52 protein-coding genes (2 of these 52 running past the window's edge) are annotated in these 57,671 nt (G+C 52.5%); 39 read left to right on the top strand and 13 right to left on the bottom strand.

From position 1 onward, the window contains the following. On the top strand, positions 1 to 316 hold the 3' end of the coding sequence (gene rlmM, locus FDX11_RS07980; RefSeq protein WP_038633266.1) for a 23S rRNA (cytidine(2498)-2'-O)-methyltransferase RlmM. 785 nt of this gene lie to the left of the window's left edge; only the last 316 of its 1,101 coding nucleotides appear in the window; its start codon lies beyond the left edge, outside the window; its stop codon occupies positions 314 to 316. A 43-nt stretch (positions 317 to 359) separates the two neighbouring features. Here the strand turns inward: rlmM and fucR are convergent, their stop codons facing one another. The 4 genes from fucR to fucI form a co-directional block, all read right to left on the bottom strand. Next, positions 360 to 1,079 (bottom strand): L-fucose operon activator, encoded by a 720-nt coding sequence (gene fucR / locus FDX11_RS07975; protein ID WP_079226050.1) that lies wholly within the window; start codon positions 1,077 to 1,079, stop codon positions 360 to 362. A 57-nt stretch (positions 1,080 to 1,136) separates the two neighbouring features. Continuing rightward, on the bottom strand, positions 1,137 to 1,559 hold the full coding sequence (gene fucU / locus FDX11_RS07970; protein WP_137397727.1) for an L-fucose mutarotase: 423 nt from the start codon (positions 1,557 to 1,559) through the stop codon (positions 1,137 to 1,139). A gap of 1 nt (position 1,560) precedes the next feature. Beyond that, positions 1,561 to 2,979, bottom strand: coding sequence for an L-fuculokinase (fucK, locus tag FDX11_RS07965; protein WP_137397726.1), 1,419 nt, complete (start codon positions 2,977 to 2,979; stop codon positions 1,561 to 1,563). 104 nt (positions 2,980 to 3,083) lie between these two features. Next, on the bottom strand, positions 3,084 to 4,859 hold the full coding sequence (gene fucI / locus FDX11_RS07960) for an L-fucose isomerase (protein ID WP_061382374.1): 1,776 nt from the start codon (positions 4,857 to 4,859) through the stop codon (positions 3,084 to 3,086). 465 nt (positions 4,860 to 5,324) lie between these two features. On the opposite strand from fucI, the gene FDX11_RS07955 reads away from it, so the two are divergent. From FDX11_RS07955 to fucO, 7 genes are all read left to right on the top strand, one after another. Further along, the gene (locus tag FDX11_RS07955; protein ID WP_137397725.1) at positions 5,325 to 6,824 is read left to right on the top strand and encodes a sugar ABC transporter ATP-binding protein; all 1,500 of its coding nucleotides are present in this window, start codon (positions 5,325 to 5,327) and stop codon (positions 6,822 to 6,824) included. Between the two features lie 3 nt (positions 6,825 to 6,827). Beyond that, positions 6,828 to 7,811, top strand: a complete 984-nt coding sequence (locus FDX11_RS07950) for an ABC transporter permease (RefSeq protein ID WP_042310741.1) — start codon at positions 6,828 to 6,830, stop codon at positions 7,809 to 7,811. Positions 7,812 to 7,884: 73 nt separating this feature from the next. Then, positions 7,885 to 8,835: an ABC transporter substrate-binding protein gene (locus FDX11_RS07945; protein WP_003034057.1), complete on the top strand. Its 951-nt coding sequence runs from the start codon at positions 7,885 to 7,887 to the stop codon at positions 8,833 to 8,835. A gap of 53 nt (positions 8,836 to 8,888) precedes the next feature. Next, a complete protein-coding gene (locus FDX11_RS07940; RefSeq protein WP_137397724.1) occupies positions 8,889 to 10,469 on the top strand; it encodes an FGGY-family carbohydrate kinase in 1,581 nt (526 codons plus the stop codon). Positions 10,470 to 10,535: 66 nt separating this feature from the next. Then, complete coding sequence (locus tag FDX11_RS07935) at positions 10,536 to 11,534, top strand: LacI family DNA-binding transcriptional regulator (RefSeq protein WP_042310738.1); 999 nt, start codon at positions 10,536 to 10,538, stop codon at positions 11,532 to 11,534. A gap of 142 nt (positions 11,535 to 11,676) precedes the next feature. Continuing rightward, positions 11,677 to 12,324 (top strand): L-fuculose-phosphate aldolase, encoded by a 648-nt coding sequence (fucA, locus tag FDX11_RS07930; RefSeq protein ID WP_003034062.1) that lies wholly within the window; start codon positions 11,677 to 11,679, stop codon positions 12,322 to 12,324. A gap of 27 nt (positions 12,325 to 12,351) precedes the next feature. Further along, the gene (fucO, locus tag FDX11_RS07925; protein WP_042310736.1) at positions 12,352 to 13,500 is read left to right on the top strand and encodes a lactaldehyde reductase; all 1,149 of its coding nucleotides are present in this window, start codon (positions 12,352 to 12,354) and stop codon (positions 13,498 to 13,500) included. 81 nt (positions 13,501 to 13,581) lie between these two features. Here fucO and xni read toward each other — a convergent pair whose 3' ends face one another. The 5 genes from xni to queF form a co-directional block, all read right to left on the bottom strand. Then, on the bottom strand, positions 13,582 to 14,337 hold the full coding sequence (xni, locus tag FDX11_RS07920; RefSeq protein ID WP_137397723.1) for a flap endonuclease Xni: 756 nt from the start codon (positions 14,335 to 14,337) through the stop codon (positions 13,582 to 13,584). Between the two features lie 118 nt (positions 14,338 to 14,455). Then, entirely contained in the window at positions 14,456 to 15,823 is a 1,368-nt protein-coding gene (locus FDX11_RS07915) for an L-serine ammonia-lyase (protein WP_042310732.1), read from the bottom strand. A 53-nt stretch (positions 15,824 to 15,876) separates the two neighbouring features. Then, positions 15,877 to 17,166, bottom strand: a complete 1,290-nt coding sequence (locus tag FDX11_RS07910) for an HAAAP family serine/threonine permease (protein ID WP_042310730.1) — start codon at positions 17,164 to 17,166, stop codon at positions 15,877 to 15,879. 562 nt (positions 17,167 to 17,728) lie between these two features. Next, positions 17,729 to 19,093: a nucleotide 5'-monophosphate nucleosidase PpnN gene (gene ppnN / locus FDX11_RS07905; RefSeq protein WP_042310728.1), complete on the bottom strand. Its 1,365-nt coding sequence runs from the start codon at positions 19,091 to 19,093 to the stop codon at positions 17,729 to 17,731. Positions 19,094 to 19,206: 113 nt separating this feature from the next. Beyond that, positions 19,207 to 20,055, bottom strand: a complete 849-nt coding sequence (queF, locus tag FDX11_RS07900) for an NADPH-dependent 7-cyano-7-deazaguanine reductase QueF (RefSeq protein ID WP_137397722.1) — start codon at positions 20,053 to 20,055, stop codon at positions 19,207 to 19,209. A 68-nt stretch (positions 20,056 to 20,123) separates the two neighbouring features. Between queF and syd the strand changes: the two genes are divergently transcribed. The 8 genes from syd (at position 20,124) to FDX11_RS07855 (ending at position 28,512) form a co-directional block, all read left to right on the top strand. Further along, complete coding sequence (syd, locus tag FDX11_RS07895) at positions 20,124 to 20,669, top strand: SecY-interacting protein (RefSeq protein ID WP_042310725.1); 546 nt, start codon at positions 20,124 to 20,126, stop codon at positions 20,667 to 20,669. A gap of 632 nt (positions 20,670 to 21,301) precedes the next feature. Continuing rightward, positions 21,302 to 21,631: a YqcC family protein gene (locus FDX11_RS07890; protein ID WP_042310722.1), complete on the top strand. Its 330-nt coding sequence runs from the start codon at positions 21,302 to 21,304 to the stop codon at positions 21,629 to 21,631. Then, the gene (truC, locus tag FDX11_RS07885) at positions 21,631 to 22,413 is read left to right on the top strand and encodes a tRNA pseudouridine(65) synthase TruC (RefSeq protein WP_042310721.1); all 783 of its coding nucleotides are present in this window, start codon (positions 21,631 to 21,633) and stop codon (positions 22,411 to 22,413) included. Before FDX11_RS07890 ends, truC begins: the two co-directional genes overlap by 1 nt. Before the next feature lie 19 nt (positions 22,414 to 22,432). Next, positions 22,433 to 22,882, top strand: coding sequence for a flavodoxin (locus FDX11_RS07880; RefSeq protein ID WP_042310719.1), 450 nt, complete (start codon positions 22,433 to 22,435; stop codon positions 22,880 to 22,882). Between the two features lie 347 nt (positions 22,883 to 23,229). Further along, positions 23,230 to 24,588 carry a galactarate/glucarate/glycerate transporter GudP gene (gudP, locus tag FDX11_RS07870; protein ID WP_042310717.1) on the top strand — a complete coding sequence of 453 codons (1,359 nt, stop codon included), beginning with the start codon at positions 23,230 to 23,232 and terminating at the stop codon, positions 24,586 to 24,588. Further along, positions 24,585 to 25,925, top strand: a complete 1,341-nt coding sequence (locus FDX11_RS07865; RefSeq protein WP_137365327.1) for an enolase C-terminal domain-like protein — start codon at positions 24,585 to 24,587, stop codon at positions 25,923 to 25,925. Before gudP ends, FDX11_RS07865 begins: the two co-directional genes overlap by 4 nt. 20 nt (positions 25,926 to 25,945) lie before the next feature. Next, positions 25,946 to 27,286, top strand: a complete 1,341-nt coding sequence (gene gudD, locus FDX11_RS07860; protein WP_042310713.1) for a glucarate dehydratase — start codon at positions 25,946 to 25,948, stop codon at positions 27,284 to 27,286. A gap of 83 nt (positions 27,287 to 27,369) precedes the next feature. Continuing rightward, positions 27,370 to 28,512 (top strand): glycerate kinase, encoded by a 1,143-nt coding sequence (locus FDX11_RS07855; protein ID WP_137397721.1) that lies wholly within the window; start codon positions 27,370 to 27,372, stop codon positions 28,510 to 28,512. 43 nt (positions 28,513 to 28,555) lie between these two features. Here FDX11_RS07855 and barA read toward each other — a convergent pair whose 3' ends face one another. Continuing rightward, positions 28,556 to 31,312, bottom strand: a complete 2,757-nt coding sequence (gene barA / locus FDX11_RS07850; protein WP_137349465.1) for a two-component sensor histidine kinase BarA — start codon at positions 31,310 to 31,312, stop codon at positions 28,556 to 28,558. Between the two features lie 57 nt (positions 31,313 to 31,369). Between barA and rlmD the strand changes: the two genes are divergently transcribed. The 8 genes from rlmD (at position 31,370) to FDX11_RS07810 (ending at position 40,674) form a co-directional block, all read left to right on the top strand. Continuing rightward, positions 31,370 to 32,668, top strand: coding sequence for a 23S rRNA (uracil(1939)-C(5))-methyltransferase RlmD (gene rlmD, locus FDX11_RS07845; protein ID WP_137397720.1), 1,299 nt, complete (start codon positions 31,370 to 31,372; stop codon positions 32,666 to 32,668). A gap of 100 nt (positions 32,669 to 32,768) precedes the next feature. Next, entirely contained in the window at positions 32,769 to 35,003 is a 2,235-nt protein-coding gene (relA, locus tag FDX11_RS07840) for a GTP diphosphokinase (protein WP_042310708.1), read from the top strand. 70 nt (positions 35,004 to 35,073) lie between these two features. Then, entirely contained in the window at positions 35,074 to 35,865 is a 792-nt protein-coding gene (gene mazG / locus FDX11_RS07835; RefSeq protein ID WP_137397719.1) for a nucleoside triphosphate pyrophosphohydrolase, read from the top strand. 224 nt (positions 35,866 to 36,089) lie between these two features. After that, positions 36,090 to 37,727: a glutamine hydrolyzing CTP synthase gene (gene pyrG, locus FDX11_RS07830; protein ID WP_005130912.1), complete on the top strand. Its 1,638-nt coding sequence runs from the start codon at positions 36,090 to 36,092 to the stop codon at positions 37,725 to 37,727. A gap of 86 nt (positions 37,728 to 37,813) precedes the next feature. Then, a complete protein-coding gene (gene eno / locus FDX11_RS07825) occupies positions 37,814 to 39,112 on the top strand; it encodes a phosphopyruvate hydratase (protein WP_042310706.1) in 1,299 nt (432 codons plus the stop codon). Between the two features lie 196 nt (positions 39,113 to 39,308). Further along, positions 39,309 to 39,623, top strand: a complete 315-nt coding sequence (locus tag FDX11_RS07820; protein ID WP_061382362.1) for a hypothetical protein — start codon at positions 39,309 to 39,311, stop codon at positions 39,621 to 39,623. A 12-nt stretch (positions 39,624 to 39,635) separates the two neighbouring features. Next, positions 39,636 to 40,421, top strand: a complete 786-nt coding sequence (locus tag FDX11_RS07815) for a DUF4225 domain-containing protein (RefSeq protein WP_137397718.1) — start codon at positions 39,636 to 39,638, stop codon at positions 40,419 to 40,421. A 4-nt stretch (positions 40,422 to 40,425) separates the two neighbouring features. Next, positions 40,426 to 40,674 (top strand): hypothetical protein, encoded by a 249-nt coding sequence (locus FDX11_RS07810; protein ID WP_249360717.1) that lies wholly within the window; start codon positions 40,426 to 40,428, stop codon positions 40,672 to 40,674. Between the two features lie 328 nt (positions 40,675 to 41,002). Here the strand turns inward: FDX11_RS07810 and FDX11_RS07805 are convergent, their stop codons facing one another. Next, positions 41,003 to 41,827 (bottom strand): MurR/RpiR family transcriptional regulator, encoded by an 825-nt coding sequence (locus FDX11_RS07805; RefSeq protein WP_137397717.1) that lies wholly within the window; start codon positions 41,825 to 41,827, stop codon positions 41,003 to 41,005. 165 nt (positions 41,828 to 41,992) lie between these two features. Between FDX11_RS07805 and FDX11_RS07800 the strand changes: the two genes are divergently transcribed. From FDX11_RS07800 to queE, 3 genes are all read left to right on the top strand, one after another. Continuing rightward, the gene (locus tag FDX11_RS07800) at positions 41,993 to 43,549 is read left to right on the top strand and encodes a maltose/glucose-specific PTS transporter subunit IIC (protein ID WP_042311155.1); all 1,557 of its coding nucleotides are present in this window, start codon (positions 41,993 to 41,995) and stop codon (positions 43,547 to 43,549) included. Continuing rightward, the gene (locus FDX11_RS07795) at positions 43,549 to 44,238 is read left to right on the top strand and encodes an N-acetylmannosamine-6-phosphate 2-epimerase (protein WP_061382359.1); all 690 of its coding nucleotides are present in this window, start codon (positions 43,549 to 43,551) and stop codon (positions 44,236 to 44,238) included. Before FDX11_RS07800 ends, FDX11_RS07795 begins: the two co-directional genes overlap by 1 nt. Positions 44,239 to 44,309: 71 nt before the next feature. Continuing rightward, positions 44,310 to 44,981, top strand: coding sequence for a 7-carboxy-7-deazaguanine synthase QueE (gene queE, locus FDX11_RS07790; RefSeq protein ID WP_038633185.1), 672 nt, complete (start codon positions 44,310 to 44,312; stop codon positions 44,979 to 44,981). A gap of 47 nt (positions 44,982 to 45,028) precedes the next feature. Here queE and queD read toward each other — a convergent pair whose 3' ends face one another. Then, positions 45,029 to 45,391 carry a 6-carboxytetrahydropterin synthase QueD gene (gene queD / locus FDX11_RS07785; protein WP_006687049.1) on the bottom strand — a complete coding sequence of 121 codons (363 nt, stop codon included), beginning with the start codon at positions 45,389 to 45,391 and terminating at the stop codon, positions 45,029 to 45,031. Between the two features lie 438 nt (positions 45,392 to 45,829). Here queD and cysJ point away from each other — a divergent pair, with 438 nt between their 5' ends. The 3 genes from cysJ (at position 45,830) to cysH (ending at position 50,152) form a co-directional block, all read left to right on the top strand. Beyond that, the gene (cysJ, locus tag FDX11_RS07780; RefSeq protein ID WP_137397716.1) at positions 45,830 to 47,629 is read left to right on the top strand and encodes an NADPH-dependent assimilatory sulfite reductase flavoprotein subunit; all 1,800 of its coding nucleotides are present in this window, start codon (positions 45,830 to 45,832) and stop codon (positions 47,627 to 47,629) included. After that, positions 47,629 to 49,341 carry an assimilatory sulfite reductase (NADPH) hemoprotein subunit gene (cysI, locus tag FDX11_RS07775; protein WP_042310692.1) on the top strand — a complete coding sequence of 571 codons (1,713 nt, stop codon included), beginning with the start codon at positions 47,629 to 47,631 and terminating at the stop codon, positions 49,339 to 49,341. The genes cysJ and cysI overlap by 1 nt, the downstream gene beginning before the upstream one ends. Before the next feature lie 76 nt (positions 49,342 to 49,417). Next, a complete protein-coding gene (gene cysH, locus FDX11_RS07770) occupies positions 49,418 to 50,152 on the top strand; it encodes a phosphoadenosine phosphosulfate reductase (protein WP_042310691.1) in 735 nt (244 codons plus the stop codon). 50 nt (positions 50,153 to 50,202) lie between these two features. Here the strand turns inward: cysH and FDX11_RS07765 are convergent, their stop codons facing one another. Further along, the gene (locus FDX11_RS07765; RefSeq protein ID WP_137349472.1) at positions 50,203 to 51,240 is read right to left on the bottom strand and encodes an aminopeptidase; all 1,038 of its coding nucleotides are present in this window, start codon (positions 51,238 to 51,240) and stop codon (positions 50,203 to 50,205) included. Positions 51,241 to 51,494: 254 nt separating this feature from the next. Here FDX11_RS07765 and cysD point away from each other — a divergent pair, with 254 nt between their 5' ends. From cysD to surE, 9 genes are all read left to right on the top strand, one after another. Continuing rightward, positions 51,495 to 52,403 (top strand): sulfate adenylyltransferase subunit CysD, encoded by a 909-nt coding sequence (cysD, locus tag FDX11_RS07760; protein WP_003034152.1) that lies wholly within the window; start codon positions 51,495 to 51,497, stop codon positions 52,401 to 52,403. Between the two features lie 9 nt (positions 52,404 to 52,412). Further along, positions 52,413 to 53,840 (top strand): sulfate adenylyltransferase subunit CysN, encoded by a 1,428-nt coding sequence (gene cysN / locus FDX11_RS07755; protein ID WP_061382356.1) that lies wholly within the window; start codon positions 52,413 to 52,415, stop codon positions 53,838 to 53,840. Continuing rightward, positions 53,840 to 54,445: an adenylyl-sulfate kinase gene (gene cysC, locus FDX11_RS07750; protein WP_042310685.1), complete on the top strand. Its 606-nt coding sequence runs from the start codon at positions 53,840 to 53,842 to the stop codon at positions 54,443 to 54,445. Before cysN ends, cysC begins: the two co-directional genes overlap by 1 nt. Positions 54,446 to 54,492: 47 nt before the next feature. Beyond that, positions 54,493 to 54,816, top strand: coding sequence for a DUF3561 family protein (locus tag FDX11_RS07745; protein WP_042310684.1), 324 nt, complete (start codon positions 54,493 to 54,495; stop codon positions 54,814 to 54,816). Positions 54,817 to 55,030: 214 nt separating this feature from the next. Further along, positions 55,031 to 55,342 (top strand): cell division protein FtsB, encoded by a 312-nt coding sequence (gene ftsB / locus FDX11_RS07740; RefSeq protein ID WP_003034163.1) that lies wholly within the window; start codon positions 55,031 to 55,033, stop codon positions 55,340 to 55,342. 18 nt (positions 55,343 to 55,360) lie between these two features. After that, positions 55,361 to 56,071: a 2-C-methyl-D-erythritol 4-phosphate cytidylyltransferase gene (ispD, locus tag FDX11_RS07735; RefSeq protein WP_061382355.1), complete on the top strand. Its 711-nt coding sequence runs from the start codon at positions 55,361 to 55,363 to the stop codon at positions 56,069 to 56,071. Then, positions 56,071 to 56,550, top strand: a complete 480-nt coding sequence (ispF, locus tag FDX11_RS07730; RefSeq protein WP_042310680.1) for a 2-C-methyl-D-erythritol 2,4-cyclodiphosphate synthase — start codon at positions 56,071 to 56,073, stop codon at positions 56,548 to 56,550. Before ispD ends, ispF begins: the two co-directional genes overlap by 1 nt. Further along, the gene (truD, locus tag FDX11_RS07725; RefSeq protein ID WP_042310679.1) at positions 56,547 to 57,596 is read left to right on the top strand and encodes a tRNA pseudouridine(13) synthase TruD; all 1,050 of its coding nucleotides are present in this window, start codon (positions 56,547 to 56,549) and stop codon (positions 57,594 to 57,596) included. Before ispF ends, truD begins: the two co-directional genes overlap by 4 nt. Beyond that, positions 57,577 to 57,671, top strand: the start of a protein-coding gene (surE, locus tag FDX11_RS07720) for a 5'/3'-nucleotidase SurE (protein ID WP_061382353.1). 667 nt of this gene lie beyond the right edge of the window; the window shows 95 of its 762 coding nt (coding positions 1-95); the start codon lies at positions 57,577 to 57,579; the stop codon falls past the right edge of the window. Before truD ends, surE begins: the two co-directional genes overlap by 20 nt.

Here is a 57,671-nt window from a genome sequence, read left to right as displayed (position 1 = left end):
TAAGTATCGCCCGAATCGTAACAACATCTCATGGATGGTGTGCGACATGGTGGAGAAGCCGGCGAAGGTTGCCGCGCTGATGGCACAGTGGCTGGTCAACGGCTGGTGTCGCGAGACGATCTTCAACCTCAAGCTGCCGATGAAAAAACGTTATGAAGAGGTATCGCAGAATCTGGCCTATATCCAGGCACAGCTTGATGAGCATGGCGTCAATGCCCAGATGCAGGCACGTCAGCTGTATCATGATCGGGAAGAAGTGACCGTACACGTGCGTCGTCTGTGGGCGGCCGTCGGCGGTCGTCGGGACGAGCGATAACGCTAAACATAGATCGGATGGCGGCGTAAACGTCTTATCCGGTCTATGTTGTTTCAGTCAGCTGTGTATCTGACACGATATGCGTCACATCATCCAGATGCCCAATCCGAGCCTCCCCGGAACGATTAAACTTACTTTTATCGATCAGCAATAAAGATTGCGATGCGCGCTTAAGCAGAATGGATTTGAATTCTGCGTTGGTGGCATTGGAGTCCCAGAGCGCGCCATCGCTGTCGATCCCTTCGCAGGAAAAAATAAACAGATCGATATCGAGGGATTTTAGCTGCGAGATGAGCGCGGAATTAACATAACAGCCATATTTACGTTCAAGGCGGCCGCCAGAGCTGATGAGCTGAATGTGTTCGCGTTTAGCTAATTCCTGGCAAATGGGTTGGCTGTTGGTGAAAACGAGAATGTCGATGTCCGGTAGCTGACGCGCCAGATACCAGCAGGTTGAGCTGGCGTCTAAGGCGATCACCATTCCTTCTTCAATCCATGCCAGCGCTTCCCGCGCAATATCCGCTTTGTGCGCATAGTGACTTTTGAGTCGAATATGAAACGGGTCGCCACTGTCCTGATTTTTCCGGTGAATGGCCTTGGCCCGCCCGTGATTGCGTAGCACTTTGCCCTGGGTTTGTAATTCACTGAGATCGCGGCGGATGGTCTCTTTGCTGACGTTTAGCTGCAAAGACAGGGCTTCGGTTGTCAGGCTTTTGTGGTGGGTAAGCAGATCTACAATTGCCTGCTGGCGCGCCGCTTTCATGTTCTGATCCTCATCTTATGCAGAATGCCCGTATCAGACGGGCATTCTGACCAGAGATTATGGCGTTACCCCTTTTTTTAAAAGAATATTCCCGTACTTTGCCCGCTCTCCTGTGATAACGATCGCAAAAGCCTTTTGCGCGCGTTCGTAAAAGGCATAGCGGTCAATACGCGTGATGTCGGGGCAGGGGGCCTGCAAGGAAAGCGTCTGACGATAGCGAGCCTCGACGTCAGGATCGAGAGCGTCGCCTTCTACTGCGGCCATCATCACCAGCGGCGGGGCGTAGTTGTCCAGTTCAAAAAGCGGAATAATCGCCTGCAGCAGATCGCTGACCAGCAGACCGTCGGCGCGAATCACCTGCGGTCCCATGCTGTGAGCCGGAAAATGGGCATCGGAAAAGATAATCTCATCGCCGTGACCCATCTCAGCCAGCACCTTCAGCAGGTCGGGAGAAATTAAGGGTGATATCGTTTTGAGCATGTTACTCGACTCCTGTCAGTTCGGATTCGGTTTGCGGATAGAAGTAACGGTACTGGTAGCGCACCTGGGCACGAGCCTGTTCCGGGGAGGTAAATTCACCCATACCTGACCAGGCAAACATCGCGGCGCCTGCCACAGTGGTTTCGGCGTCATCCAGCACTTTTACAGGGATCCCGAGAACGTTCGCTTTAATCTGGTTCCACAATGCGTTGCGGCTGCCCCCGCCAACCAATAACAATTCAGAGGCCTGGAAATGACCGATTTTTTCCAGCGTGTGCAAATTCCGCTGCAACTGTTCTGTCAGTCCTTCCAGCGCGGCGCGATAAAAATGCCCGCGGGTGGTATTGAGCGTAACCCCTTGCCAGCCCGCATTCTGAGAGGCCAGCAGGTTGCAGTGCATCTTGACGCCTTCTGCGCCAGCAGGAATGGACCGGGCTTCGTCAATCAGCGTCTGCCAGGGCGTTTCGGCAGTCCAAAACAGCTTACGTACCCATTCGAGTACGCCGGAGGCCAGCCACTGCATGCCGGGATTGTACAGTCCGGCCTGGCTATCTAATTCACAAGTGGAACCCGCATAACGGCTGAGCAGAGAGGTGTCCACCTGCGCACTGCGCACCATCAGAATTTCCCATGTACCGGAAGAAAGCACCGGTTCGTCTGGCTGAGCTCCCGCACCAAACAGCGCAAACTGCGTGTCGTGCCCGGCAGATATCACCGGAATACCCACTGGCAGCCCGAGCAGGCTGGCGGCCTCGTGTTGCAGTGCCCCAATCTGTTCGCCCGCTTCCACCAGACGTGGAAACAGTCGGCGCGGTATGCCGGTTGCCTGCAAAATGTCATCACTGAAATCGCGCTGCTGGATGTTCAGCATCTGGCTGGTGCCCGCCATAGTGATATCTGTGGTGAACTTGCCGGTTAAACGGTGGTTAATAAGCGACGAAATAAACAGCCAGGCGTGTGCCTGTTCGAGCAGTTGTGGATGGTTTTCTTTCAGCCACACCAGTTTATACAGCGTGTTGAAGCTGAACGCGCCGACGCCGGAGATTTCCTGCAGTTGCTGGGGCGACATGTAGCGATGGATGTTTTCCATCACTGCTGCGGTGCGCGGGCACTTCCAACTGATTACCGGATATAACTGCCTGCCGTGTTGATCGACCAGCGCACCGTCTACGCCGAAGGTGGTGACGGCGATCCCGCAGATACGGCAATTGGCCAGTTGCGTGGAGAGCCGCTGACAGCAGTCGGCGAAGCGTTGCAAAATGGCTTCCAGCGACCACTGATGCCAGGCGCCATTCTCCGCGGCAATATCACTGGCGTTGGGCGTTGAGGCGCGGGCGATAATTTTTCCCTGTTGGTCAACGGCAATGGCCCGCACGTTGGTTGCGCCACAATCGAGGACCAGAATAACGTCTTGTTTCATAATCGCTCCCGAGACGTTGCCGGATGGCGGCGTAAACGCCTTATCCGGCCTACACGTTGTGCTCCTGTAGGCCCGGTAAGCTTGCGCCACCGGGCGGAGTCGCATTAACGCTTATACAGCGGGCCGTAGTTTTGGCAGGCACGATAATCTTGGCCTTCGCTATCCATACCGTGGGCCGCCCAGGCTGAAGGACGATAGATTTTTTCGTCTTCCACGTTGTGCATGCAAACCGGAATACGCAGCATGGCGGCAAGCGTAATAAAGTCTGCGCCGACGTGACCAATCGTCAGCACACCGTGGTTTGCACCCCAGTTAGCCATGACGGAATAGACATCGCTGAATGGACCTTTACCGGTTAAGCGCGGGGCAAACCAGGTGGTCGGCCAGGTCGAGTTGGTACGCGCATCAAGCTGAGCATGCACCTCTTTTGGTAACTCCACGCTCCAGCCTTCGGCGATTTGCAGTACCGGTCCTAACCCTTTGATAATATTGATGCGAGTCATGGTGAATGGCACACCGCCCTCGGTCAGGAAGCGAGAGGAATAACCGCCGCCGCGGAAGTATTCGTGAATAGCCGGACACCATTCGGTCGCCGCCAGACAATCATCAGCCTCTTTCTGTGAGATTTCCCAGTGCGGCTTCATGGTTGGTTTCCCTTCGCCATCGCGCTGCTTGCAGGAACCATCCAGTGCAGCCGAGCCGGAGTTAATCAGGTGAATAATGCCGTGCTCAGCCAGCCCGGTCAGCGGTTTACCCGTGACACGCTCCACCGCCTCTGGCGACCAGAAGGTGCGCACATCAGCAAAAACCTGTGCTGTACCGGTGAGCTGGTGACCAAACAGCATCGCTACGCCGTTGAGACTGTCGTTTTCAGTCGCGACAACGAACGGCTCACGCACGCCATTCCAGTCGAAGGAGCTATTCAGCAGTGCTTCGGCAGTGTCGCCGTTTGGATATTGATCCGTCCAGTGACGCTGGCCCTGGAATCCCGCGGCAATCGCGTTGTAACCCAGCGATTCTTCAACACGACCTTTGTCTGCCAGTTTCTGATTGCCTTGCATCATGTCGCGGATGCACATCGCCATCAGCAGGCTTTCTTTCAGTACTGCGCGGCTCTGTTCTTCGTTACGCTTATACTGTTGCGCGTTCTGATCTTCGCCGTAGCGGAAATGTTTGTCTGCCCACGCCAGTGCGATATCCAGTTCAGCTTCGTCATAAATTTTCTGGTCAATTCGACGGCGAAGTTCAGTCATATCAACAGGTTGAACCTTCATTCCCAGCCAGGATTCAAAGAAGTTATGATCGACAATAGAACCGGCGATGCCCATAGAAACGCCGCCTACGGATAAATAGCTTTTACCTTTCATACTGGCAACGGCTAAGCCCGCCCGGGTGAAACGCAGCAGTTTTTCTTCGACGTCGGCGGGGATGGTGGTGTCGCCGGCATCCTGTACGTCGTGACCGTAAATGGAGAACGCGGGCAGACCTTTTTGATTATGCGCAGCCAGCGCGGCAGCAAGATAAACGGCGCCAGGGCGTTCTGTGCCGTTAAAGCCCCAGATAGCTTTCGGACGCATCGGATCCATGTCGATGGTTTCGCTGCCGTAGCACCAGCAAGGGGTAACGGTAATCGTTACGCCAACATTTTGGCTGCTGAACTTTTCTTCACAGGCTGCGGATTCCGCCAGACCGGCAATACAGGTGTCGGCAATTACACATTCAATTTGTGCGCCACAGGCATGGCGAAGTTTTTCCGTAATAAGCGCGGCGGTGGCTTTCGCCATATTCATGGTTTGCTCTTCAAGCGACTCACGTACCCCCATACGACGACCATCAATAACCGGGCGGATACCAATCTTCGGTAAGCTATTTTTTCTCATTCGAGGTTCCTCATCTCACTTTGTGCCGTGCTGCAAAAGCGGATGTTGGACACCACTGTCGCAGTTGGCTGAATTACCAATTTTTGCTAACTCGAGTTAGCTTAGGTATTGGAGAGTTTTTTACACAACTTTTTTGTTATGGAACTGTGAGAGGCTTCACGAGAAGTGGTTAAAATTCGATCTGCGTCAAATAAACAAATACGCATATTTTAATAAAAATCTTTTTAAATCATAAACATATAATAAATTGTCTGTTCAGCATCACAGTTTTAAACCAAATGATTTGGCTAATTTGAGTAGCTAAAATAGCTTTAAAAGGCACTTCGCTAACTCGAGTTAGCATGATTGATAAAACGCATATGAACTTGTAAGTAGTATTCGCATTAACGGTGACGATGGCTCTCTGGCAATCTTGTTTTCGCCTGATTCACTGATTGCAGTTTCTGTATATTGAGGAAAGCAGCAATGTCTGAAACATTTTTACAGATGAGTCATATTACGAAACGTTTTCCCGGCGTATTAGCGTTGAGTAATGTGGATTTTGCTTTACGCAAAGGTGAAGTTCATGCGCTGCTGGGTGAGAATGGCGCAGGAAAGTCTACGTTGATGAAGATCTTATCCGGTGTTTATCAGCCTGATGAAGGGGATATTATTTTTGAGGGGCAGTCGGTTACTTTCGCTAACCCGTTAAGTGCACAAAGTGCAGGTATCACGATTATTCATCAGGAATTTAACCTCTTCCCTGAACTCACCGTTGAAGAAAATATATTTATTGGCAGGGAGTTTTGCAAAAATAATCGCTGGCGTCTGGATGAAAAACAACAGCGACAGGCTGCTATCGATATTTTGCAAAAGTTAAACCTGAATATCGCGCCAGATACGCTGGTTGCCGATTTGACCGTTGCTCAACAACAAATGGTTGAGATAGCTAAAGCGATATCGGTCAATGCCAAGATTCTTATTATGGACGAACCTACGGCAGCACTTACGGAAACGGAAATCGACAGCTTATTTCAGGTAACCCGTTTATTGAAAGAACAGGGGACTGGCATTGTTTACATCTCGCACCGACTGGAGGAGCTGGCGCTGATAGCCGATCGCGCTACGGTAATGCGCGATGGGCAGTTTATTGCCACCGTGGATTATGATGCGGTCAAAATTAGCGACCTGATTGCCATGATGGTCGGGCGCGACCTCGGTAATATTTATCCTCGCCGTAAACCTTTGGCTCAACGTAAGCCCGTGTTGGAAGTGAGTGGGCTAACGCGCAATGGTGTATTGAACAATATCGATTTCACGCTTTACCAAGGAGAAATCCTGGGCTTCGCCGGCCTGATGGGCGCAGGGCGTACTGAGCTGGCACGGGCGATTTTTGGCGCGGATCCCATTGATGGTGGAACCCTCAAGCTGAACGGTAAAGTTACGGTGATTAAAGATATTCCTGATGCTATCCAACAGGGTATCAGCTATTTAACCGAGGACAGGAAAAAAGAGGGGCTGGCATTAGGACTGTCCGTTGAGCGCAATATTATGTTGGGCAATTACCCTGAGTATTCCGATCGTTTTGGCAATGTGGACAGCACACGTTGCCAGAAAACCAGCGAGGAACAGGTTAAAGCCCTACGCATTAAAACACCACATTTAGAGCAAGCTGCCTTGAATTTAAGTGGTGGTAATCAGCAGAAAATTATTATTGCCCGATGGGTGTGTAAAGACACCGATATTCTCATCTTTGATGAACCCACTCGCGGGATTGATGTGGGGGCCAAACTTGAAATTTATGAATTAATGAATCGGCTGGTGGCAAAAGGGAAATCAATTATCATGATCTCCTCTGAATTACCGGAAGTGCTGGGTATGTGCGATCGCATTTTAGTAATGCGTAATGGGCGTATTACCGGAGAGCTAGCTTCTGATGACGCCACACAAGAAAAAATCATGCAATATGCGACGTTAGAGGACTAACTTATGACTATCTCTGTAACCTCTTCAGACAGCAATAATAAGAAAATAAAAATTAACAAAGAACTTTTAATGCGCCTTGCGCCACTTTTAAGTCTGATTATTTTGGTGATATTTTTTAGTTTTGGTTCGCCATTTTTCTTTAACACTGAAAACATTATGACAATTGCCCTGCAAACCTCGGTGATTGGCATTATGGCGATTGGCGTTACCTTCGTCATTATCACTTCAGGGATCGACCTTTCTCTCGGTTCAGTCGTGGCATTTTCTGGTGTCGCGGTAGGTATCTGCGCCACGCTAGGTCTGCCTCTGCCCGTCTGTATTTTTGCGGGTGTACTGGCTGGAGGATTATGCGGCTATATCAATGGTCTACTGGTCACCAAAATGACTATCCCGCCTTTTATCGCCACGCTGGGTCTAATGATGTCCGTCAGAGGTATCAATATGGTGATGACCGATGGCCGCGCGATTTACTTCGCTGATTACCCCACCTTCAAAATGCTGGCCCAGGGACGGTTGTTTGATGTGCTGCCATATCCTGTCTTTTACCTGGTGGTGGTGGCGCTCATCGCCGCGTACATCCTGAAGAAAACGGTGATAGGCCGCTATGTTTACGCAGTGGGCAGTAATGAGGTGGCGGCACATCTTTCCGGGATTAAAGTGCAACGCGTGAAAATTTTCGTCTACGCCTTTTGTGGTCTGCTGACCGGGATTGCCGGGGTCATTCTGGCTTCTCGTTTGAACTCTGGTCAGCCGACGGTCGGCGTGGGTTATGAGCTGGAAGCCATCGCGGCGGTCGTTATTGGCGGTACCAGCCTGATGGGCGGGATTGGCACCATCGGCGGCACTATCATTGGCGCATTCATTATGAGCGTGTTGAAAAATGGTCTGAACCTGATGGGAGTTTCCCAGTTCTGGCAAATGGTGGCCATGGGTGTAGTGGTCATTGCAGCGGTTTATCTCGACACATTACGCAAAAAAATTCGTTGATTTACGCTCCCGGAAGTCACGGGACATCATAACCCTGACGTTTAGGGTGACTCACTCAGAACGGAGTAAAACAATGAGAACCAGGAATTTTGTCTATGCGTTATCCCTGCTGGCCTGTATGACATCCAGCGTTTTGGCTAAAGATATGAATCTTCCCGTGGTCAGTAAAGGTTTCCAGCATGAATTCTGGCAAACCGTAAAAATGGGGACGGAAGCGGCAGCAAAAGAGTTGGGTGACAAAACCAGCTATGTGGGCCCGGCGGATGAAACTCAGATTGCCGAGCAGATTCAGTTAGTTGAAAACGCGATGGCGCAAAAACCCAATGGACTATTGCTGGCCGCGTTAGATGCCAATGCGCTGGCACCATTAGTTGAGACCGCAAATTCACGCGGCATTAAAGTTGTGACCTTTGACTCCGGTGTGAATTCTGATATTCCGGTCAGTTTTGTCGCCACGAATAACCGTAAAGCCGGGGCTGAAGCGGCAGACGCGTTGGCAGCAGAAGTGGGCAGCAAAGGAAAAGTGGGCATTATTGCGCACGTAGCAGGGACCTCCTCAGCGATTGAGCGTTCAGAAGGGTTTATTGCCCGCATGAAGGAAAAATATCCGGATATCCAGGTGCTACCAGTCCAGTACAGCGATGGCGATCCGCAAAAAGCGATGGATAAAACCATCGATATGATCCAGGCCAACCCGGATATTGCAGGGATTTATGGCACTAATGAAGGCTCAACGCTCGGCGTAGCAAACGCAATTGATAGTCAAAACCTGAAAGGTAAAGTGAAGGTGATTGGTTTTGATAGCACCGAGGCCATTATTGCCTTCCTGAAGTCCGGAGTGATTCAGGGCTTTGTTGTGCAGGACGCCTACCAGATTGGCTATCAGGGTATCAAGACGCTGAATGCGGCGGTATCCGGTCAGTCTGTACCAAAAGAGATTGATATTCCGGTTAAATTCGTTAGTGCGAAGAACATTGATACCCCAGAAATTGACAAGCTGTTACACCCATTCGGTAAAAAATAAGAGCGTTGGGGCGAGGTACTCGCCCCACTATTAGCTAACGTCAGGGAGTTACTATGAGCAGTGGATATTTCCTCGGTGTGGATGTCGGCTCTGCCAGTGTCAGGGCGGGGGTTTTCGATGCCAGCGGCAAACGCCTGGCCTTTGCGACACGCCCTATCTCGCAGTTTCGACCCGGCCCCGCTCGGGTTGAGCAGTCATCTGCAGAAATCTGGCAGCAGGTTTGCGATGCGGTTAAGGGGGCGGTATCGTCATCCGGGATCTGCATTGAGGATATCCGTTCACTGGGATTCGATGCCACTTGTTCATTGGTGGCTCTCGACGAGCAAGGGCAGGGCCTGGCGGTTTCACCAGGCGAACCATCAGACCATAACATCATCATGTGGATGGACCATCGCGCGGTGCAGGAAGCTCAGCATATTAACGCTACGCAGGATCCGGCTCTGCGTTACGTTGGCGGTGAAGTCAGCGTCGAAATGGAGCTTCCCAAGGTGCTGTGGCTAAAAAAACACTTTCCTGCAACCTGGCACAGTGCGCATCGTTTTTACGATTTGGCTGACTACCTTGTCTGTAAAGCCACCGGGAGTGACGTGGCCGGTCTGTGTACGCTGACCTGTAAATGGAACTATCTGGCCCATGAACAACGCTTTAGCCACTCTCTGCTCGACGCCGTAGAGTTAACGGATTTAACGGGCAAAATTCCGTCGCATATTCTTCCGCCTGGTGCCGCCGTGGGAACGCTTAGCGCCGACGCGGCCCAGGCGTTGGGGCTGACGACTGCAGTTGTCGTCGCCAGTGGGATGATTGATGCCCATGCAGGCGGTTTGGCGCTTGCTGGCGTTGAGCCTGCGGGAACGTTAGCGTTGATTAGCGGAACGTCAAACTGCCATATGCTGTGCAGCGAACAGGAAATTTATACGCCGGGCGTATGGGGACCGTATTGGTCTGCCATGCTGCCGGGCTACTGGTTGACGGAGGGAGGGCAAAGCGCCGCTGGGGCATTGGTCGACTGGACGCTCCAGGAATCAGGGGCGAGTGCGGAGCTGTTTCATAAGGCCGAGGCGCGGGGTTGCCATCCGATCGTTTTAGTCAACGAATGGGTTGCGGAACTTGAGAGGAAGGAGTCTGAACCTGGTCGTTATTTGCATGTGCTGGCCGATCACCATGGCAATCGCTCCCCCCGCGCGCGACCCGATGCCCGGGGCAGCGTCTGCGGCTTGACTCTTGAGCGAGGCGAGATGCAGGTGGCTCGCCTGTACCTGGCGACATTACAGGCGATTGCCTGCGGTACGCGGCACATTATGGAAGTGATGCGTGAAAACGGCCATACCATTTCCCGATTGGCGCTGTGCGGCGGCGCAACGCATAACCCGCTGTGGATGCGGGAGTATGCCGATGCTACCGGATGCGATATTCATCTTATGCAGGAGGAAGATGCAGTGACGCTAGGGGCAGCTATCACCGGCGCGGTAGCAAGCGGCGCGTGGGCAAATATTCCATCTGCATGCCAGGCGATGGTTCGCTCCGGCGAGGTTATTAAGGCTAATCCGGCACGGCGGGACTTCTATGAGCGCAAATACCAGGTCTATCTGATGATGTGGGATCAGCAGCAGGCGATTAACCAGCTTATGCAGTAAGACAAAAGTTTAAAATACTTTTATGATTGGAGATTGACGTTTTTGGATGTGGACTGGGGCATATAAATGGCTAAAACAGTAGAACAGATAGCCAGCGATCTGAATTTATCGGTTACGACCGTACGACTGGTGCTGAACGGGAAAGCAGAGCAATATCGAATCAGTGTCAAAACCCAAACGCGTATTAATGAATATGTTGAGCGCTATGGTTACGTCATAAACCATTCGGCCCGCAGCCTGAAATTGAATAAAACGGATACATTGGGACTGATTGTTCCCAATATTTCCAACGTCTTCTTTGCCACTCTCGCCGAGAAACTTGAGCAACGCTGTCGTCGCTCCGGTTATCAGTTAATGATTAGCTGTACCTATGATGATGTTGATTACGAAAATAAATTGACCAAAGCGTTAATCGCTCGCAATGTTGATGGCCTTTTTATTGTTCCCTCAACATTGGAGAATCAGCAACACCATTTACGCCAGGTCAGAAAACCGATGGTGTTACTGGACCGTGATTTTAAGTATACCGATAACGCACTGGTTGAAAGTCATAATATTTTAGGCGGCGAAAAGTTGACGCAAAGTTTGTTTGATGCCGGAAAGGCTCCGATCTGGTTTTTAGTCGGAGATACCGGATTACCCAGTATTGGCGATCGTTTGCAAGGTTACCTTAATTCTTTGAAGAATAATGGTATTCATCACCGTGATTGGGTGCGTGAAGGTCCTGACAACACCCCTGAAGGTGGTTTTCAACTGATGGATAGATTGATTGGTGAACAGGGGCAGCCGCAGGCGTTTATTGCCTCATCATTACCCGTGCTGGAAGGTGCTATTAACGCTATTCGCCATCGTTTCGGCACAATTTCACCTGATATTAATATTGGCACATTCGATGAACATCCGATGCTGGGATTTCTCGCCAATAATGTCTGGTCAATGCAGCAGGATGAAAATGTTTGGGCGGAAAAAGCATTCGATATGATGATGAGTGCCATTGACGACCAACCTATTAAAGAAACTGTAAAAGTACCGATGAAACTTATTAAGCGCGTAAGACAACAATAATACGTTGCTATAAATAAATCGGCCAACTGGATCTGAATAAACACATTCAGTGGCTGCCCATATCTGAAACCTGACCCGTCTTATTCTGCGGCTACATTTTTCGCAATTAAAGACGAGGAGAAACTGTACCCGGAGAATCATTATGGAAAGAATGCGTTTGTCACGAGAAATCATTGAAACCTGTCTTGAAATGACCAGCCTTGGATTAAATCAGGGGACGGCGGGAAATGTGAGTGCGCGATATGAGAATGGGATGTTGATCACGCCCAGCGGTATTCCTTATGAAAGACTTACTGAAAACATGATCGTGTATGTAGATAACGACGGAAAATATGATAAAGGTCAGTTACCCTCCAGCGAATGGCGTTTTCACCTGGCGGCTTACCAGACGCGTCCGGACGCCAATGCGGTTGTCCATAACCATGCTGTGCACTGTACGGCCGTTTCTATTCTCAACCGTCCAATTCCGGCAATCCATTACATGATTGCGGCGGCGGGGGGAAACTCTATTCCGTGTGCGCCTTATGCGACGTTTGGTACACGAGAGCTGTCAGAGCATGTGAGCGTCGCCCTGAAAAACCGTAAGGCAACGCTTTTACAGCACCATGGGCTGATTGCTTGTGAAGCGAATCTGGAAAAAGCACTGTGGTTGGCGCATGAAGTAGAAGTTCTGGCGCGCCTTTATCTGAGCACCCTGGCCATTGTTGATCCGGTTCCGGTGTTAGACGATGAGGAGATCGCGATTGTGCTGGAGAAATTCAAATCTTACGGATTACGAATTGAAGAGTAATTTCGCATAGCGAAAAGGAGAAATACGATGGCGAACAGAATGATTCTGAACGAAACGGCATGGTTTGGCCGGGGAGCTGTTGGTGCATTAACCGATGAAGTCATCCGTCGTGGTTATCGCAAGGCGCTGATTGTGACCGATGAGAATCTGGTGCGGTGCGGTGTTGTCGAGAAGGTGACGTCCCGGATGGACGCTGCAGGTCTGGCGTGGGAAATCTATTCAGGTGTTATTCCTAACCCAACCATTGCGGTGGTACAGGAAGGATTGGAGGTCTTTCAGCAAAGTGGCGCAGACTATTTGATAGCTATTGGCGGAGGCTCCCCGCAGGATACCTGTAAAGCGATTGGTATTATCAACAATAACCCTGAGTTTGCGGATGTACGCAGCCTCGAAGGGTTATCCCCGACGCGCTGCCCGAGCGTGCCGGTTATGGCTATCCCAACCACAGCAGGGACGGCGGCGGAAGTGACCATTAACTACGTGATCACGGATGAAGAAAACCGGCGTAAGTTTGTTTGTGTCGATCCACACGATATTCCGCAGGTGGCGTTTATCGATGCTGACATGATGGACGGTATGCCTGCGGCCTTAAAAGCGGCTACGGGTGTTGACGCCCTGACCCATGCCATTGAAGGATACATCACGCGAGCAGCGTGGGCGCTTACCGATGCGCTGCACATTAAAGCGATTGAAATTATTGCCGGGGCTTTACGCGGATCGGTCGCGGGCGACAGCCAGGCGGGCGAAGCGATGGCGCTGGGCCAGTACGTTGCCGGAATGGGTTTTTCCAACGTTGGCCTGGGATTAGTGCATGGCATGGCGCACCCGCTGGGCGCGTTTTATAACACCCCGCACGGCGTCGCGAATGCCATTTTGCTGCCGCATGTGATGCACTATAACGCCGAATATACCGGGGAGAAATTCCGCGATATCGCCCGGGTGATGGGCGTGAAGGTTGAAGGACTGACGCTGGCAGAAGCACGGAAAGCGGCAGTGGATGCGGTATTTGCCCTTAACCGTGATGTTGGGATCCCGCTGCACCTGCGCGATGTAGGCGTACGCAAAGAGGATATTCCTGCACTGGCGCAGGCTGCATTTGATGATGTCTGTACCGGGGGAAATCCGCGTGAAGCGAGCCTGGGCGATATCGTTGAGCTGTATCATACCGCCTGGTAATCACCCGGGGTTTATCCGGCCTACAGGGTTGTACGGTAAGTAGGCCGGATAAGGGGTTTTACCCACCATCCAGCAATAAGACTACCGCGCCAGCCGTAGCTGCTGTAAATTCCCGTCGATATGTAAGTCCGTTTGCAGTCGCGCGATATCCCGACACAGAAACGCCATTTCTTTATGCATCTCAAGTTTCTTGCGCCACTTTTCCGGGACCTTATCCAAATGTTCATACAGCGCTTCCAGCGTGGGGAACTGCGTCAGCAATTGCGTGGCGCTTTTCGGACCAATACCTGCGACCCCCGGTACTTTAGAACTGCTGATCCCAGCCAGCCCCCAGTAATCGGGCAGTTGTTGCGGCAGCACGCCGAACTCTTTCTCAATGAACGGCGCGTCCAGCCAGCGCTTCTGAAAATAGTCGCGAATACGCAGCGTCGGGGAGAGCAACTGACAGTAGCCTTTATCGGTGGAGACGATGGTGGCTTGATGTCCTGCCTGGCAGACCTTAATCGCCAGAGTAGCGGCTAAATCGTCGGCTTCATTACCGCTGGAGACCCAGCAGCAGACGCCGAGCTGTTCAAAAGCGGCGCGTAAGGCGGGCATTTCCTGATGCAAGTCCTCTGGCATTGGCGGCCGACCGGCTTTGTAGTCAGGCAGTCTTTGGTGACGCCAGCCGCTGTTGCGCGCTTCATCATCAAATACCGCCACGGCGTGTGTGGGCTGACTGTGCACAATTAATTGATCGAGCGCGTGCTGGCACGTTTCCACGCAGGGGGAACCCTGTACGGCGTGAATACGGCGGATAAGATTCAGTGCATCGACAATGAGCAGGTGGACGGCCACGGTGTTCTCCCTAACAGATCAGTCTGTAGGGTAACATTCACGGCGGGGGGAGGCGAATATCTGAAATCAACATTTTGCCGGATGAGGCGTCAGCCGCCATCCGGCAATAGGCAGGGCTTTAATCGCAGGTGACAATCTTCATCGCCAGACCGCCGCGAGAGGTTTCGCGGTATTTGGCATTCATGTCTTTCCCGGTTTCGTACATGGTCTCGATGACTTTATCGAGGCACACGCGCGGTTCACTGGTACGGCGCAGCGCCATACGCGCGGCGTTTACCGCTTTAACCGAAGCAATGGCATTACGCTCAATGCACGGTACCTGAACCTGGCCGGCAACCGGATCGCAGGTCAGACCCAGGTTGTGTTCCATACCGATTTCCGCCGCGATGCATACCTGCGTTGGGCTACCGCCCAGCAGCTCGGCCAGACCGGCAGCTGCCATGGAGCAGGCTACGCCGACTTCACCCTGACAGCCGACTTCGGCGCCAGAGATAGAGGCGTTCATCTTGTACAGCGAGCCGATGGCGCTCGCGACCAGCATGTAGCGTGCCAGCGAGTTAGCGTTCACTTCACGGATAAACTTGTCGTAGTACGCCAGCACGGCAGGAACAATCCCGCATGCGCCGTTGGTTGGCGCAGTCACCACGCGTCCACCGGCGGCGTTTTCTTCGTTGACGGCCAGCGCGAACATGTTGATCCAGTCAACAACCGCCATCGGGTCAGTGGTGGTTTTGTCACTGCTGACCAACATACGACGTAGCGCCGCCGCACGACGCGGAACGCGCAATTTACCCGGCAATACACCTTCGGTGGTGATACCGCGCTCAATCCCGCTACGCATCACTTCCCAGACGTTGGCAAAGTGCTGTTCCAGCTCTTCTTTGCTGTGCAGCGCCAGTTCGTTTTGCATCATCAGACCGGAAAGCGACAGGCCGGTTTCCTGGCAATGACGTTGCAAGTCCGCCGCGGATTTATACGGATACGGCACGTTTACCGGAGAGTTGTTCGGTAAACCAAAATGTTCTTCATCAACGATGAACCCACCGCCAATGGAATAGTAAGTCTGGCTGTAAATGGCTTTTTCGCCCGCCAGTGCGGTAATACGCATCCCGTTTTCGTGCAGGGACAGATTGTCCGTATGGAAATTCATGCACTTGTCGACCGGGAATTCGACCTCATGTTGACCGTCCGCCAGCAGCAAACGCCCATGAGTGTTCACATCCTGGATAAAGGCCGGGATGGCATCAATGTCTACGGTATCCGGCAGATTACCCGCCAGACCCATAATAATCGCGATGTCGGTATGGTGACCTTTGCCCGTCAGGGACAAAGAGCCATAAACATCAACCACTACGCGGGTTACGTCAGTGAGAATTCCGCGTGCAATCAGGTCATCCGTGAATTGTTTGCCTGCTTTCATCGGGCCAACAGTATGGGAGCTGGAAGGGCCAATGCCGATTTTGAAAATATCGAATACGCTAATCATGAGGCGTCCATTGTGTATCGAGGTGCGCCGCCCCGAGGAGCGGCGCAGGGGAATTAACTGAACAGAGAGTAGAAAATAGCGGAGATAGCGATCAGGCCCATAATCACAACGAAGACGTTGCTGATATGGCCGCTGTATTTACGCATTGCCGGTACTTTCTGAATTGCATACATCGGCATCAGGAACAGAATCATCGCGATGATTGGGCCACCCAGGGTCTCAATCATACCGAGGATGCTCGGGTTCAGCGTTGCCACAATCCAGGTGGTTACCAGCATGAACAGCGCAGTGATTTTGTTCAGTTTGTTGATTTCGATGGTTTTGCCTTTGCCGCGCAGAGACTTAATCACCATCCCGTTGAAGCCTTCACGTGCGCCCAGGTAGTGGCCGAGGAAGGATTTGGTGATAGCGATCATCGCGATGATCGGTGCCATCCAGGCAATAATCGGCGCGTTAAAGTGGTTCGCCAGGTAAGACAGGATAGAGATGTTCTGCTCTTTCGCTGCGGCCAGATCTGCCGGAGTCAGGCTGAATACACAGCTGAAGACGAAGAACATAACGGTCAGTACCATCATGATGTGAGCGAATGCCAGAATCTTGGAGCATTTCTTCTCAGCTTCATCACCGTACTCTTCACGCTTCGCCACGGCGAAGGAGGAGATGATCGGGGAGTGGTTAAAGGAGAACACCATTACCGGAATCGCCAGCCACAGGGTCAACAGCAGGCCGTTGCCGGTGGTTGCCGCAGAGTCAAAAGACATGGTTTCCAGAATCGCACCGCTCCACTGAGGGATCAGATACAGCGCCAGCAGCATCAGGGCGGCAACAAACGGGAATACCAGGATGCTCATCGCCTTAACGATCATCTGCTCACCGAAGCGCACGATGGTCATCATACCGACAATCAGGATCAGAGACAGAATGGCACGCGGCGGCGGAGTAATCGCCAGCTGGTGAGCCAGGAAGCTTTCAACGGTGTTGGTGATTGCTACGCTGTAAACCAACAGAATCGGGTAGATAGCGAAGAAGTAGAGCAGGGTAATCAGTTTACCCGCGCCAACGCCAAAGTGTTCTTCTACAACTTCAGTAATGTCTTCACCCGGATTTTTACCGGACAACACGAAGCGGGTCAGGCCACGGTGTGCAAAGAAGGTCATCGGGAAGGCAAGGATCGCCATGATGATCAGCGGGATCATACCGCCTACACCTGCGTTAATCGGCAGGAACAATACACCCGCGCCAATCGCCGTGCCGTAAAGGCCCAGCATCCACATGGTATCTGTCTTGCGCCATGCGCTGCGGGTCTGACCCGTAACGATAGTGCTGGTTTGAGTGTTTTCCATCTATTTCTCCTGGAGGAAGCTTAAAAAGTCGGGTTTGGGGTCAATCCGATGAGAAAGAACCCGACTGTAAATCGAAATTCGTTGAGCGATTTTTTATATAATTTTTCGCCGTAATAATTTGCGGGCGGAAAGATACATTTTAGTAATGAATGTATCAGTGATCGCGATCCCAAATGCAATAATCCACCTTTTATGTGGATAAATTTGGACCATTAATCTGTTAAAAAATAGTCAAAGCGAATTTACGGGCGCAGAGGCTAACATTAACGACATATCTCATGAAAGCGAAGGCGCGAAGATACGAGCGTTGCGCTGTAAAAACTGTTGTTTTTAGAGGATTTTGGCGACTAATAATAATTTCCTAAGATAAATGACGGTTGGTTTTTAAAGGTAATCGTTTGCGTGGCGCGTTATATTTAACGACATATCATTGGTATTTATATAATCGTCTGAGCTATGTGACTGGTATCACTAAAAAAAGCCGGGAGGCGCATGCGCCAAACCCGGCTTTGATATGGACAAAATTGTCACCGCGGTAGCGTCTGCTATCGGGTGTTGAAGGTCAGGCGCAGATCTCGTAGCAAGGGATGTACGCGGAGCCTGGCAACTTCATGCGATGCTGCGCAACGAAGCCCTGCAGGAGATCGTCCATGCGGCGCATCATTTCGCGGTCACCGTGGATTTTGTACGGGCCAAACTCTTCGATGGCGCGAATGCCGACCTCCTTCACGTTACCGGCCACAATACCCGAGAATGCACGACGCAGGTCGGCCGCCAGAACTTCAACGGGTTGATCCGGATACAGTTTCAGGTTAGCCATGTTTTCATGGGACGGCTCGAACGGCATCTGCAAATCAGGTGCGATACGAATCGACCAGTTAAAACTGTAGGCATCTCCGGTGTCGCGACGGTTCTCTTTTACCAGCGGCATCGCTTTTTTCATCAAACGCGCAACTTCCGCCGCATCGTCAATGATAATGCGATAGTGTCGGCGGGCTTCTTCCCCCAGCGTGTGCACGATAAATTCGTCCAGCACGCGGAAGTAATCGGCACTCTCTTTTGGTCCGGTCAAAATCAGCGGTAGCACCTGATCTTTGTTTGCCGGGTTCATCAAGATCCCCAGCAGATACAACAGCTCTTCCGCAGTCCCGACACCACCCGGGAAGATGATAATACCGTGGGCGATACGCACGAACGCTTCCAGACGTTTTTCAATGTCCGGCATGATGATCAGTTCGTTAACCAGCGGGTTAGGCGGCTCAGCGGCGATGATTGACGGTTCGGTCATACCAATAAAGCGGCTGTCTTTGTAACGCTGCTGGGCGTGACCGACCGCAGCGCCTTTCATTGGCGCTTCCATCGCTCCCGGACCGCAGCCGGTACAGATGTTCAACTCACGCAGGCCCAACTGGGTGCCGACGCGACGCGCATACAGGTATTCATTTTCGTTGATTGAGTGACCGCCCCAGCAGACAACCATGTTCGGCGCTTCACCGACGTGTAGCGCCCGGGCGTTACGCAGGATCGAGAACACCAGGTTGGTAATATGCACCGAACTTTCGAGATCCAGATGCTGAAAACGACCCGCGTTATGGATCTGACCATTGACGAACAGAATGTCGCGCAGCACGGCAAAAAGGTTGGCTTGTAGCGCACGAATGATGCGCCCATCAACAAACGCATCTTCAGGCGGATTAATCAGTTCCAGCTTCACGCCTCGTTCGCGGCGCAGCACGTTAATGTCGAAACTTTCAAAGCGGGACAGCAGTTCTTTGCTGTTGTCGGTCAGACTGCCGGAGTTCAGAACGGCAAGTGAACAGTTACGAAACAGTTGATACAGGTCGCTGCTGGCCGTGCGTTTAAGTAATTCGACTTCCAGCTGCGACAACATGTCCATTGAGCCAAGTGGGCTAATATGTGTAATCAAGTAGACTCCTTATGGGACGCAAAACGTCATTCCCTGGTAGTTACAATAGCCCTGGCTGATGGCCTTTCACAACCTTGCGCGCGGAATCCGACACGCAAAATTGAGAAAAAAGATTACTGACGTACCAGTCGGCCCGTAGCTGGCGTGAAATCGGTATTGGTGCGCCATGGGTTAATGTCCAGACCACCACGCCGCGTGTAGCGCGCGTAGACGCTCAGTTTCTCCGGCTGGCAGAAGCGCAGAATGTCATTGAAAATGCGCTCCACGCACTGCTCGTGAAATTCATTATGGTGGCGGAAGGAGACCAGATAACGCAGCAGCTTCTCCCTGTCGATTTTGTGTCCACGATACTGAATTTGTATGGAGCCCCAGTCGGGCTGGTGGGTGATCAGACAGTTGGATTTCAGCAGGTGGCTGACCAGCGTCTCTTCCACCGCTTTTTCGCCGCTCACGGCATTTTCCAGATATTCAGTGCTGAACTGGTAGTTATCAATGACGATATCCTGATTATCGATACAGGTGCCGTTAAAGTAGGCAATCGGTTGTCCTTCCAGCTCGTCAAGGCGGTATAGCGCCACGCTGACATCGCCCTGAGCGCAGGCACGCAGATCGTTTTCCAGCGTCTGGCGTACCGCCTCCCAGGAGTCAAAACGCGTCTGGTTAAAACTGTTCAGGTACAGCTTAAAGCTTTTCGATTCAATCAGATTTACGCTGGTGTAATCCAGCTCCACATGACCGACCGCAACCTGCGGTAAGCCGTTGGCATTCAGCCACGACAGTTCATACAGCGTCCAGATATCGGCACCGTGAAAAGGCAGATTATCGGCCTTTAGATCCAGCGGGTCGCGGTTGAGGCTGCGCGGAACGCCCTGCAACAGACTGGCATCGTAATTGTCCCGATAATCCGTTGATTTACCGAGAGTCAGGCCGTCAAGCGCCCGATGATTTTCATAAGAAGACATGTTTCACCGTCATAAACCAGATACACTATGCGACAAGTGTATCCTGGCTTTTGTGAAGAGAGAAATCAGTGGACGAATTGACAGTGCAGGCGTTGACAGCCTTTACGACGCGTTATTGCGACGCGTGGCATGACAAAAACAACAGCTGGCCGCTCAGCGAAGAGCTGTATGGTGTACCGTCACCGTGCATCATTTCTTCCACTAACGATGCGGTTTACTGGCAACCGCAGCCTTTTGTCGGTGAAAAAAACGTCAATGCGGTTGAACGTGCCTTTGACATTGTGATACAACCTGCCGTTCACGCTTTTTACACCACCCAGTTTGCTGGGGATATGCACGCGCAGTTTGCGAATGAAAAGCTGACGTTGCTGCAAACCTGGAGTGAGGATGACTTCAGGCGCGTTCAGGAAAACCTGATTGGTCACCTGGTTACGCAAAAGCGACTCAAGCTCTCGCCTACGCTTTTCATTGCCACTCAGGACAACGAACTTGATGTCATCTCGGTGTGCAACCTGTCCGGTGAAGTTTGCAAAGAAACGCTGGGAACCCGTCAACGAACGGTGCTGGCAGCCTCGCTTGCGGAATTCCTCACTCAACTTAAGCCAGTTCTGTAATCCTGTTTGCCCTTAATCGTGTGAGAGATCTCTTACAAACCCTGTAGGACATTGCCAGGTAATAAGTGAAGACTTAATGAATTGAAAAACTATTAATTACTTACAATTCAACTTGTTAGTATTTTATTGTCAACTTTCATATGAAAATTACCTTAAGTGTTTGTCTGTAAGTATCTTGTAAGACAAAGCGAAACAAGCGATTCTATATCTGTCGACAAGGAGTCGCACAACGAAGTGAACATCAGGATGATGGCTCTTCGGCAGGACACACCAGGATGGTGTTACAAGGACAGGCTTCAGGATGAAGCAAAGCGGAAAGCGCGGGATGCGTTAAAGGACACCTCCAGGATGGAGAATGAGAGCCGGTCAGGATGTTCGGCGGGTCAGGATGGCCAGGACACTTCAGGATGAAGTTTTCACATCGGGGTGATGTGAGCAGGATGCAAAAGTTCAGGATGAACAAGGTCGCAAGACCACAGGAAAAGTTGTCACGGATGAGCAGGGAGCACCAAAAGTAGCTGGAATGCTGCGAAACGAACCGGGAGCACTGTTTTTACAGTGCTCCCTTTTTTTATTTCCTCTTCACTAGTGCTATTCTTCGCGCCAGATTTTTCATCATTGAGGTTAATTTCATGACGACTCATGACCGTGTGCGCCAGCAGTTACACGCGCTTGAAGCGCTACTGCGTGAACATCATCACTGGCGGATGGACGAGCCAGCGGAGCATCTGTTTACCAGCACGCAGCCTTTTTGTATGGATACCATGGAGCCGGTCGAATGGCTGCAGTGGGTGTTGATTCCCCGTATGCATACCCTGCTTGATAATGCGCAGCCGCTGCCGCAGGCTTTTGCCATCGCACCGTATTACGAAATGGCGCTGACGGCCGATCACCCACAACGCGACATTCTCCTGACGGCGTTGCAGGAACTGGATGCGCTATTTACAAGTGATAACGCCTGATGCTGGAGATCCTCTATCAGGACGAATGGCTGGTTGCGGTCAATAAACCTTCTGGTTGGCTGGTTCACCGCAGTTGGCTCGACCGCGATGAGAAAGTGGTGGTGATGCAAACGGTGCGCGACCAGATTGGTCAGCACGTGTTTACCGCCCACCGGCTCGACAGACCGACCTCCGGCGTGCTGCTGATGGGGCTGTCCAGCGAAGCCGGGCGTTTGCTGTCTCAGCAGTTTGAACATCATCAAATGCAGAAACGCTATCATGCGATTGTGCGTGGCTGGCTGATGGACGACGCCGTGCTGGATTACCCGCTGGTGGAAGAGCTGGATAAGATAGCCGATAAATTTGCCCGCGAGGATAAAGAGCCGCAGCCTGCGGTCACCCATTATCGCGGTCTGGCGACGGTTGAAATGCCGGTGGCGACCGGGCGCTATCCCACCACCCGTTACGGGCTGGTGGAGCTGGAGCCTCAGACCGGTCGTAAGCACCAGCTCAGACGCCATTTGGCTCACTTGCGCCATCCGATAATTGGCGACAGCAAGCATGGTGATTTACGGCAAAACCGCAGCGCCGCAGAGCATTTCGGCTGTCAGCGCTTGATGCTGCATGCTAGTCAGCTTGAGCTGACTCATCCCTTTACTGGCGAACCGCTGGTTATTCGCGCCGGGCTGGATGAGGTCTGGATGCAGGCGTTATCACAGTTTGGCTGGCGCGGACTTCTCCCTGAGAATGAAAGGGTTGAGTTCAGCGGGCTGTCAGGTCAGGATGAACAGATAGATTCTTAAGTCCCTGGAGATAAAGGTTATGGCGGAAATTGGAATTTTTGTCGGCACGATGTATGGAAACGCGCTGTTGGTTGCCGAAGAGGCCGAGGCGATTTTAACTGCGCAGGGCCATAAAGCCACGGTATTTGAAGACCCGGAGCTTACCGACTGGCAGGCTTATCAGGATAAATATGCATTGGTGGTGACCTCAACGACCGGGCAGGGCGATCTGCCGGATAGCATTGTGCCGCTGTTTCAGGGAATCAAAGATAATCTCGGTTTCCAGCCTAATCTGCGTTATGGCGTCATTGCGCTTGGCGACAGCAGCTACGTTAATTTTTGCAATGGCGGCAAGCAGTTCGATGCGCTGTTACAGGAACAAAGCGCGCAGCGCGTAGGTGAAATGCTGCTGATTGATGCCAGCGAGCATCCTGAACCGGAAAGCGAATCTAATCCCTGGGTAGAAAACTGGGGAACCTTGCTTAAATAATCCCTCGCCCGCACGGGCATGCAACCCCACTCATTAGAAAACCGTAGGCCGGGTCAGGCGAAGCCGCCACCCGGCAATAAAACCCCAATTACGTGAACTAACTTCCACTGCTTTGGGCTTATGCCCCAAACAACTTCTCACTGCCTCCCTAATGTTGTGTTCATGCACGGTGAGGGAAAGTGGCACTCCTTCATATACTTTTCCCGTCAGTTCCCGGAATGGCAGCGAGTCAGAATAAAACGGCCCTGAGCTGTACCAAAACTGCCACACACTAACCTCTCATTCTGATCACCCTACAGGTGCTGTACAGAATGAACTGGCGCAAGCCAGGATTCAGGAGTGCAACAATGAGTTCATTAAGTCAGGCGGCGAGCAGCGCGGAAAAACGCACTAACGCTCGCTACTGGATAGTGGTGATGCTGTTTATCGTCACATCCTTCAACTACGGCGATCGCGCCACCTTATCCATTGCCGGTTCGGAGATGGCCAAAGACATTGGCCTGGATGCGGTAGGCATGGGGTATGTATTCTCCGCTTTCTCATGGGCGTATGTCATCGGCCAGATCCCCGGCGGCTGGTTGCTCGATCGCTTCGGCTCCAAACGTGTTTATTTTTGGTCCATTTTTATCTGGTCCATGTTTACCCTGCTGCAGGGCTTCGTCGATATCTTTAGCGGCTTTGGAATTATCGTCGCGCTGTTTACCCTGCGTTTCCTCGTGGGGTTAGCCGAAGCCCCCTCCTTCCCCGGCAACAGTCGTATTGTGGCGGCGTGGTTCCCGGCGCAGGAAAGGGGCACGGCGGTCGCTATCTTTAACTCGGCGCAATACTTTGCCACCGTTATCTTCGCACCAATCATGGGTTGGCTGACCCATGAAGTGGGTTGGTCACATGTGTTCTTCTTTATGGGCGGTCTCGGGATTGTTATCAGCTTTATCTGGTTAAAGGTGATTCATGAACCAAACCAGCATCCGGGCGTAAACCAAAAAGAGCTGGAGTACATTGCCGAAGGTGGGGCGCTGATCAATATGGATCAGGCGGCCGCCAAAGCTAAAGTACCGTTCAGCGTGAAGTGGGGGCAGATCAAACAGCTGCTGGGTTCACGGATGATGATTGGTATTTATATCGGCCAATACTGCATTAACGCGCTGACCTACTTCTTTATCACCTGGTTCCCGGTTTATCTGGTGCAGGCGCGCGGTATGTCTATTCTGAAAGCCGGTTTTGTTGCCTCGGTCCCGGCCATTTGCGGATTTGCGGGCGGTGTGCTCGGCGGCATTATTTCCGACTGGTTGATGCGCCGTACCGGTTCACTGAATATCGCGCGTAAAACGCCAATCGTCATGGGGATGCTGCTATCGATGGTGATGGTGTTCTGTAACTACGTCAACGTCGAGTGGATGATCATTGGCTTTATGGCGCTGGCCTTCTTCGGCAAAGGCATCGGCGCGTTGGGATGGGCGGTGATGGCCGACACCGCGCCAAAAGAGATCAGCGGTCTGAGCGGCGGCCTGTTCAATATGTTTGGCAACATTTCCGGCATCGTCACGCCAATTGCCATTGGCTACATTGTGGGCACTACCGGCTCGTTTAACGGCGCGTTGATTTACGTAGGGGTACATGCGCTGATTGCGGTCGTCAGCTATCTGGTGCTGGTGGGTGATATTAAACGTATCGAACTGAAACCTGTCACAGGACAAGGACGATGACAACACAATCGAGTCCCGTTATTACCGATATGAAGGTCATCCCAGTGGCCGGGCATGACAGCATGCTGCTCAATATTGGCGGTGCGCATAACGCATATTTTACTCGCAATATCGTGGTGCTCACCGATAACGCTGGCAATACCGGGGTTGGTGAAGCGCCGGGCGGTGAAGTGATTTATCAGACGCTGGTGGATGCAATCCCACAGGTGTTGGGACAGGAAGTCGCGCGTCTGAATAAAGTGGTTCAGCAGGTGCATAAAGGCAACCAGGCCGCTGATTTTGACACTTTCGGTAAAGGCGCCTGGACCTTTGAACTGCGGGTTAATGCGGTGGCCGCGCTGGAGGCCGCATTGCTCGATCTGCTGGGCAAGGCGCTGAATGTTCCGATTTGTGAACTGTTAGGGCCGGGCAAGCAGCGCGATGCGGTCACTGTGCTCGGCTATCTGTTCTACGTAGGCGATCGCACGAAGACCGATCTGCCGTATCTGGAAAGCACGCCGGGCAACCATGAATGGTACCGCCTGCGTCACCAGCAAGCGATGACCCCGGATGCGGTGGTGCGTCTGGCGGAAGCCTCGCAGGATCGCTACGGTTTTAAAGATTTCAAACTCAAAGGCGGCGTACTGCCAGGCGAGCAGGAAATCGACACCGTACGCGCGCTGAAAAAAAGCTTCCCGGATGCGCGTATTACGGTTGATCCCAACGGGGCCTGGCTGCTGGATGAAGCCATCTCTCTGTGTAAAGGGCTGAACGATGTTCTGACTTATGCCGAAGATCCGTGCGGTGCCGAACAGGGTTTTTCCGGTCGCGAAGTGATGGCGGAGTTCCGCCGTGCTACCGGGCTGCCGGTCGCAACGAACATGATCGCCACCAACTGGCGTGAGATGGGCCATGCGGTAATGCTGAACGCTGTGGATATTCCGCTGGCCGATCCGCACTTCTGGACCCTTTCCGGCGCGGTGCGCGTGGCACAGTTATGCGATGACTGGGGCCTGACCTGGGGCTGCCATTCCAACAACCATTTTGATATTTCGTTGGCGATGTTTACCCACGTCGGCGCAGCGGCACCGGGCAACCCGACGGCTATCGACACCCACTGGATCTGGCAGGAGGGCGATTGCCGTCTGACCAAAAATCCGCTGGAGATTAAAAACGGAAAAATTGCGGTACCTGATGCGCCCGGTTTGGGCGTGGAGCTGGACTGGGATCAGATACAGATAGCCCATGAGGCCTATAAGGCGCTGCCTGGCGGCGCGCGTAATGACGCAGGCCCAATGCAGTATCTGATTCCCGGATGGACTTTTGACCGTAAACGTCCCGTTTTCGGCCGCCACTAATTTTGAATAAGGATTTAATTATGAGCGCACAATTTACTACCCCCGTCGTGACCTCTATGCAGGTGATCCCGGTTGCAGGCCATGACAGCATGCTGATGAACCTGAGCGGTGCCCATGCCCCGTTCTTCACACGTAATATTGTGATTATTAAAGATAACTCTGGTCATACCGGGGTAGGGGAAATTCCAGGCGGCGAGAAAATTCGTCAGACTCTGGAAGATGCCATTCCGCTGGTGGTGGGGAAAACGCTGGGTGAGTACAAAAACGTACTGAACGCGGTACGCAATACGTTTGCCGATCGTGATGCCGGTGGCCGTGGTTTGCAGACCTTCGATTTACGTACCACTATTCATGTGGTTACTGGGATCGAAGCGGCGATGTTGGATCTGTTAGGTCAGCATCTGGGCGTCAACGTCGCATCTCTGCTGGGCGATGGTCAGCAGCGTAGCGAAGTCGAAATGCTGGGTTATCTGTTCTTCGTTGGCAACCGTAAAGCGACGCCGCTGCCGTATCAAAGCCAGCCGGATGAGAAATGCGATTGGTATCGCCTGCGTCATGAAGAGGCGATGACCCCGGATGCGGTAGTACGTCTGGCGGAAGCCGCGTATGAGAAATATGGTTTCAACGACTTCAAACTGAAAGGCGGCGTACTGGCCGGGGAAGAAGAAGCGGAGTCTATTGTCGCGCTGGCGAAACGCTTTCCACAGGCGCGCGTCACGCTCGATCCCAACGGCGCATGGTCGCTGAATGAAGCGATTAAAATTGGTAAGTACCTGAAAGGATCGTTGGCCTATGCGGAAGATCCGTGCGGCGCCGAGCAGGGCTTCTCCGGTCGTGAAGTGATGGCGGAGTTCCGTCGAGCTACTGGCTTGCCGACCGCCACCAATATGATCGCCACCGACTGGCGACAAATGGGGCATACGCTGTCGTTGCAGTCCGTGGATATCCCGCTGGCGGACCCGCACTTCTGGACGATGCAGGGTTCTGTTCGCGTGGCGCAGATGTGTCATGAGTTCGGGCTGACCTGGGGCTCTCACTCTAACAACCACTTTGATATTTCGCTGGCGATGTTTACTCATGTCGCGGCGGCAGCGCCTGGGAAAATTACAGCTATCGATACCCACTGGATCTGGCAGGAAGGTAACCAGCGGCTGACCAAAGAACCTTTTGCAATCAAGGGCGGTATGGTGCAGGTTCCGGCGAAACCGGGCCTGGGCGTGGAGCTGGATATGGATCAGGTGATGAAAGCGCATGAGCTGTATCAGCAACATGGACTGGGTGCACGTGATGATGCGATGGGAATGCAGTATCTGATCCCGAACTGGACGTTTGATAATAAGCGCCCGTGCATGGTACGCTAAGCGAACTGGGACCGCTCCCATGGGGTGGAGTGGTTTTCCTCCTGGTGTATGCTTAACACAGTCAACATGCGTAAGGATGCTTTATGAAAATAGTGATCGCACCGGATTCCTATAAGGAAAGTTTGAGTGCGCTTGAAGTGGCAACGGCTATTGAACTGGGATTCCGTGAGATTTGGCCTGAGGCGGAATACGTGAAGATCCCGGTTGCAGATGGCGGTGAGGGAACGGTCGAAGCGATGGTTGCCGCAATGCAAGGTCACCTTGTGCATGTTGATGTTACCGGCCCGTTGGGCAATACAATTCAGGCGTTTTATGGTTTATCCGGCGATGAGCGCTCGGCGTTTATTGAAATGGCAGCCGCCAGCGGGCTGGAGCAGGTTCCTGCGAATTTACGCGATCCGCTGAAAACCACCTCCTGGGGAACCGGGGAGCTAATTCGTCATGCGCTGGATGCGGGCGTGGAACATATCATCATCGGGATTGGCGGTAGCGCCACCAATGATGGCGGTGCTGGTATGGTGCAGGCGCTGGGCGCAAGGTTGCTGGATGCGCAAGATGAAGATATTGCCCATGGCGCGATGGGCCTGGAATCGCTCGCCCGAATTGATATCTCGCAGTTAGATCCGCGTCTTGCCGGATGCCGTATCGAAGTGGCCTGCGACGTCACTAACCCGTTGACCGGTAAAGAAGGAGCCTCAGTGGTCTTTGGTCCACAAAAGGGGGCGACGGCGGAGATGATTCCGCGTCTTGATCGGGCGCTTACGCACTATGCGCAACTGATCGCGCGCGATCTGGACGTAAATGTGCTGGAGCTGGCCGGCGGTGGCGCTGCTGGCGGCATGGGGGCGGCGCTGTATGCGTTTTGCGGCGCACAGCTACGCCGCGGTATTGAGATCGTGACGGATGCGTTACGCCTGGATGCCTGCGTTGCGGATGCGGACTTAGTGGTGACGGGGGAAGGGCGTATCGATAGCCAGACTATTCACGGTAAGGTTCCGGTTGGCGTGGCGAAGATCGCAAAGCGTTACAATAAACCGGTGATCGGCATTGCCGGTAGCCTGACGGCGGATGTCGGTGTCGTACATGAGCATGGGCTGGATGCGGTTTTTAGCGTCATCTATACCATTTGTTCGCTGGATGAGGCGCTGAAGAATGCGAGTGAGAACGTACGAATGACGGCGCGCAACGTGGCTGCGACGCTGAAAGCGGGCCAACTGTTACGCTGAGTTGTAGGCCGGATAGGGCGGTCACGCCGCCATCCGGCGAATATCAGCCCAACAACTTCTTCGCTTCGCGCGCAACGTTGTCCATTTCATCCAGCAGCTCTAAAAATTCAGGCTCCAGCTCTTCTTCTTTAGTCCCGCTACGTAATTGTTGCTCAATGAGCTGGCACAGGTTTTTCATGCGGGGGACGCCGCTATAGCCGCAACTACCGTGCAGCTTATGAATCATATCCACCAGACCTTCAGGGTTTTCGCCTACCAGCTGTTCTTCAATTTTGTTGCGCACTTCGGGTAGGAAATCGAGCAGCATTTGCAACATATCCCGCGCCAGATCGTTTTTCCCCGCGGCTTGTCTTAATGCCAGTTGCCAGTCGAGCGTGGTATTCAGATTGACGACCGGCTCCAGAGGTTCAACTGCGAGCGCCCTAAGCGATGTGGTCGCGCCGGGTTTGTAGCGTAACAGGAGATTGTGCAGCTTATCTTCTTCGATAGGCTTCGCCAGGTAATCGTTCATCCCGGCGCTGAGCAGCTTCTCTTTTTGCCCCGCCATGGCATGCGCGGTAACCGCAATAACCGGCGTCTGTTGTTGATGAGGCAACTGGTGGATTAGCTCGCAGGCGCGAATACCGTCCATGTCGGGCATCTGAATATCCATCAGGATCAGATCAAACTGCATCTGTTTGGCACGATCCACCGCCTGGTGTCCACTGTCGCAGAGCACGACGTGCTGTACCTTATCTTCCAGCAGTGCGCCAATCAGCTTGAGGTTTGCCGGGTTGTCGTCCACCGCCATAACGGTCATGGCAATTTTGCTCTCATCTGGCAACGGCTGATCCGCGCTGTAGTTCAACTGGCAATACTCTGTCAGCGCAGGCAGCAGACGGGTTGAGGTGAGAGGCTTCAACAGACACGCCGCTGCGCCGCCTTGTTTCAATTTCTCGGCGTTAATCTGTGCGTGACAGGGCAGGGCTAATAACAGGAAATCGGTCATCGCCGCTGCGCTTGCCAACCGCTCATGTTGCATGGTGAGCGGTTCGCGTAAAGTGACCGGAATGCCAATCAGCAGAATATCGTAGTGATCCTTCGGCAGCCCGGAGAATGAAGGGCTGTAAATCACCTCCAGCGGCGTTTCACTTAATATATCTAACGTGCATTGCGCGGCAGTGGCGTTAGGTTCGACATAGGCCAGTCGTTTACCCGCAAGGCACCGGGTTGTTGAGCGATCGATGAGAACGTTAGGGTTGAGATCGAGACTGATATGGAACCAGAAGGTGGAGCCACGGTTCGGCTGGCTGTGGAAGGAGATATCCCCGCCCATTTCGTTGACCAGTTTTTGCGTAATGACCAGACCCAGTCCGGTACCGCCATGGCGGCGGGAAATACTGGCGTCCGCCTGACGGAAGGCCTGGAACAGGCGTGACTGATCGCGCTCAGGGATACCGATGCCGGTATCGCGGATTTGCACTTCAATTTGTACTTTCGTGTTACTGAGGGCGCGTTTCTCGACCAGAATGTCGATATTACCGCCCTCGGTAAATTTGATGGCATTGCCGACCAGATTGGTAATGACCTGCTGTAAGCGCAGCGGGTCGCCGATGACGTTGTCCGGCACATCATTCTTAATATTCAGCGTCAGCTCAAGCCCTTTATCATGGGATGAGTGCGCTAACAGCGTGACGACGTCATCCAGCGTGCTGCGAAGCGGGAATGGGATGCTTTCCAGAATGAGCTTGCCCGCTTCCAGTTTGGAGAAGTCGAGCACATCATTGATGATGGCCAGCAGATTGTTGGCCGATCGCTCAATCGTATTCAGGTGATCGCGCTGCGTGGTGTTAAGCTCGGTTTTCAGCGTCAGGCGCGTAAAGCCAATCACGCCATTCAGCGGGGTGCGTAGCTCGTGCGACATGTTAGCCAGAAACTCAGACTTAATTCGGGCCGCCTCCTGGGCGCGTTTTTTCGCCAGATCCAGTTCGACGTTCTGGATTTCCATCTGCTCCAGCGTTTCACGCAGGTCGGAAGTCGCCTGATCGATATTGTGCTGCATCTCTTCATGGTAGGCTGCAAGAGACATCGCCATCGAGTTGATACCGTTTTTGAGCATATCCAGCTCGCCCAGCATGAAACCCTCCACACGGCTGTCGAGCTGCCCTCTACGTATACGGTCAACGGTATTCACCATGTTGCGAATCGGGCCGGTTACGTCGCGCATCAGACGCCAGCCGAAAATTAACGCAATACCAATACAAAACAGCATCATTACGCTGGAGATAAAGATCTCTTTATATTGCTGCAGTCGAACCGACTTGAGGTCCAGCTCAAGCGCTACATACCCCAGCATGTTTTGCGTATTTTTGGCGTCGCTTATGGCAGATTCATCCGGCGAATAGCTTTCCGATATAATTGGAGTTCGTAGGATCATGATATCCCCGAGCCGGGTGACGCTCAGCTTACGGGGAAACGGTGAACCGGTCGCCAACTGCATTTCAGATGGATCGAGATGAAAATTGGAGGTGACAAACAGCCGGTTATTCTCGTCATAGACAGAAATTGCCCGCACGATATCGGAATGGCGGCGATGCAGTACGCTGATAAGCTGGCCAATGGATTCCCTGTTTTGCAGGTTCATGCCATATTCGCTGGAGACCGCCAGTGGCTCTATGATGCTGGCGCCGGCATCTTCCAGTTGACGCTGCAAGTCGTTATAGCGATGCACAACAAAAAAGATACTGAGCAGCAAACCAATCAGGACGGTCGGGGCCAGGATCAGAATCATCATGCGTGCGCGCAGGCTGTAGTTGGTCATGGAGTTCCGTTATGGGACAATTAGGGTCACACTGTTAAATAGAGAAATATCTCGTCGATGGCGCAATTCTACTCTGCAAAACGACGCGTGACGACGCGTCAGATCATAACCGTTACCGTCAATGACCTCGATCCTTTTGGTCTGGGTGTCGCTCGCCATAACGGAAAGGCGTTGTTTATACCGGAATTGCTACCCCAGGAAAGCGCAGAGGTGGTGATTACCGAAGATAAAAAACAGTTCGCCCGCGCGCAAGTAAAACGACGTTTAAACGACAGCCCGCAGCGTGAAGTGCCACGTTGCCCGCATTTTGGCGTCTGTGGCGGTTGCCAGCAGCAGCACGCCAGCATCCCGTTGCAGCAGCGTAGCAAAAGCGCGGCGTTAGCGCGTTTAATGAAATGTGAAGTGTCGGATATTATCGCTGATACTCCATGGGGCTATCGTCGTCGCGCACGTTTGAGCCTTAACTATCGGCCAAAAGAACAAAAATTGCAGATGGGGTTTCGCAAATCCGCATCCAGCGACATTATTGATGTCAAACAATGCCCTATTTTGGTGCCCCAACTTGAAGCGCTATTGCCCCATATCAGGGCGTGTCTGGAGAGTTTGCAAGGGTTACGTCATCTGGGGCATGTTGAACTGGTGCAGGCAGGGAGCGGCGCGTTGATGATTTTGCGCCACACGGCACCATTAAGTGCTGCGGATAAAGAAAAACTGGAATGCTTTTCGCATTCTCAGGGGCTGTCTTTGTTTCTGGCCCCGCAAAGCGAGATACTTGAATCAGTATCAGAAGAATCGCCCTGGTATGACTCAAATGGACTACGGTTAAGCTTCAGCCCGCGTGATTTTATTCAGGTCAATGCAGGGGTAAACCAAAAAATGGTCGCCTGCGCGCTGGAATGGCTGGATGTGCGACCTGAAGATCGCGTGCTCGATCTGTTCTGCGGTATGGGGAATTTCACCCTGCCGCTGGCAGTAAGGGCAGCAAGCGTGGTAGGGGTTGAAGGGGTTCCGGCGCTGGTCGAAAAAGCCCGGGAAAACGCGCTGAATAACGGATTACACAACGTGACATTCTTTCATGAAAACCTTGAGGAGGATGTTACCCGGCAGCCGTGGGCGAAAAACGGATTCGACAAAGTATTGCTCGATCCTGCGCGTGCGGGGGCTGCCGGTGTAATGCAACATATTATAAAATTGGAACCTATACGCGTTGTTTATGTATCCTGTAATCCGGCAACGCTGGCTCGTGACAGCGACGCTTTGCTCAACGCGGGATATGCCATACGGCGACTGGCGATGCTCGATATGTTCCCGCACACTGGACACCTGGAATCAATGGTCCTGTTTGAGCGTTTGTAATGAAATTTGTACCCATTGGATTTCGGGTTGTAATGCAGCATGAAAGACAATGGGTAAGGCTTGTCGACTTCGACAGGCCTGGCCCCTAAAGGAGAGGACAATGGTTGCGGTAAGAAGTGCACATATAAATAAAGCTGGTGAGTTTGATCCCAAGAAATGGATCGCGAGTCTGGGAATCTCCAGCCAGCAGTCGTGTGAACGCTTAGCCGAAACCTGGGCGTACTGCCAGCAGCAAACACAGGGACATCCTGATGCAGATCTGCTGTTATGGCGTGGCGTGGAGATGGTAGAAATACTCTCTATGTTGAGTATGGACATCGACACACTGCGTGCAGCAATGCTGTTTCCTCTGGCGGATGCCAACGTGGTCAGTGAGGATATCCTGCGTGAAAGCGTGGGTAAATCGATTGTGCATCTTATCCATGGTGTGCGCGATATGGCGGCGATACGCCAGCTGAAAGCCACGCATACCGACTCAGTCTCTTCCGAGCAGGTCGATAACGTCCGCCGTATGCTGCTGGCAATGGTGGATGATTTCCGCTGCGTGGTCATCAAGCTGGCAGAGCGGATCGCGCATCTGCGTGAAGTGAAAGACGCGCCGGAAGATGAACGCGTTCTGGCGGCAAAAGAGTGCACCAACATCTATGCGCCGCTGGCCAACCGTTTAGGCATCGGGCAATTAAAATGGGAGCTGGAAGATTACTGCTTCCGCTACCTGCACCCGGCCGAATACAAACGCATTGCCAAGCTGCTGCACGAGCGTCGTATCGATCGCGAACACTATATTGAAGAGTTCGTTGGACATCTGCGTTCAGAGATGAAAACGGAAGGCGTCAAAGCCGAAGTGTACGGGCGTCCGAAGCATATCTACAGCATCTGGCGAAAAATGCAGAAAAAGCAGTTAGCCTTCGATGAGCTGTTTGATGTGCGCGCGGTGCGTATCGTGGCGGAGCGCTTACAGGACTGCTATGCCGCGCTCGGGATAGTACATACTCACTATCGCCATCTGCCGGATGAGTTCGATGATTACGTCGCTAATCCGAAACCCAACGGCTATCAGTCAATCCATACGGTTGTACTGGGACCGGGTGGAAAAACCATTGAAATCCAGATCCGCACCAAACAGATGCACGAAGATGCCGAACTGGGCGTGGCGGCACACTGGAAGTACAAAGAAGGGACTGCATCAGGCGCGGCGCGTTCTGGGCATGAAGACCGCATTGCGTGGCTGCGTAAGCTGATCGCCTGGCAGGAAGAGATGGCGGATTCCGGCGAAATGCTGGATGAAGTCCGCAGCCAGGTCTTCGATGACCGGGTTTACGTCTTTACGCCAAAAGGTGACGTTGTGGACTTACCTGCAGGCTCCACGCCGCTGGACTTTGCGTACCACATTCACAGTGATGTAGGGCATCGTTGTATTGGCGCGAAAATTGGTGGGCGCATCGTGCCGTTTACCTACCAGTTACAGATGGGCGATCAAATTGAAATTATCACCCAGAAACAGCCAAACCCAAGCCGTGACTGGTTGAACCCTAACCTTGGCTATGTAACCACCAGTCGTGGTCGTTCGAAGATCCACGCCTGGTTCCGTAAACAGGATCGTGACAAAAACATCCTTGCGGGCCGCCAGATCCTCGACGATGAGCTTGCGCACCTGGGCATTAGCCTGAAAGAGGCGGAAAAACATCTGCTGCCGCGCTACAGCTTCAATGAACTGGATGAACTGCTGGCGGCGATTGGCGGAGGAGACATCCGTCTCAACCAGATGGTGAACTTCCTGCAGGCGCAGTTTAATAAGCCGAGCGCTGCTGAGCAGGATGCTGCCGCGCTGAAACAGCTTCAGCAGAAAACCCAAGCGCCGCAGAGTCGCCGTAAAGACGATGGTCGCGTCGTGGTGGAAGGGGTTGGTAACCTGATGCACCACATTGCCCGCTGCTGCCAGCCGATTCCTGGCGATGAAATCGTTGGGTTTATCACTCAGGGGCGCGGTATTTCCGTGCACCGGGCCGATTGCGAACAGCTGGCAGAGCTGCGTTCACACGCGCCGGAGCGGATTGTTGATGCGGTATGGGGCGAAAGCTACTCGGCGGGATATTCGCTGGTGGTTCGCGTACAAGCCAACGATCGCAGCGGTTTATTGCGTGATATCACCACCATTCTTGCCAACGAGAAAGTGAACGTGCTGGGGGTTGCCAGCCGGAGCGATACCAAACAACAGTTGGCCACCATCGATATGACCATCGAAATCTATAACCTGCAGGTGCTCGGGCGCGTGCTTGGTAAGCTGAACCAGGTGCCGGATGTGATCGACGCCCGGCGGTTGCACGGTAATTAATACGAGCGTAGGCCGGATAAGGCGAAGCCGCCATCCGGCCTACAGTTATTCAAATCTCCAGGATTTTCACATGAACCAAATCGATCGACTGCTCGGTATTATGCAGCGCCTGCGCGACCCGGAAAACGGCTGTCCGTGGGATAAAGAGCAGACATTCGCCACTATTGCCCCTTACACCCTCGAAGAAACCTATGAAGTACTGGATGCGATTGCGCGTGAAGACTTCGACGACCTGCGTGGAGAGCTCGGCGACCTGCTGTTCCAGGTGGTGTTTTACGCCCAGATGGCGCAGGAAGAAGGCCGTTTTGATTTCAATGATATCTGCGCCGCCATCAGCGATAAGCTTGAACGCCGGCATCCGCATGTATTCGCTGATGTTTCTGCCAGCAACAGTACTGAAGTGCTCACCCGCTGGGAGCAAATTAAAAGCGAAGAACGCGCCGAGAAAGCACAGCATTCCGCGCTCGATGATATTCCCCGCAGTTTACCGGCGCTAATGCGCGCCCAGAAAATCCAGAAACGTTGCTCTAATGTTGGCTTCGATTGGAAAACAATAGGACCGGTTGTCGATAAAGTTTATGAAGAGATCGACGAAGTCATGTTTGAGGCAAAGCAGGCTGTTGTCGACCAGGCTAAACTGGAGGAAGAAATAGGCGATCTGCTGTTTGCCACAGTCAACATGGCTCGTCATCTGGGGACAAAAGCAGAGACCGCATTGCAAAAAGCGAACGAAAAATTTGAGCGACGTTTTCGTGAAGTTGAGCGAATTGTCACTGCACGCGGTCTGGAAATGACGGGTGTGGATCTGGAAACAATGGAAGAAGTCTGGCAACAGGTAAAACGGCAGGAAATTGATCTCTAAGGGATTTCGTCGGTCAAGGGCGTTTTGTGTGATTTTTTAAATAACAAGCGCTTGATTTACGTCAAAAACATTTACCCCAAAGGGGCTATTTTCTCACTCCCGATGTTAATGTGAGCCTGGTGAAGAGGAGGGATAATGAAAGTTTGTGGCGCTCGTCATGTTCGGGTATACTACTTTCCCGTCTTGGTAATTCCATCGTTTCACCCTAACTTCTCAGGTCCAGCATGACAACGAACTATATTTTTGTGACCGGCGGGGTCGTATCCTCTCTGGGAAAAGGCATTGCCGCAGCCTCCCTCGCAGCCATTCTTGAAGCCCGTGGCCTCAACGTGACCATGATGAAACTGGATCCGTACATCAACGTCGATCCGGGTACTATGAGCCCAATCCAACACGGGGAAGTGTTCGTTACCGAAGACGGCGCTGAAACCGACCTGGACCTGGGTCACTATGAGCGTTTCATCCGTACGAAAATGAGCCGCCGCAACAACTTCACCACGGGTCGTATCTACTCTGACGTTCTGCGTAAAGAACGCCGTGGCGACTATCTGGGCGCTACTGTTCAGGTTATCCCGCATATCACCAACGCAATTAAAGAGCGCGTTCTGGAAGGCGGTGAAGGTCATGATGTTGTTCTGGTCGAAATCGGCGGAACCGTTGGGGATATCGAATCTCTGCCGTTCCTTGAAGCGATTCGCCAGATGGCCGTAGAAATTGGCCGTGAGCACACGCTGTTTATGCATCTGACGCTGGTTCCGTACATGGCGGCGGCAGGTGAAGTCAAAACGAAACCGACTCAGCACTCTGTAAAAGAGCTGCTTTCTATCGGTATTCAGCCAGATATCCTGATCTGCCGCTCCGATCGCGCAGTTCCGGCTAATGAACGTGCGAAAATTGCATTGTTCTGTAACGTTCCGGAAAAAGCGGTGATTTCTCTGAAAGATGTCGATTCCATCTATAAAATTCCGGGCCTGTTGAAATCCCAGGGCCTTGACGATTATATTTGTAAACGATTCAGCTTGAACTGTCCGGAAGCTAATCTGTCAGAATGGGAACAGGTTATCTACGAAGAAGCGAATCCGGCAGGTGAAGTGACTATCGGTATGGTCGGCAAGTACATTGAACTGCCGGATGCCTATAAGTCAGTGATTGAAGCGCTGAAGCACGGTGGTCTGAAGAATCGTGTCACCGTCAACATCAAGCTGATCGATTCGCAGGATGTCGAAACGCGCGGCGTTGAGATCCTGAAAGGTCTTGATGCTATCCTGATCCCTGGCGGCTTTGGCTACCGTGGTGTTGAGGGTAAAATCGCGACGGCGCGCTTTGCGCGTGAGAACAATATTCCTTATCTGGGCATTTGCCTGGGTATGCAGGTTGCGTTGATTGAGTTTGCGCGTAACGTAGTGGGTATGGACAACGCCAACTCCACGGAATTTGTGCCAGACTGTAAGTACCCGGTGGTGGCCCTGATTACCGAATGGCGTGACGAAGACGGCAACGTCGAAGTCCGTACCGAGAAGAGCGATCTGGGTGGCACCATGCGTCTTGGCGCGCAGCAGTGTCAACTGAGCGATGAAAGTCTGGTCCGTCAACTGTACGGCACGCCGACAATCGTTGAACGCCATCGCCACCGCTACGAAGTCAACAATATGCTGTTGAAACAGATTGAAGCTGCTGGTCTGCGTGTTGCAGGCCGTTCCGGTGATGATCAGTTGGTCGAGATCATCGAGGTACCGAATCATCCGTGGTTCGTGGCCTGTCAGTTCCACCCGGAATTTACTTCCACGCCACGTGATGGGCACCCACTGTTTGCCGGCTTTGTGAAAGCCGCCAGTGAACATCAGAAGCGTCAGGCGAAGTAAGAAGTAAAAAGTTAGAACGGCAATGCACCCATTCGGGTGCATTGTTTGTCTGGAGTTTTAGTTTAACTTGTACTGAGGAAAACCTAATGTCCAAAATCGTTAAAATCATCGGTCGTGAAATCATCGACTCCCGTGGTAACCCGACTGTTGAAGCCGAAGTACACCTGGAAGGTGGTTTCGTTGGTATGGCAGCAGCTCCGTCAGGTGCTTCTACTGGTTCCCGCGAAGCACTGGAACTGCGCGATGGCGACAAATCCCGTTTCATGGGTAAAGGCGTACTGAAAGCTGTTGCAGCTGTTAACGGCCCAATTGCTCAGGCTCTGCTGGGTAAAGATGCTAAAGATCAGGCTGGCATCGACAAGATCATGATCGATCTGGACGGTACTGAAAACAAATCCAACTTCGGTGCAAACGCCATCCTGGCTGTGTCCCTGGCGAACGCCAAAGCAGCAGCTGCTGCTAAAGGCCTGCCGCTGTATGCGCACATCGCTGAACTGAACGGTACTCCGGGCAAATACTCCATGCCGGTTCCGATGATGAACATCATCAACGGTGGTGAGCACGCTGACAACAACGTCGACATCCAGGAGTTCATGATTCAGCCGGTTGGCGCTAAGACTCTGAAAGAAGCCGTACGTATGGGTTCTGAAGTGTTCCACAACCTGGCTAAAGTTCTGAAAGCTAAAGGTATGAACACTGCAGTTGGTGACGAAGGCGGCTACGCGCCGAACCTGGGTTCCAACGCTGAAGCTCTGGCTGTAATCGCTGAAGCGGTTAAAGCAGCTGGCTACGAGCTGGGCAAAGACATCACTCTGGCGATGGACTGTGCAGCTTCTGAATTCTACAAAGACGGTAAATACGTTCTGGCTGGCGAAGGCAACAAAGCATTCACCTCCGAAGAATTCACTCACTTCCTGGAAGAACTGACCAAACAGTACCCGATCGTGTCCATCGAAGATGGTCTGGACGAGTCTGACTGGGACGGTTTCGCATACCAGACTAAAGTTCTGGGCGACAAAATCCAGCTGGTTGGTGACGATCTGTTCGTAACCAACACCAAGATCCTGAAAGAAGGCATCGAAAAAGGCATCGTTAACTCCATCCTGATCAAATTCAACCAGATCGGTTCTCTGACCGAAACTCTGGCTGCGATCAAAATGGCGAAAGACGCTGGCTACACTGCTGTCATCTCTCACCGTTCTGGCGAAACTGAAGACGCTACCATCGCTGACCTGGCTGTTGGTACCGCTGCAGGCCAGATCAAAACTGGTTCTATGAGCCGTTCTGACCGCGTTGCTAAGTACAACCAGCTGATTCGTATCGAAGAAGCTCTGGGTGCACAGGCTCCGTACAACGGTCGTAAAGAGATCAAAGGTCAGGCGTAATCCTGTTCTTTAACTCTTAACGTAAAAACCCGCTGCGGCGGGTTTTTTTACGTCTGTAATTTATTCGTAATTGAAAATTTTCATGAACGATTTGATCTTTATCACTTTGTTATTATTTTACTAAGAGTAATTTAATGATGTGATTATTTTTGTATGTATTTTTTATATTTATCATGAACAATAATAGAAATATTGAATGAATAACGAATTGGAAGACATACTGGCGAAAGCGGGCATGAAAAAAAAGGATGCTGCTATCCTGATAAAGTTGGCAAAACTGAAAAATATCAGCTTAAGTCGGGCATTTTTTCTCTATGCCTGGAGATATTATGCCTGGTGTACGGTTTTGCTATTGGCTGTAATTTTTTCATCACTTTCTGAGGGTATAGATTTCTTCATAGTAAACATTCTCTTCTGTATTGGTGTAGGTCTCATTTCACTCTTCTTTACTCCCTTTGTCATAAATTTAATCTGGAGCATTAAGATTCAATGTAAATTGCTCGGGAAATAACAGGAGGTTATTTTGAGTAGTTATGGATTAATGAATTTGCAACGTGAAAAAGAAAAGATCGACCGGCTTGTCTATGATATTATTTTTCAATATCTTCATGATCCGGCTATACGTTCGAAATATATGAGAGAGGAACGCAGATTCACATCAGATTGCCTTGATGAATATCGGTATGGAAAATTAGACTTCGGCAGGTCTATGGATAGATTACGTGAATATCATATGTCTTTAACTAAATATCATATGCAATTAAGGATGGGGGCTATTAAATTATATGCAATAGCTGAGCGTGAAAGAGAACGGCATTCTACGCTTACAATAACATTAAAGCGAGTTGGATTGATTAGTGGAGCAATGCAAGTTATCGGTGGGTTTGGTTTATGTAAAGCAAGCCTTGGTGCTGCATGTAAAAATTATGGAGTTCCTTTAATGATGCAAGGAAGTGAGAATGTATGGGAAAATGGTTATTATTTACTATATCATGAAGACTCCAAAAAAATGCCTTTGAGGTATACCTACCGCCAGGCAGCAAAGCTTTTGGGTGGAGATGACAAGGATGGTGATATTGCTTTTTCAACGGGAGATCTTATTCTGTCTTTCGGTTCAGCCTCAACGCTGACGTTGAGAATAGATTCATGGAAATTATTCCACTATATACAGGAAGATTATATTCGCAGCTGGAGAACCCTGGGCGCTGTTGGGGGGACTAATGAATTAATCGGCGATGCAGTTAGCGGATTTACTATTTATCAACTTCTTGGTGGAGAAAGTACTAACTGGGCCGAATTGAGGGAATAAGGAAATGTTCTTCAAAATATATGATCAGAATGATAAGGCTTTAATTGAAAGTATTAAACTTGCGGGTTTTAGTGACTATAAAGTACAGAAACTTATTCGCTTTGCTAATGAAAATAAAGTAAATATACAGAAAGCCTATTTATTGACAGATGCAAATATCATTAAAGCTGATATTATCCTGTTTTTAGTTATATCTTTTTTTGTATTTTCGATTACACAAGAATACTCCAGGGAACTATGGGCTTTTTTTTAATATTCGGGTTATTGTTTTTTGTTATTGAGTTAACCTGTCGGTTTCACAAAAATTATTTTAAAGTATGGAGAATTTATATCAAGTTACGAGGGATTTAAATGAGAACCGGGAATTTTACCTTAAACAGTTGCAGCGTATAACCCGTTCCCGGATTCTGTGAGAATTATTGCTTATCTTCATACTGAGAACGCTAGCAGTATTCATTCACGAGATGTTCCAGGCTTAGCAAGAAGGGGGGAACTTTGCCGGCGTCCCCATCATTATTATTTGTAATCCTGTTCTTTAACTCTTAACGTAAAAACCCGCTGCGGCGGGTTTTTTTATGTCTTTAAAGCAGTAGCGGTAGGGTCGCACTCGCCGTTTGCTGGCTCACATCGCTGTACTTTTCATCCAGCGCAATCAGCGACGTGGTGAGCAGTTCCACTAACAGCATGACACCCACCTTGGCGTTTAGCGCACCAGCACTCAATGGACCTTCCGGTTTGGCTGCGACCAGTTGAATATCACTCAGCGAAGCCAGCGGACTACGCGGTGTATTACTCAGCGCCAGTACGCGTACGCCTTGCTTACGCGCCATCTTTACGACATGCAGCAGATCGCGCGTGGAGCCTGAGCTGGATATCGCCACTACCAGCGTATCTTTGCTTAGCGTTGTAGCGTTCATAGCTGCACGGTGCATGTCACTGAACAATTGCGCGGGTTTGCCGAGGCGCAGGAGTTTGTAATGTAAATACTCACCCAGAATAGCGCTGGCCGCTACGCCATAAATTTGTACCGACTGAGCCTGATGCAGCGCCAGAGCGGCTGCTTCCAGTAATGTTCTGTCGAGTAATTTTGCCGTGTCCTGCAGCGCTTGCACGGATTCATTGACGACATTGTCAATCTCATCACCGCTGTGCTCTACCGGCTCTCCTTGCCGGAGATCGAGTGCCAGCGCCATCTTAAATTCGTTATAGCCCTTACACCCCAGCGTACGGCACAGACGCGTGACGCTCGCCTCGCTGGTGTCGCTTTCACGCGCCAGTTCGGTAATCGTCAGATAGACCACTCTTGCCGGATCGCTAAGCACAAACTCTCCCAGCTTTTGTTGAGTTCGACTATATCCATCAACGCCCTGGCGCAATCTCAGCAGCAGGTTTTCATTTTCTGACATGCAAAATCCTTAATGCGTTTCTCTGCCGATAGTGTGGCGGAAAGCAGGGGAGAGATGCCAGTCATTTTAAAAAAGTATGATCGGCTTCCTGGTTTTTGATGGTAATTTTCATTTTTATAATTAATTATGGTAAAAATTTTCATCAATGATCGGGGAGATGAAAAAATGATGCAAATATTTAGCGGCGCTTCGTCAGGCGCATGGTTTGAAAAGGCGCAAAGGTTCGGCAAATCGTTCATGCTGCCGATTGCGGTATTGCCCGCAGCGGGGTTGTTGCTGGGGATTGGTGGGGCTTTGTCGAATCCCAATACGCTGACGGCCTACCCATTCTTGAATGTCGACTGGCTGCAGGCAATCTTCACGATCATGACCAGCGCGGGTTCTATCGTGTTTGCCAACCTGTCGGTGCTTTTTGCGGTTGGTGTTGCCGTGGGGCTGGCGAAAACGGATAAAGGCACGGCGGGCCTTGCGGCCTTGCTGGCATTTCTGGTGATGAATGCCACCATCAACGCTTTGTTAACGCTCAACGGAACGCTGGCGCACGAGAATCCAGGTGCTGTGGGCCAGGGGATGACGCTGGGCATTCAGACGCTGGAAACGGGCGTGTTTGGTGGGGTAGTGATTGGTCTGGTCACCTGCGCGCTGCATAGTCGTTTCAATAAAGTCTCACTCCCTCAGTTTCTTGGTTTTTTCAGTGGTTCGCGTTTTGTACCGATTATCAGCTCGCTTGCCGCGATTGTGGTGGGGGCGATCATGACGGTGGTGTGGCCGCATTTCCAGAAGCTCATTTTTGGACTGGGCGGTCTGGTGGATGCGACGGGCTATCTGGGGACGCTGCTGTACGGCTTCATCCTGCGTATGCTTGGTCCACTGGGTTTACACCATATTTTTTATTTGCCGTTCTGGACGACGGCGCTGGGCGGGAGCGAAATCGTCAACGGTCAACTGGTCGAAGGCACCCAGCGTATTTTCTTTGCCCAACTTGCCGATCCGAATACGCAGCAGTTTTATGCCGGTACCTCGCGCTTTATGTCCGGGCGCTTTATCACCATGATGTTTGGCCTGCTTGGCGCATGCCTGGCGATGTACCACACGGCAAAACCGGAGAACAGAAAGCTTGTCGCCGGACTGTTGCTGTCGGCGGCTCTGACCTCTTTCCTGACGGGCATCACTGAGCCTATTGAGTTCTCCTTCCTGTTTGTGGCTCCGGTGTTATATGTCATTCACGCCTTCTTCGATGGGCTGGCGTTTATGATGGCGCATATTTTACATATCACTATTGGGCAAACCTTTTCGGGTGGGCTGATCGATTTCCTCCTCTTCGGCGTGCTACAGGGGGAAGCGAAAACCAACTGGATGTACGTCCCTCTGGTTGGGGTTCCGTGGTTCTTTCTTTACTACTTCACCTTCCGTTATTTGATTAACCGCTTTAACTGGCTGACGCCGGGACGTGAGAACGCTGCCCAGGTGGAGTCCGGTCTGCCTCAGAGCGAACGCGCAGCGGCAATCATCGCCGGGCTGGGAGGCAAAGAGAATCTGGAAGAGGTGGACTGTTGCGCCACACGCTTACGCGTGACGGTGAAAGAGAGCAGCAAGGTAGATGAAGCGGGGCTGAAAGCGACCGGAGCGCGCGGCGTAATTATTCGCGGCAACGGTGTTCAGGTGATTTATGGCCCGCATGTCACCATCATTAAAAATGAAGTCGAAGAGATCTTATCGTGATGAAAACTGTACTGGATTCCCTGAAAGGTAAGTTAATTGTCTCCTGCCAGGCGCTGGAAAATGAGCCCCTGCACAGCCCGTTTATTATGTCTCGTATGGCGCTGGCGGCAGCGCAGGGCGGGGCGATAGGTATCCGTGCGAACAGTGTGGTAGATATTCGCGCGATCAAAGAGAGCGTGTCCCTGCCGGTAATAGGAATTATCAAGCGCGATTATCCGGGCAGCGAGGTGTTTATTACGGCCACCCTGCAGGAAGTGGATGAGCTGATGACCGTTGAGCCGGAAATTATTGCTCTGGATGCGACAGCGCGACCGCGTCCTGGTGGGCAAACGCTGGAAGAACTGGTCACGCAAATCCGCGCCCGCTACCCGTCCGTACTGCTGATGGCGGATATCGCCACCGTTGATGAGGCGGTAACAGCAGAGCGGCTGGGGTTTGACTGCGTGGGCACCACGCTCTATGGCTATACTGCGGACACTGCCGGGCATGTGCTGGCGGAAAACGACTGCGGTTTTTTACGTGAGGTGTTGGCGGCGGTCACCATACCGGTCGTGGCGGAAGGTAACGTCGATACCCCGGAACGTGCCGCACGTTGTCTGGCATTAGGCGCACATACCGTGGTGGTTGGAGGCGCTATCACGCGTCCGCAGCAGATAACGGCACGCTTTGTCGCGGCAATCGCCTCGTAAAGCATCGATGGGGCATGATACTTTGGCGGGGATCTGCGATAATTAGCGTTTATCCCCATATTGAGAACGCTATGCAGTACCCGATTAACGAGATGTTCCAGACCCTGCAAGGTGAGGGTTACTTTACCGGCGTCCCCGCCATTTTTATTCGTTTACAGGGATGCCCGGTTGGCTGTGCCTGGTGCGATACCAAACACACCTGGGATAAGCTTGAGGATCGGGAAGTCTCCCTGTACAGCATCCTGGCCAAGACTAAAGAGAGCGATAAGTGGGGCGCGGCGAGCAGTGAAGATCTGCTGGCTGTTATTCAGCGTCAGAGCTATACCGCCCGTCATGTGGTGATCACCGGCGGTGAGCCCTGCATTCATGACCTGATGCCGCTGACTGACCTGCTGGAAAAGAACGGCTTTAGCTGCCAGATTGAAACCAGCGGTACCCACGAAGTACGCTGTACGCCGAATACCTGGGTGACCGTGTCGCCAAAGGTGAATATGCGCGGCGGTTATGATGTGCTGTCACAGGCGCTGGAGCGCGCGAATGAAATCAAACATCCGGTCGGCCGCGTTCGCGATATTGAAGCGCTGGATGAACTGCTGGCAACGTTGAGCGATGACAAGCCACGGATCATTGCCTTACAGCCAATCAGCCAGAAAGAAGATGCGACGCGTCTGTGCATTGATACCTGTATCGCGCGTAACTGGCGTCTGTCGATGCAGACCCATAAATACCTGAATATTGCCTGATAAATTTTGCCGGGTGGGCTACGCATCGCCATCCGGCAAAGTCACTATCACTCGCCGCGATACACGCAACCCGCCGTGCAGGTCTCTTTCACCATTACTGCGCTCAGCAGAGGGACAACAGGTTTAACCTGATCCCAAATCCATTTTGCCAGCACTTCGCTGGTTGGGTTTTCTAAGCCTGGAATATCGTTCAGATAGTAGTGATCGAGTCTGTCGTAAGTCGGCTTAAACGCCGCCTTTAACTCTGCGAAATCCATGATCCAACCGGTATGCGGATCGACTTCACCGGTAATTTCAAGACGCACCATAAATGAGTGACCATGCAGGCGACCACACTTATGCCCTTCCGGTACATGCGGCAGGCGGTGAGCGGCTTCGAAGGTGAAATCTTTAAACAAGGTGGTGGACATTTTTTACTCTCAAGAATGCGAAAAACCGCCGTAGGGTACCGTAAAGAGCAAATTTTATCATTAGTTAAAAGGGCGCAGAGTATCAGAACAATCCATTCATAAAGATAATGCTTAATAAATTTTTATATATCATAGGCTTATTAAATCGATTTTGCTGTTAATAACTATAACTAAAACAGGTTAGTTCATTTGGTTATTTGTTATTTCTATCCCTTCTTTAGTTGTTACTATGCCCGCCGTTAACCTAATACTCGTCATACTTCGAGCTGCATGTGTGTTGGCTTCACTCTCTTATCCCAGTCACTTACTTCAGTAAGCTCCTGGGATTCGTTCACTTGCCGCCTTCATGCAACTCGAATTATTTAGAGTATTTTCATTTCTTTTTTTGGTGCCATTTGGGCGCGAAAAACAGCTTTGCTTACTGGAACATGACAACGCATGACGACACAGGCCCCACCTTCCGCTCTGCTACCGCTAAACCCGGAGCAACTGGCGCGCCTTCAGGCGGCCACTACCGATTTCACTCCCGCACAGTTGGCGTGGGTTTCTGGTTACTTTTGGGGTGTGCTGAATCAGCAGCCAGCCAGCAATGTGACAGCCCCTGCGCCTGCGGCAGAAATGCCAGGGATTACGCTTATCTCCGCCTCGCAAACCGGTAATGCGCGCCGTGTGGCGGAAGCGCTGCGCGATGATCTGATTGCCGCGAAGCTCAATGTCACTCTGATCAATGCCGGCGACTACAAATTCAAACAAATCGCCAATGAAAAGTTGCTGGTTGTGGTGGCATCGACTCAGGGAGAAGGCGAACCAGCGGAAGAAGCCGTCGCGCTGCATAAGTTCCTGTTCTCGAAAAAAGCGCCGAAGCTGACCGATACCGCCTTTGCGGTGCTGGGTCTTGGCGATACCTCTTACGAATTTTTCTGCCAGGCCGGGAAAGACTTCGACAGCAAGCTGGCCGAGCTGGGCGGTGAGCGCCTGCTCGACCGCGTCGACGCCGACGTGGAATACCAGGCTGCCGCCTCCGAATGGCGCGCGCGTCTGGTCGATGTGCTGAAAGCGCGTGCGCCTGCTGCCCCGTCTGTACAAGTTGCAGCGAGCGGTGCGGTAAATGAAGTACATACCAGCCCCTACACCAAAGAAGCACCGCTGACTGCGTCCTTGTCGGTGAACCAGAAAATTACCGGTCGTAACTCGGAAAAAGACGTCCGCCATATCGAAATCGACCTTGGCGATTCCGGTCTGCGTTATCAGCCGGGCGACGCGCTGGGCGTGTGGTATCAGAACGATCCGGCTCTGGTGAAAGAGCTGGTTGAACTGCTGTGGCTGAAAGGGGATGAACCGGTCACGGTCGAAGGAAAAATCCTGCCGCTGGCCGAAGCGCTGGAGTGGCATTTCGAGCTGACGGTCAACACCGCGAATATCGTGGAAAACTACGCCACGCTGACGCGCAGTGAATCGCTACTGCCGCTGGTGGGCGATAAAGCCCAGCTGCAGCAGTATGCGGCTACCACGCCAGTTGTCGATATGGTGCGTTTCTCGCCGGCACAGCTTGATGCCGACGCGTTAATCGGCCTGCTGCGTCCACTGACGCCGCGCCTCTATTCTATCGCCTCCGCGCAGGCGGAAGTTGAAAGCGAAGTCCACGTGACCGTCGGCGTTGTGCGTTACGAGATTGAAGGCCGCGTCCGCGCCGGCGGAGCTTCCAGCTTCCTCGCCGACCGTGTGGAAGAGGAAGGGGAAGTGCGCGTGTTCATCGAGCACAACGACAACTTCCGCCTGCCGGCTAACCCGCAGACCCCGGTGATTATGATTGGTCCGGGTACCGGTATCGCGCCGTTCCGGGCCTTTATGCAGCAGCGCGCCGCCGACGGTGCGGAAGGCAAGAACTGGCTGTTCTTCGGTAACCCGCATTTCACCGAAGACTTCCTGTACCAGGTCGAGTGGCAGCGCTACGTAAAAGAAGGCGTGCTGAGCCGGATCGATCTGGCCTGGTCACGTGACCAAAAAGAAAAAATCTACGTACAAGACAAACTGCGCGAACAGGGCGCAGAGCTGTGGCGCTGGATCAATGACGGTGCCCACATTTATGTCTGCGGCGACGCTAATCGCATGGCGAAAGACGTTGAGCAGGCGTTGCTGGAAGTGATTGCTGAATTCGGTGCAATGGACATCGAAGCGGCGGATGAATTTTTAAGTGAGCTGCGCGTCGAGCGCCGTTATCAGCGAGATGTCTACTAATGAGCGAAAAACACCCAGGGCCTTTAGTGGTCGAAGGCAAACTGACTGACGCCGAGCGCATGAAGCGTGAAAGTAATTTCCTGCGCGGCACCATCGCGGAAGACCTGAATGATGGCCTGACCGGCGGTTTTCACGGCGATAACTTCCTGCTGATCCGTTTCCACGGCATGTACCAGCAGGATGACCGTGACATTCGCGCCGAGCGCGCCGAGCAGAAGCTGGAGCCGCGTCACGCGATGCTGCTGCGCTGTCGTCTGCCGGGCGGAGTGATCACCACTACCCAGTGGAAGGCGATCGACAAATTCGCCGCTGACAACACAATTTACGGCAGCATCCGTCTGACTAACCGTCAGACCTTCCAGTTCCACGGTATTCTGAAGAAGAACGTCAAACCGGTGCATCAGATGCTGCATTCGGTGGGGCTGGATGCGCTGGCGACTGCCAACGACATGAACCGTAACGTGCTGTGTACCTCCAACCCGTATGAGTCGCAGCTGCACGCGGAAGCCTATGAGTGGGCGAAAAAGATCTCTGAACATCTGCTGCCGCGCACCCGCGCCTATGCGGAGATCTGGCTCGATCAGGAGAAGGTCGCGACCACCGACGAAGAACCGATCCTCGGCGCAACCTATCTGCCGCGTAAATTTAAAACCACGGTGGTGATCCCGCCGCAGAACGATATCGATCTGCACGCCAACGACATGAACTTCGTGGCGATTGCCGAAAACGGCAAGCTGGTGGGCTTTAACCTGCTGGTTGGCGGCGGTCTGTCTATTGAGCACGGTAATAAGAAAACCTACGCTCGTACAGCCAGCGAGTTTGGCTTCCTGCCGCTGGAGCATACCCTGGCGGTAGCCGAAGCGGTGGTGACGACCCAGCGTGACTGGGGGAACCGTACCGACCGTAAAAACGCGAAAACCAAATACACGCTTGAGCGCGTCGGTGTCGACACGTTCAAAGAAGAAGTTGAGCGTCGCGCGGGGATCAAATTCGAGCCGATCCGCCCGTATGAGTTTACCGGTCGCGGCGATCGCATCGGTTGGGTGAAAGGGATCGACAACAACTGGCACCTGACGCTGTTTATCGAAAACGGTCGTATTCTGGATTACCCAGGACGTCCGTTGAAAACCGGTCTGCTGGAGATCGCGAAGATCCACAAAGGTGATTTCCGCATCACCGCTAACCAGAACCTGATCATCGCCAGCGTGCCGGAAAGCCAGAAAGCGAAGATCGAGAAGCTGGCGCGTGACCACGGGTTGATGAATGCGGTGAAACCGCAGCGTGAAAACTCGATGGCCTGCGTGTCGTTCCCGACCTGTCCGCTGGCGATGGCGGAAGCCGAGCGTTTCCTGCCGTCGTTCACGGACAAAGTCGAAGCGATTCTGGAAAAACACGGTATCCCGGACGAGCATATTGTGATGCGCGTGACCGGCTGCCCGAACGGCTGTGGCCGCGCGATGCTGGCGGAGCTGGGGCTGGTGGGCAAAGCGCCGGGTCGCTACAACGTGCATCTGGGCGGCAACCGCATGGGGACGCGTATTCCGCGTATGTACCGCGAAAATATTACGGAATCAGAAATTCTCGATTCTGTTGACGAACTGGTTGGGCGCTGGGCGAAAGAGCGTGAAGCGGGTGAAGGCTTCGGCGACTTTACGGTGCGTGCGGGCATCATTCGCCCGGTGCTCGATCCAGCGCGTGATTTCTGGGAATAAGTTCCCTTTGCCTGGTGACGCGACGGTTTTGTAGGCCTGATAAGCGTAGCGCCATCAGGCATAAGATGAGGTAATTATGTCCGTACTCGATCTACACGCATTGAACGATCTGTCGAAAGTTGAACGCGTTATGGCCCTGGCTGAAACTAACAGCCAACTGGAAAAGCTGGACGCCGAAGGCCGCGTGGCGTGGGCACTGGAGAATTTGCCGGGAGAATATGTGCTTTCTTCCAGCTTTGGTATTCAGGCCGCAGTAAGTCTGCATCTGGTCAATCAGATCCGCCCGGATATCCCGGTAATTCTGACCGATACTGGCTATCTGTTCCCGGAAACCTACCAGTTTATCGATGAGTTAACGGACAAGCTCAAGCTAAATCTCAAGGTTTACCGCGCCAAAGAGAGCGCAGCCTGGCAGGAAGCACGCTATGGCAAACTGTGGGAGCAGGGCGTTGAGGGTATTGAAAAATACAATGACATCAACAAAGTTGAGCCGATGAACCGGGCGCTAAAAGAGATTAACGCGCAAACCTGGTTCGCGGGTCTGCGCCGCGAGCAGTCAGGCAGTCGTGCGCATTTGCCGGTGCTGGCTATCCAGCGCGGCGTGTTTAAAGTGCTGCCGATCATCGACTGGGATAACCGCACGGTTTACCAGTATTTGCAGAAGCACGGTCTGAAATACCATCCGCTGTGGGATCAGGGCTATCTGTCGGTGGGTGATACGCACACCACCCGCAAATGGGAACCCGGTATGGCGGAAGAGGAGACACGCTTCTTTGGCCTGAAGCGTGAGTGTGGGTTGCACGAAGGGTAATATGAGCCTCGGTAAGCGTTATGCATTACCGAGGCTCTTTTTCTTCAGGATTACCCTGCCTTCGCCAGCTCTTTTACCAGCGGCAGCATAATGCGTACCACGTCGCGGCTGCGGTGCTCAATCCGGCCCGGTAACGCTTTATCGATATGCTGTTGGTTGTCCAGCCGTACATCGTGCCAACTGTTGCCGTCGGGGAACGAGGGGCTTTTGGCGCGTTGTTGATAGCCATCTTTCTTGCCCAGGCTCCAGTTGGTCGCTTCAACGGACAGGACGGCAATTCCCGCGTTATCGAACACCTCTGCGTCGTTACAGCAGCCGGTACCTTTTGGATAGTCTTTGTTCAGCCCGGGGTTGGTGCTGGCGACAATACCGCGGCTGCGCGCGATGGCCAGCGCCCGGTCGCGCGTCAGTTTTCGTACGGCTTCCGGGGTTCTTTTCCCGCTGTTGAAATAGAGCTTATCGCCAACGATCAGGTTATCGAGGTTGATAACCAGCAGCGTATTTTTCTTCTCGGCGGCGCTCATTCGCTTCAGGATGTTCTCTGCGCCCAGTTTGCCTTCTTCTTCGCCGCTGGTGGCGATAAAGCGAATGCCGTACTGCGTCGGCACATTTTTGAGCCGTTCAGCCAGCTCCAGCATCACGCCCACCCCTGCGGCGTTGTCGTCGATACCCTGCAGGGTTAATCCACCCAGATTGGCATCGGAATCGGCGTCACTTTGTGCGGCGTAGGTGTCGAGGTGCGCCATGATAATAATCTGCTGTGGCACCTTGCCTTCATGGGCTGCAATGACGGTACTGCCCGTTACGTTATGCCAGTTTTTACGATTATCTTTGGCGGTATAAATATAGCGACTGTTAAACGTCCGAATATCACTGCTATAGCCCATCTGTTGAAATTGCTGACGTATATAATCAGCAGATAACATTTCTGCCGGAGAACCCGTCACCCGGCCTGGGAAGAATGTGGCGATGTAGCGTGCCTGGGTATTTGCGATATCTCCGGGCTTCGAAGATGTTGCCTGTGCGGGAAGGATAAAGCACGCGCCGAGCGCCAGGGCGGTAATCAGGTGGCGCAATGCGGAAAACATAGTGAGTCCTTAAATACCAAGCAGAAATTTTTAGCCGCTAGTATGAAACCGTGATCGCGGTAAAACAATTTCATTTGCTCCTAAATGCCCGAAATCCGGTGGCTTAAGCACTTTTTGATATTTGCTTTTCCAGATCGTTATTCCTTTGAGGAACTACTCATTCCAATTCGTAATTTCATTCGCCTCCTTGCCCTCCCTATAGTCAGGTTATCTGAGCATCGCTAGCAAAATAACGGCATTACATAGGAACGGTTATGGATCAAAAACGACTTACCCACTTGCGGCAACTGGAAGCGGAAAGCATCCATATCATTCGTGAGGTGGCCGCCGAGTTTTCTAATCCGGTGATGATGTATTCCATCGGCAAAGACTCCAGCGTAATGCTGCATCTGGCGCGCAAAGCGTTTTATCCTGGTACGCTGCCGTTTCCCTTGCTGCACGTTGATACCGGTTGGAAATTTAGCGAGATGTATGAGTTTCGTGACCGCACGGCGAAAGCCTACGGCTGCGAACTGCTGGTGCATAAAAACCCGGAAGGGGTGGCGATGGGCATAAACCCGTTTGTTCACGGCAGTGCCAAGCATACCGATATTATGAAAACCGAAGGGCTTAAGCAGGCGCTGAACAAATACGGTTTTGACGCCGCGTTCGGCGGCGCACGCCGTGATGAGGAGAAATCGCGCGCCAAAGAGCGCATTTACTCCTTCCGCGATCGCTTCCATCGCTGGGACCCGAAAAATCAGCGTCCGGAACTGTGGCACAACTACAACGGACAAATTAACAAAGGCGAAAGCATTCGCGTATTCCCGCTCTCTAACTGGACCGAACAGGATATCTGGCAGTACATCTGGTTGGAAAATATCGACATCGTACCGCTGTACCTGGCGGCTGAGCGTCCGGTGCTGGAGCGCGATGGTATGCTGATGATGATTGATGACGACAGAATCGATCTGCAACCCGGCGAAGTGATTAAAAAGCGCATGGTGCGTTTCCGCACGCTTGGCTGCTGGCCGCTGACCGGCGCGGTGGAGTCTAACGCGCAGACGCTGCCGGAAATTATTGAAGAGATGCTGGTCTCAACCACCAGTGAACGTCAGGGCCGCGTGATTGACCGCGACCAGGCGGGCTCCATGGAGCTGAAGAAACGTCAGGGGTATTTCTAAGGAGCCGCCATGAATACGACACTTGCACAACAAATTGCTAATGAAGGCGGCGTTGAAGCCTGGATGGTTGCCCAGCAACACAAAAGCCTGCTGCGTTTTTTAACCTGCGGTAGCGTGGATGACGGCAAAAGTACCCTGATTGGCCGTCTGCTGCACGATACCCGGCAGATCTATGAAGATCAGCTCTCATCGCTGCATAACGACAGTAAACGCCACGGCACCCAGGGCGAAAAACTCGATCTGGCGCTATTGGTTGACGGCTTGCAGGCCGAGCGTGAGCAGGGCATCACCATCGACGTGGCTTATCGTTATTTCTCCACCGAGAAGCGCAAATTTATTATTGCGGATACCCCCGGTCACGAACAGTACACCCGCAATATGGCGACCGGTGCGTCGACCTGCGACCTGGCGATCCTGTTGATCGATGCGCGTAAAGGCGTGCTGGATCAGACCCGTCGTCACAGCTTTATCTCCACGCTGCTTGGGATCAAGCACCTGGTGGTAGCCATCAACAAAATGGATCTGGTGAGCTTTAGCGAAGAGATATTTAACCGCATCCGCGAAGACTATCTCACGTTTGCTGAACAACTGCCGGGCAACCTGGATATCCGCTTTGTGCCGCTCTCTGCGCTGGAAGGCGATAATGTGGCTTCGCAAAGCGTCAGCATGCCATGGTACAGCGGCCCGACACTGCTCGAAGTGCTGGAAACCGTTGAGATCCAGCGCATTGTCGATACCCAGCCGATGCGTTTCCCGGTGCAGTATGTGAACCGACCAAATCTGGATTTTCGTGGTTATGCCGGAACGTTGGCCTCCGGTAGCGTGCAGGTAGGGCAACGCGTCAAGGTGTTACCGTCCGGCGTTGAGTCGAGCGTGGCGCGGATCGTTACCTTTGATGGTGATTTACAGCAAGCGCATGCAGGTGAAGCGATCACCCTGGTGCTGAAAGATGAGATTGATATCAGCCGGGGCGATCTGCTGCTGGATGCTGGTGAAGCGTTGCCAGCGGTACAAAGCGCTGCCGTTGATGTGGTGTGGATGGCGGAACAGCCGCTGTCGCCGGGGCAGAGCTACGACATCAAAGTTGCCGGCAAGAAGACCCGTGCACGCGTGGATACCGTGCAGTATCAGGTCGATATTAATAACCTGACCCAGCGTGAGGTCGACGCGTTACCGCTGAACGGCATTGGTCTGGTTAATCTGACGTTTGATGAACCGCTGGTGTTGGATACCTATCAGCAGAACCCGGTTACGGGTGGGCTAATTATCATTGACCGCCTGACTAACGTCACCGTTGGCGCGGGGCTGGTGCGCGAGCCTATCATTCAGGAGCAGGCCGCCGCTTCTCAGTTCAGCGCGTTTGAACTGGAGCTGAATGCGCTGGTGCGTCGCCACTTCCCACACTGGGGTGCGCGCGATCTGCTGGGAGGCAAATAATGGCGCTGCATGACGAAAACGTCGTCTGGCATGCCCATCCTGTTACACCGCAACAGCGGGAGCAACGCCACGGTCACCGTGGTGTTGTGCTGTGGTTTACCGGACTGTCTGGCTCCGGTAAATCTACGGTAGCGGGCGCGCTGGAAGAAGCGCTGCACAAGCTGGGCGTCAGCACTTATCTGCTGGATGGCGATAACGTGCGTCACGGCCTGTGTAGCGATCTGGGGTTTAGCGATGCTGACCGTAAGGAGAATATCCGGCGCGTTGGCGAAGTGGCGAACCTGATGGTGGATGCCGGTCTGGTGGTGTTGACCGCGTTTATCTCTCCCCATCGCGCCGAGCGAAAAATGGTCCGCGAGCGCCTTGGCGCAGGGCGTTTTATTGAGGTTTTTGTCGATACGCCATTAGCAACGTGCGAAGCGCGCGATCCAAAAGGGCTGTATAAAAAAGCCCGGTCGGGGGAGTTGCGCAATTTCACCGGAATTGATTCGGTATACGAAGCGCCTGAATCGCCAGAGATTCATCTTGATGGTGAACAATTGGTAACAAATTTGGTTCCCCAATTATTAGACCTGCTGAGGCAGGAAGATATTATCAGATCCTGAGACACCCGAGCTTGCATGCCCGGTCAGTCACGGTCACAGGATTAGATATGCGTAACAGCCATAACATTACTATCACAGAGTCAGAGACCTTCGCCGCCGCCGACGAAACCACCTGGTCCCTACCAGGGGCCGTGGTCGGTTTTGTAGCGTGGCTGCTGGCGCTGGGGTTCCCATGTCTGATGTATGGCCCTAACACACTGTTTTTCTTCCTTTATACCTGGCCTTTCTTCCTCGCGTTGCTGCCCGTGGCGATTGTGGCGGGTATTGCCCTGCACTCGCTATTAAAGGGAAAGCTGCTGCTGAGCATTACCAGCACCCTGCTGGTGGTGGGTGGAATGTTTAGCGCCCTATTCTTTTGGCTTTTGGGCTAGGCTAAGTGCGTTTTAAACGATCGCCGATGTCGTTCACTGTCTGGTCATAATTCAAACCGTAACCAACAATGAGATTATGTTCTCCTTACACGGGGTATACGTAACAACGGGCAAATGTGGTACATTTGCCCGCGTTGTCGCGGCATTCCCGTCCGTTGATGTAAAGTCGTCTACGGAAGTTATGGGATGTTAATGCCGTTTTTCAGGGGGCAGGATGGGTAAACTTACGCTGCTGTTGCTGGCTTTATTAGTCTGGCTACAGTATTCGCTGTGGTTCGGTAAGAACGGCATACATGACTATAGTCGCGTCAACGATGATGTTGCTGCGCAGCAGGCTACAAACGCGAAACTTAAAGCGCGTAACGATCAGCTGTTTGCCGAAATTGACGATCTCAATGGCGGACAAGAGGCTATTGAGGAGCGCGCGCGCAACGAACTCAGCATGACTAAGCCGGGCGAAACCTTTTATCGTCTGGTGCCTGACGCGTCTAAACGCGCCCAGACTGCAGGGCAAAATAATCGATAAACCGTCCAGGGATCTAACATGGCAGCCACTTTATTGGACGTTTGCGCCGTGGTGCCGGCTGCCGGATTTGGCCGCCGAATGCAAACAGAGTGTCCTAAGCAGTACCTCTCAATTGGCAATAAAACCATTCTTGAACACTCGGTTGATGCGCTACTGGCCCATCCCCGGGTGACACGAGTCGTCATCGCTATCAGCCCAGGCGACAGCCGCTTTGCCCAACTTCCACTTGCCGCGCATCCGCAAATTACCGTTGTGGATGGCGGCAATGAACGTGCCGATTCTGTCCTTGCCGGTTTGCAAGCCGCAGGAGATGCCCGTTGGGTACTGGTGCATGACGCCGCGCGGCCGTGTCTGCATCAGGATGATCTAGCGCGTTTGCTGGCAATCAGTGAAACCAGCCGCACTGGCGGGATCCTGGCCGCACCCGTACGCGATACGATGAAACGCGCTGAGCCGGGCCGCACAGACATTGCCCATACGGTCGATCGCACCGACTTATGGCATGCGTTAACGCCGCAGTTTTTCCCTCGCGAACTGTTGCACGACTGCCTGACCCGTGCGCTCAACGAAGGCGCAACCATTACGGACGAAGCCTCGGCGCTGGAATATTGCGGCTTTCATCCGCAACTGGTCGAAGGACGCGCTGACAACATCAAAGTCACCCGCCCGGAAGACCTGGCGCTGGCGGAATTTTATCTGTCCCGAACAATTCATCAGGAGAATGCATAATGCGAATCGGACACGGTTTTGACGTACACGCTTTTGGCGGCGTTGGCCCAATTATCATTGGTGGCGTGCGCATCCCGTATGAAAAAGGACTGCTGGCGCATTCTGATGGTGATGTGGCGTTACATGCGCTAACCGATGCCTTGCTGGGCGCGGCGGCGCTGGGTGACATCGGTAAACTCTTCCCGGATACCGACCCGTCCTTTAAAGGTGCAGATAGCCGCGAATTATTGCGTGAAGCCTGGCGGCGTATTCAGGCTAAAGGCTATACGCTTGGTAATGTGGATGTGACGATTATTGCTCAGGCACCGAAGATGCTGCCGCACATTCCGCAAATGCGTGTATTTATTGCCGAAGATCTCGGCTGCCATATGGATGATGTTAACGTGAAAGCGACCACCACGGAAAAACTCGGTTTCACCGGGCGTGGGGAAGGGATTGCCTGTGAAGCGGTGGCGTTACTCATTAAGGCAACGAAATGACTGCGTTTGAAAATCTGACATATCTTCATGGTAAACCACTGGGCCATGGTGTCCTGAAAGCGAATCCGGAAGACTTTGTCGTCGTCGAAGATTTAGGTTTCGAACCGGATGGCGAAGGCGAGCACATTTTGGTGCGTATCCTGAAAAACGGCTGTAATACCCGTTTTGTCGCTGACGCGCTGGCGAAGTTCCTGAAAATTCATGCCCGTGAAGTGAGCTTTGCCGGGCAAAAAGATAAGCATGCGGTCACGGAACAGTGGCTATGCGCGCGCGTGCCGGGCAATGTAATGCCTGATTTAAGCAAATTTGAGCTCGAAGGCTGTAAAGTGCTGGAGTACGCGCGCCACAAGCGTAAGCTGCGTTTAGGGGCGCTGAAAGGCAACGAATTTACGCTTGTGCTACGTGAAGTGAGCGAGCGAAATGACGTAGAAGCGCGTTTACAGGCGATTAGCGAGCGCGGCGTACCGAACTATTTTGGCGCTCAACGTTTTGGGATCGGCGGCAGCAATCTGCAAGGGGCACTGCGCTGGGCGCAAAGTGATGCGCCGGTGCGCGATCGCAATAAACGCAGTTTTTGGTTGTCGGCGGCCCGTAGCGCGTTGTTTAATCAGATCGTCAGTGAACGCTTGAAAAAAACAGACTTTAATCAAGTTGTTGACGGCGATGCGCTACAATTATCGGGACGCGGAAGCTGGTTTGTCGCCACGCAGGAAGAACAGACTGAATTACAGCGTCGCGTCGATGATAAAGAATTGATGATTACAGCGGCATTACCGGGTAGCGGTGAGTGGGGAACTCAGCGCGACGCGCTGGCGTTTGAAGAAGGCGCTGTTGCGGATGAAACCGTGCTGCAGTCCCTGTTATTGCGCGAGAAAGTCGAGGCATCGCGACGCGCTATGTTGCTGTATCCACAACAATTAAGCTGGAACTGGTGGGATGACGTAACCGTTGAGTTACGCTTCTGGCTACCGGCAGGTAGCTTCGCCACCAGTGTAGTAAGGGAACTTATTAACACAATGGGTGATTATGCGTATATTGCTGAGTAACGATGATGGGGTCCATGCACCCGGTATACAAACGCTGGCGAAAGCGCTGCGTGAGTTTGCTGACGTACAGGTGGT

Source organism: Citrobacter sp. wls714, assembly GCF_005281025.1.
GTDB classification, from domain to species: domain Bacteria; phylum Pseudomonadota; class Gammaproteobacteria; order Enterobacterales; family Enterobacteriaceae; genus Citrobacter; species Citrobacter werkmanii.
Note: the sequence above shows the minus strand (reverse complement) of the source record. Positions and strands in the feature narration are given on the sequence as shown.

Bases quoted from the DNA above. Each gene is read 5' to 3' on its own strand.
- fucR (WP_079226050.1), bottom strand. From the start codon at position 1,079: ATGAAAGCGGCGCGCCAGCAGGCAATTGTAGATCTGCTTACCCACCAC.
- fucU (WP_137397727.1), bottom strand. From the start codon at position 1,559: ATGCTCAAAACGATATCACCCTTAATTTCTCCCGACCTGCTGAAGGTG.
- fucK (WP_137397726.1), bottom strand. From the start codon at position 2,979: ATGAAACAAGACGTTATTCTGGTCCTCGATTGTGGCGCAACCAACGTG.
- fucI (WP_061382374.1), bottom strand. From the start codon at position 4,859: ATGAGAAAAAATAGCTTACCGAAGATTGGTATCCGCCCGGTTATTGAT.
- FDX11_RS07955 (WP_137397725.1), top strand. From the start codon at position 5,325: ATGTCTGAAACATTTTTACAGATGAGTCATATTACGAAACGTTTTCCC.
- FDX11_RS07950 (WP_042310741.1), top strand. From the start codon at position 6,828: ATGACTATCTCTGTAACCTCTTCAGACAGCAATAATAAGAAAATAAAA.
- FDX11_RS07945 (WP_003034057.1), top strand. From the start codon at position 7,885: ATGAGAACCAGGAATTTTGTCTATGCGTTATCCCTGCTGGCCTGTATG.
- FDX11_RS07940 (WP_137397724.1), top strand. From the start codon at position 8,889: ATGAGCAGTGGATATTTCCTCGGTGTGGATGTCGGCTCTGCCAGTGTC.
- FDX11_RS07935 (WP_042310738.1), top strand. From the start codon at position 10,536: ATGGCTAAAACAGTAGAACAGATAGCCAGCGATCTGAATTTATCGGTT.
- fucA (WP_003034062.1), top strand. From the start codon at position 11,677: ATGGAAAGAATGCGTTTGTCACGAGAAATCATTGAAACCTGTCTTGAA.
- fucO (WP_042310736.1), top strand. From the start codon at position 12,352: ATGGCGAACAGAATGATTCTGAACGAAACGGCATGGTTTGGCCGGGGA.
- FDX11_RS07915 (WP_042310732.1), bottom strand. From the start codon at position 15,823: ATGATTAGCGTATTCGATATTTTCAAAATCGGCATTGGCCCTTCCAGC.
- FDX11_RS07910 (WP_042310730.1), bottom strand. From the start codon at position 17,166: ATGGAAAACACTCAAACCAGCACTATCGTTACGGGTCAGACCCGCAGC.
- queF (WP_137397722.1), bottom strand. From the start codon at position 20,055: ATGTCTTCTTATGAAAATCATCGGGCGCTTGACGGCCTGACTCTCGGT.
- FDX11_RS07890 (WP_042310722.1), top strand. From the start codon at position 21,302: ATGACGACTCATGACCGTGTGCGCCAGCAGTTACACGCGCTTGAAGCG.
- truC (WP_042310721.1), top strand. From the start codon at position 21,631: ATGCTGGAGATCCTCTATCAGGACGAATGGCTGGTTGCGGTCAATAAA.
- FDX11_RS07880 (WP_042310719.1), top strand. From the start codon at position 22,433: ATGGCGGAAATTGGAATTTTTGTCGGCACGATGTATGGAAACGCGCTG.
- gudP (WP_042310717.1), top strand. From the start codon at position 23,230: ATGAGTTCATTAAGTCAGGCGGCGAGCAGCGCGGAAAAACGCACTAAC.
- FDX11_RS07865 (WP_137365327.1), top strand. From the start codon at position 24,585: ATGACAACACAATCGAGTCCCGTTATTACCGATATGAAGGTCATCCCA.
- gudD (WP_042310713.1), top strand. From the start codon at position 25,946: ATGAGCGCACAATTTACTACCCCCGTCGTGACCTCTATGCAGGTGATC.
- FDX11_RS07855 (WP_137397721.1), top strand. From the start codon at position 27,370: ATGAAAATAGTGATCGCACCGGATTCCTATAAGGAAAGTTTGAGTGCG.
- barA (WP_137349465.1), bottom strand. From the start codon at position 31,312: ATGACCAACTACAGCCTGCGCGCACGCATGATGATTCTGATCCTGGCC.
- rlmD (WP_137397720.1), top strand. From the start codon at position 31,370: ATGGCGCAATTCTACTCTGCAAAACGACGCGTGACGACGCGTCAGATC.
- relA (WP_042310708.1), top strand. From the start codon at position 32,769: ATGGTTGCGGTAAGAAGTGCACATATAAATAAAGCTGGTGAGTTTGAT.
- mazG (WP_137397719.1), top strand. From the start codon at position 35,074: ATGAACCAAATCGATCGACTGCTCGGTATTATGCAGCGCCTGCGCGAC.
- pyrG (WP_005130912.1), top strand. From the start codon at position 36,090: ATGACAACGAACTATATTTTTGTGACCGGCGGGGTCGTATCCTCTCTG.
- eno (WP_042310706.1), top strand. From the start codon at position 37,814: ATGTCCAAAATCGTTAAAATCATCGGTCGTGAAATCATCGACTCCCGT.
- FDX11_RS07820 (WP_061382362.1), top strand. From the start codon at position 39,309: ATGAATAACGAATTGGAAGACATACTGGCGAAAGCGGGCATGAAAAAA.
- FDX11_RS07810 (WP_249360717.1), top strand. From the start codon at position 40,426: ATGTTCTTCAAAATATATGATCAGAATGATAAGGCTTTAATTGAAAGT.
- FDX11_RS07805 (WP_137397717.1), bottom strand. From the start codon at position 41,827: ATGTCAGAAAATGAAAACCTGCTGCTGAGATTGCGCCAGGGCGTTGAT.
- FDX11_RS07800 (WP_042311155.1), top strand. From the start codon at position 41,993: ATGATGCAAATATTTAGCGGCGCTTCGTCAGGCGCATGGTTTGAAAAG.
- FDX11_RS07795 (WP_061382359.1), top strand. From the start codon at position 43,549: ATGAAAACTGTACTGGATTCCCTGAAAGGTAAGTTAATTGTCTCCTGC.
- queE (WP_038633185.1), top strand. From the start codon at position 44,310: ATGCAGTACCCGATTAACGAGATGTTCCAGACCCTGCAAGGTGAGGGT.
- queD (WP_006687049.1), bottom strand. From the start codon at position 45,391: ATGTCCACCACCTTGTTTAAAGATTTCACCTTCGAAGCCGCTCACCGC.
- cysJ (WP_137397716.1), top strand. From the start codon at position 45,830: ATGACGACACAGGCCCCACCTTCCGCTCTGCTACCGCTAAACCCGGAG.
- cysI (WP_042310692.1), top strand. From the start codon at position 47,629: ATGAGCGAAAAACACCCAGGGCCTTTAGTGGTCGAAGGCAAACTGACT.
- cysH (WP_042310691.1), top strand. From the start codon at position 49,418: ATGTCCGTACTCGATCTACACGCATTGAACGATCTGTCGAAAGTTGAA.
- FDX11_RS07765 (WP_137349472.1), bottom strand. From the start codon at position 51,240: ATGTTTTCCGCATTGCGCCACCTGATTACCGCCCTGGCGCTCGGCGCG.
- cysD (WP_003034152.1), top strand. From the start codon at position 51,495: ATGGATCAAAAACGACTTACCCACTTGCGGCAACTGGAAGCGGAAAGC.
- cysN (WP_061382356.1), top strand. From the start codon at position 52,413: ATGAATACGACACTTGCACAACAAATTGCTAATGAAGGCGGCGTTGAA.
- cysC (WP_042310685.1), top strand. From the start codon at position 53,840: ATGGCGCTGCATGACGAAAACGTCGTCTGGCATGCCCATCCTGTTACA.
- FDX11_RS07745 (WP_042310684.1), top strand. From the start codon at position 54,493: ATGCGTAACAGCCATAACATTACTATCACAGAGTCAGAGACCTTCGCC.
- ftsB (WP_003034163.1), top strand. From the start codon at position 55,031: ATGGGTAAACTTACGCTGCTGTTGCTGGCTTTATTAGTCTGGCTACAG.
- ispD (WP_061382355.1), top strand. From the start codon at position 55,361: ATGGCAGCCACTTTATTGGACGTTTGCGCCGTGGTGCCGGCTGCCGGA.
- ispF (WP_042310680.1), top strand. From the start codon at position 56,071: ATGCGAATCGGACACGGTTTTGACGTACACGCTTTTGGCGGCGTTGGC.
- truD (WP_042310679.1), top strand. From the start codon at position 56,547: ATGACTGCGTTTGAAAATCTGACATATCTTCATGGTAAACCACTGGGC.